This window comes from Ursidibacter sp. B-7004-1 (assembly GCF_053654055.1).
In genome coordinates this window covers 1-53,846 of the sequence record NZ_JBSIUP010000017.1, presented here as the reverse complement: position 1 = coordinate 53,846, position 53,846 = coordinate 1, and the positions used below count along the sequence as shown (strand labels likewise).

The 53,846-nt window shown below is 38.0% G+C and carries 52 protein-coding genes, 4 tRNA genes, 1 other RNA gene and 2 riboswitches; of the genes, 33 read left to right on the top strand and 24 right to left on the bottom strand.

Features of this window, described 5'->3' with window-relative positions; genetic code table 11:
- Positions 1-49: 49 nt before the first annotated feature.
- Positions 50-598 carry a UPF0149 family protein gene (locus ACWIW0_RS07330; protein WP_454452796.1) on the bottom strand — a complete coding sequence of 183 codons (549 nt, stop codon included), beginning with the start codon at positions 596-598 and terminating at the stop codon, positions 50-52.
- Between the two features lie 75 nt (positions 599-673).
- On the opposite strand from ACWIW0_RS07330, the gene ACWIW0_RS07325 reads away from it, so the two are divergent.
- The 3 genes from ACWIW0_RS07325 to ACWIW0_RS07315 all read left to right on the top strand — a co-directional run bounded on the left by ACWIW0_RS07325 (position 674) and on the right by ACWIW0_RS07315 (position 1,841).
- Entirely contained in the window at positions 674-1,003 is a 330-nt protein-coding gene (locus tag ACWIW0_RS07325) for a cell division protein ZapA (RefSeq protein ID WP_454446425.1), read from the top strand.
- 64 nt (positions 1,004-1,067) lie between these two features.
- A non-coding RNA gene (gene ssrS, locus ACWIW0_RS07320) (6S RNA) lies at positions 1,068-1,247 on the top strand.
- Positions 1,248-1,250: 3 nt separating this feature from the next.
- Positions 1,251-1,841, top strand: a complete 591-nt coding sequence (locus ACWIW0_RS07315; RefSeq protein ID WP_454452795.1) for a 5-formyltetrahydrofolate cyclo-ligase — start codon at positions 1,251-1,253, stop codon at positions 1,839-1,841.
- Here the strand turns inward: ACWIW0_RS07315 and ACWIW0_RS07310 are convergent.
- Both ACWIW0_RS07310 and ACWIW0_RS07305 read right to left on the bottom strand, forming a co-directional pair.
- The gene (locus tag ACWIW0_RS07310) at positions 1,838-3,250 is read right to left on the bottom strand and encodes a surface lipoprotein assembly modifier (RefSeq protein WP_454452794.1); all 1,413 of its coding nucleotides are present in this window, start codon (positions 3,248-3,250) and stop codon (positions 1,838-1,840) included. The genes ACWIW0_RS07315 and ACWIW0_RS07310 overlap by 4 nt on opposite strands.
- Positions 3,251-3,310: 60 nt before the next feature.
- A complete protein-coding gene (locus ACWIW0_RS07305; protein WP_454452793.1) occupies positions 3,311-4,303 on the bottom strand; it encodes a factor H binding protein domain-containing protein in 993 nt (330 codons plus the stop codon).
- A 103-nt stretch (positions 4,304-4,406) separates the two neighbouring features.
- On the opposite strand from ACWIW0_RS07305, the gene ACWIW0_RS07300 reads away from it, so the two are divergent.
- From ACWIW0_RS07300 to tyrS, 6 genes are all read left to right on the top strand, one after another.
- Positions 4,407-4,796: a transcriptional regulator gene (locus ACWIW0_RS07300; protein WP_454452792.1), complete on the top strand. Its 390-nt coding sequence runs from the start codon at positions 4,407-4,409 to the stop codon at positions 4,794-4,796.
- Between the two features lie 66 nt (positions 4,797-4,862).
- Positions 4,863-5,306 carry a methyltransferase family protein gene (locus tag ACWIW0_RS07295; RefSeq protein ID WP_454452791.1) on the top strand — a complete coding sequence of 148 codons (444 nt, stop codon included), beginning with the start codon at positions 4,863-4,865 and terminating at the stop codon, positions 5,304-5,306.
- Positions 5,307-5,401: 95 nt separating this feature from the next.
- Entirely contained in the window at positions 5,402-5,761 is a 360-nt protein-coding gene (gene hinT, locus ACWIW0_RS07290; protein WP_454446419.1) for a purine nucleoside phosphoramidase, read from the top strand.
- Between the two features lies 1 nt (position 5,762).
- Positions 5,763-6,137 carry a YcfL family protein gene (locus ACWIW0_RS07285; protein ID WP_454452790.1) on the top strand — a complete coding sequence of 125 codons (375 nt, stop codon included), beginning with the start codon at positions 5,763-5,765 and terminating at the stop codon, positions 6,135-6,137.
- Positions 6,100-6,918, top strand: a complete 819-nt coding sequence (locus ACWIW0_RS07280; RefSeq protein ID WP_454452789.1) for a phosphotransferase — start codon at positions 6,100-6,102, stop codon at positions 6,916-6,918. The genes ACWIW0_RS07285 and ACWIW0_RS07280 overlap by 38 nt, the downstream gene beginning before the upstream one ends.
- A 195-nt stretch (positions 6,919-7,113) precedes the next feature.
- The gene (gene tyrS, locus ACWIW0_RS07275) at positions 7,114-8,304 is read left to right on the top strand and encodes a tyrosine--tRNA ligase (protein WP_454446416.1); all 1,191 of its coding nucleotides are present in this window, start codon (positions 7,114-7,116) and stop codon (positions 8,302-8,304) included.
- Between the two features lie 61 nt (positions 8,305-8,365).
- Here the strand turns inward: tyrS and ACWIW0_RS07270 are convergent, their stop codons facing one another.
- The 3 genes from ACWIW0_RS07270 to gltX form a co-directional block, all read right to left on the bottom strand.
- Positions 8,366-9,724 (bottom strand): alanine/glycine:cation symporter family protein, encoded by a 1,359-nt coding sequence (locus ACWIW0_RS07270; RefSeq protein ID WP_454452788.1) that lies wholly within the window; start codon positions 9,722-9,724, stop codon positions 8,366-8,368.
- Positions 9,725-9,877: 153 nt separating this feature from the next.
- Positions 9,878-9,977, bottom strand: a riboswitch (glycine riboswitch).
- A gap of 2 nt (positions 9,978-9,979) precedes the next feature.
- Positions 9,980-10,063: riboswitch (glycine riboswitch) on the bottom strand.
- Between the two features lie 147 nt (positions 10,064-10,210).
- Positions 10,211-10,286: transfer RNA gene (locus ACWIW0_RS07265), tRNA-Ala, on the bottom strand.
- A gap of 80 nt (positions 10,287-10,366) precedes the next feature.
- Positions 10,367-11,806 (bottom strand): glutamate--tRNA ligase, encoded by a 1,440-nt coding sequence (gltX, locus tag ACWIW0_RS07260; protein WP_454452787.1) that lies wholly within the window; start codon positions 11,804-11,806, stop codon positions 10,367-10,369.
- A gap of 191 nt (positions 11,807-11,997) precedes the next feature.
- Here gltX and ACWIW0_RS07255 point away from each other — a divergent pair.
- The 3 genes from ACWIW0_RS07255 (at position 11,998) to ACWIW0_RS07245 (ending at position 12,308) form a co-directional block, all read left to right on the top strand.
- Positions 11,998-12,073: transfer RNA gene (locus ACWIW0_RS07255), tRNA-Val, on the top strand.
- Positions 12,074-12,122: 49 nt separating this feature from the next.
- Positions 12,123-12,198: transfer RNA gene (locus ACWIW0_RS07250), tRNA-Val, on the top strand.
- 34 nt (positions 12,199-12,232) lie between these two features.
- Positions 12,233-12,308, top strand: a tRNA-Val gene (locus ACWIW0_RS07245).
- 208 nt (positions 12,309-12,516) lie between these two features.
- Here ACWIW0_RS07245 and mfd read toward each other — a convergent pair.
- The 3 genes from mfd to gloA form a co-directional block, all read right to left on the bottom strand.
- Entirely contained in the window at positions 12,517-15,969 is a 3,453-nt protein-coding gene (mfd, locus tag ACWIW0_RS07240) for a transcription-repair coupling factor (protein WP_454452786.1), read from the bottom strand.
- Between the two features lie 188 nt (positions 15,970-16,157).
- Positions 16,158-16,799, bottom strand: coding sequence for a ribonuclease T (gene rnt / locus ACWIW0_RS07235; protein WP_454452785.1), 642 nt, complete (start codon positions 16,797-16,799; stop codon positions 16,158-16,160).
- A 55-nt stretch (positions 16,800-16,854) separates the two neighbouring features.
- Positions 16,855-17,259 carry a lactoylglutathione lyase gene (gloA, locus tag ACWIW0_RS07230; RefSeq protein ID WP_454452784.1) on the bottom strand — a complete coding sequence of 135 codons (405 nt, stop codon included), beginning with the start codon at positions 17,257-17,259 and terminating at the stop codon, positions 16,855-16,857.
- 92 nt (positions 17,260-17,351) lie between these two features.
- Between gloA and ACWIW0_RS07225 the strand changes: the two genes are divergently transcribed.
- The 3 genes from ACWIW0_RS07225 to ACWIW0_RS07215 are packed head-to-tail and all read left to right on the top strand — an operon-like array spanning position 17,352 to position 21,104.
- Positions 17,352-18,164: a hypothetical protein gene (locus ACWIW0_RS07225; protein WP_454452783.1), complete on the top strand. Its 813-nt coding sequence runs from the start codon at positions 17,352-17,354 to the stop codon at positions 18,162-18,164.
- A gap of 2 nt (positions 18,165-18,166) precedes the next feature.
- Positions 18,167-20,878: a YdbH family protein gene (locus ACWIW0_RS07220; protein ID WP_454452782.1), complete on the top strand. Its 2,712-nt coding sequence runs from the start codon at positions 18,167-18,169 to the stop codon at positions 20,876-20,878.
- A 10-nt stretch (positions 20,879-20,888) separates the two neighbouring features.
- The gene (locus ACWIW0_RS07215) at positions 20,889-21,104 is read left to right on the top strand and encodes a YnbE family lipoprotein (protein ID WP_454452781.1); all 216 of its coding nucleotides are present in this window, start codon (positions 20,889-20,891) and stop codon (positions 21,102-21,104) included.
- Between the two features lie 37 nt (positions 21,105-21,141).
- On the opposite strand, the gene grcA is transcribed toward ACWIW0_RS07215, so the two are convergent.
- Entirely contained in the window at positions 21,142-21,525 is a 384-nt protein-coding gene (gene grcA / locus ACWIW0_RS07210) for an autonomous glycyl radical cofactor GrcA (protein ID WP_157395329.1), read from the bottom strand.
- A 203-nt stretch (positions 21,526-21,728) separates the two neighbouring features.
- Between grcA and ung the strand changes: the two genes are divergently transcribed.
- Complete coding sequence (ung, locus tag ACWIW0_RS07205) at positions 21,729-22,403, top strand: uracil-DNA glycosylase (RefSeq protein ID WP_454452780.1); 675 nt, start codon at positions 21,729-21,731, stop codon at positions 22,401-22,403.
- Between the two features lie 91 nt (positions 22,404-22,494).
- Here ung and proS read toward each other — a convergent pair whose 3' ends face one another.
- Complete coding sequence (proS, locus tag ACWIW0_RS07200; protein ID WP_454452779.1) at positions 22,495-24,210, bottom strand: proline--tRNA ligase; 1,716 nt, start codon at positions 24,208-24,210, stop codon at positions 22,495-22,497.
- Between the two features lie 355 nt (positions 24,211-24,565).
- Between proS and acpP the strand changes: the two genes are divergently transcribed.
- Both acpP and rnr read left to right on the top strand, forming a co-directional pair.
- Entirely contained in the window at positions 24,566-24,796 is a 231-nt protein-coding gene (gene acpP / locus ACWIW0_RS07195) for an acyl carrier protein (protein WP_006249478.1), read from the top strand.
- Between the two features lie 223 nt (positions 24,797-25,019).
- Positions 25,020-27,344 (top strand): ribonuclease R, encoded by a 2,325-nt coding sequence (gene rnr, locus ACWIW0_RS07190; RefSeq protein WP_454452778.1) that lies wholly within the window; start codon positions 25,020-25,022, stop codon positions 27,342-27,344.
- A gap of 200 nt (positions 27,345-27,544) precedes the next feature.
- Here the strand turns inward: rnr and ACWIW0_RS07185 are convergent, their stop codons facing one another.
- Together ACWIW0_RS07185 and plsY are read right to left on the bottom strand one after the other, a co-directional pair.
- Complete coding sequence (locus ACWIW0_RS07185; protein ID WP_454446639.1) at positions 27,545-28,030, bottom strand: Dps family protein; 486 nt, start codon at positions 28,028-28,030, stop codon at positions 27,545-27,547.
- 184 nt (positions 28,031-28,214) lie between these two features.
- A complete protein-coding gene (gene plsY / locus ACWIW0_RS07180; protein WP_454452777.1) occupies positions 28,215-28,811 on the bottom strand; it encodes a glycerol-3-phosphate 1-O-acyltransferase PlsY in 597 nt (198 codons plus the stop codon).
- A 77-nt stretch (positions 28,812-28,888) separates the two neighbouring features.
- Between plsY and folB the strand changes: the two genes are divergently transcribed.
- The 3 genes from folB (at position 28,889) to arcA (ending at position 31,055) form a co-directional block, all read left to right on the top strand.
- On the top strand, positions 28,889-29,239 hold the full coding sequence (gene folB / locus ACWIW0_RS07175; protein WP_454452776.1) for a dihydroneopterin aldolase: 351 nt from the start codon (positions 28,889-28,891) through the stop codon (positions 29,237-29,239).
- A 28-nt stretch (positions 29,240-29,267) separates the two neighbouring features.
- Positions 29,268-30,161 (top strand): cytidine deaminase, encoded by an 894-nt coding sequence (gene cdd, locus ACWIW0_RS07170; protein WP_454452775.1) that lies wholly within the window; start codon positions 29,268-29,270, stop codon positions 30,159-30,161.
- Positions 30,162-30,338: 177 nt separating this feature from the next.
- Positions 30,339-31,055, top strand: coding sequence for a two-component system response regulator ArcA (gene arcA, locus ACWIW0_RS07165; RefSeq protein ID WP_454445924.1), 717 nt, complete (start codon positions 30,339-30,341; stop codon positions 31,053-31,055).
- Between the two features lie 80 nt (positions 31,056-31,135).
- On the opposite strand, the gene ACWIW0_RS07160 is transcribed toward arcA, so the two are convergent.
- Positions 31,136-31,519, bottom strand: a complete 384-nt coding sequence (locus ACWIW0_RS07160) for a YgiW/YdeI family stress tolerance OB fold protein (RefSeq protein WP_454452774.1) — start codon at positions 31,517-31,519, stop codon at positions 31,136-31,138.
- Positions 31,520-31,727: 208 nt separating this feature from the next.
- Between ACWIW0_RS07160 and rpoZ the strand changes: the two genes are divergently transcribed.
- From rpoZ to recG, 5 genes are all read left to right on the top strand, one after another.
- Positions 31,728-32,009 (top strand): DNA-directed RNA polymerase subunit omega, encoded by a 282-nt coding sequence (gene rpoZ, locus ACWIW0_RS07155; RefSeq protein ID WP_157395339.1) that lies wholly within the window; start codon positions 31,728-31,730, stop codon positions 32,007-32,009.
- 101 nt (positions 32,010-32,110) lie between these two features.
- Positions 32,111-34,219 carry a bifunctional GTP diphosphokinase/guanosine-3',5'-bis pyrophosphate 3'-pyrophosphohydrolase gene (gene spoT / locus ACWIW0_RS07150; protein ID WP_454452773.1) on the top strand — a complete coding sequence of 703 codons (2,109 nt, stop codon included), beginning with the start codon at positions 32,111-32,113 and terminating at the stop codon, positions 34,217-34,219.
- Positions 34,220-34,321: 102 nt separating this feature from the next.
- Positions 34,322-34,501: a hypothetical protein gene (locus ACWIW0_RS07145; protein WP_454443552.1), complete on the top strand. Its 180-nt coding sequence runs from the start codon at positions 34,322-34,324 to the stop codon at positions 34,499-34,501.
- Positions 34,502-34,573: 72 nt separating this feature from the next.
- Positions 34,574-34,789, top strand: coding sequence for a type II toxin-antitoxin system RelE/ParE family toxin (locus ACWIW0_RS07140; RefSeq protein WP_454452798.1), 216 nt, complete (start codon positions 34,574-34,576; stop codon positions 34,787-34,789).
- A gap of 71 nt (positions 34,790-34,860) precedes the next feature.
- On the top strand, positions 34,861-36,942 hold the full coding sequence (gene recG / locus ACWIW0_RS07135; protein WP_454452772.1) for an ATP-dependent DNA helicase RecG: 2,082 nt from the start codon (positions 34,861-34,863) through the stop codon (positions 36,940-36,942).
- Positions 36,943-37,033: 91 nt separating this feature from the next.
- Here the strand turns inward: recG and ACWIW0_RS07130 are convergent, their stop codons facing one another.
- Genes ACWIW0_RS07130 through ACWIW0_RS07120 form a run of 3 tightly spaced genes read right to left on the bottom strand, consistent with a single transcriptional unit; the run spans position 37,034 to position 41,913 of the window.
- Positions 37,034-38,455 (bottom strand): YdgA family protein, encoded by a 1,422-nt coding sequence (locus ACWIW0_RS07130; RefSeq protein ID WP_454452771.1) that lies wholly within the window; start codon positions 38,453-38,455, stop codon positions 37,034-37,036.
- Positions 38,456-38,474: 19 nt separating this feature from the next.
- Positions 38,475-40,598, bottom strand: coding sequence for a 3-hydroxyacyl-CoA dehydrogenase NAD-binding domain-containing protein (locus ACWIW0_RS07125; protein ID WP_454452770.1), 2,124 nt, complete (start codon positions 40,596-40,598; stop codon positions 38,475-38,477).
- 10 nt (positions 40,599-40,608) lie between these two features.
- Positions 40,609-41,913 carry an acetyl-CoA C-acyltransferase gene (locus tag ACWIW0_RS07120; RefSeq protein WP_454452769.1) on the bottom strand — a complete coding sequence of 435 codons (1,305 nt, stop codon included), beginning with the start codon at positions 41,911-41,913 and terminating at the stop codon, positions 40,609-40,611.
- Between the two features lie 368 nt (positions 41,914-42,281).
- On the opposite strand from ACWIW0_RS07120, the gene coaE reads away from it, so the two are divergent.
- Positions 42,282-42,896 (top strand): dephospho-CoA kinase, encoded by a 615-nt coding sequence (gene coaE, locus ACWIW0_RS07115; RefSeq protein ID WP_454452768.1) that lies wholly within the window; start codon positions 42,282-42,284, stop codon positions 42,894-42,896.
- 32 nt (positions 42,897-42,928) lie between these two features.
- Complete coding sequence (gene yacG / locus ACWIW0_RS07110) at positions 42,929-43,105, top strand: DNA gyrase inhibitor YacG (RefSeq protein ID WP_454445632.1); 177 nt, start codon at positions 42,929-42,931, stop codon at positions 43,103-43,105.
- On the opposite strand, the gene greB is transcribed toward yacG, so the two are convergent.
- The 7 genes from greB to ACWIW0_RS07075 all read right to left on the bottom strand — a co-directional run bounded on the left by greB (position 43,102) and on the right by ACWIW0_RS07075 (position 48,940).
- Complete coding sequence (gene greB, locus ACWIW0_RS07105) at positions 43,102-43,587, bottom strand: transcription elongation factor GreB (RefSeq protein WP_454452767.1); 486 nt, start codon at positions 43,585-43,587, stop codon at positions 43,102-43,104. The two genes, yacG and greB, sit on opposite strands and share 4 nt — an antisense overlap.
- Complete coding sequence (locus tag ACWIW0_RS07100) at positions 43,587-44,522, bottom strand: KpsF/GutQ family sugar-phosphate isomerase (RefSeq protein ID WP_454452766.1); 936 nt, start codon at positions 44,520-44,522, stop codon at positions 43,587-43,589. The genes greB and ACWIW0_RS07100 overlap by 1 nt, the downstream gene beginning before the upstream one ends.
- A gap of 106 nt (positions 44,523-44,628) precedes the next feature.
- A complete protein-coding gene (locus tag ACWIW0_RS07095) occupies positions 44,629-45,378 on the bottom strand; it encodes a transferrin-binding protein-like solute binding protein (protein ID WP_454452765.1) in 750 nt (249 codons plus the stop codon).
- 148 nt (positions 45,379-45,526) lie between these two features.
- Positions 45,527-46,384, bottom strand: a complete 858-nt coding sequence (locus tag ACWIW0_RS07090; RefSeq protein ID WP_454452764.1) for a PhnE/PtxC family ABC transporter permease — start codon at positions 46,382-46,384, stop codon at positions 45,527-45,529.
- A complete protein-coding gene (locus ACWIW0_RS07085) occupies positions 46,381-47,172 on the bottom strand; it encodes a PhnE/PtxC family ABC transporter permease (RefSeq protein WP_454452763.1) in 792 nt (263 codons plus the stop codon). The genes ACWIW0_RS07090 and ACWIW0_RS07085 overlap by 4 nt, the downstream gene beginning before the upstream one ends.
- Positions 47,162-47,911 carry a phosphonate ABC transporter ATP-binding protein gene (phnC, locus tag ACWIW0_RS07080; protein ID WP_454452762.1) on the bottom strand — a complete coding sequence of 250 codons (750 nt, stop codon included), beginning with the start codon at positions 47,909-47,911 and terminating at the stop codon, positions 47,162-47,164. Before phnC ends, ACWIW0_RS07085 begins: the two co-directional genes overlap by 11 nt.
- A gap of 159 nt (positions 47,912-48,070) precedes the next feature.
- Positions 48,071-48,940, bottom strand: coding sequence for a putative selenate ABC transporter substrate-binding protein (locus ACWIW0_RS07075; protein ID WP_454452761.1), 870 nt, complete (start codon positions 48,938-48,940; stop codon positions 48,071-48,073).
- 166 nt (positions 48,941-49,106) lie between these two features.
- On the opposite strand from ACWIW0_RS07075, the gene rluA reads away from it, so the two are divergent.
- From rluA to ACWIW0_RS07050, 5 genes are all read left to right on the top strand, one after another.
- A complete protein-coding gene (gene rluA, locus ACWIW0_RS07070; protein WP_454452760.1) occupies positions 49,107-49,775 on the top strand; it encodes a bifunctional tRNA pseudouridine(32) synthase/23S rRNA pseudouridine(746) synthase RluA in 669 nt (222 codons plus the stop codon).
- 49 nt (positions 49,776-49,824) lie between these two features.
- Entirely contained in the window at positions 49,825-51,216 is a 1,392-nt protein-coding gene (locus tag ACWIW0_RS07065) for an MATE family efflux transporter (RefSeq protein ID WP_454452759.1), read from the top strand.
- Positions 51,217-51,432: 216 nt separating this feature from the next.
- Positions 51,433-52,215 carry an amino acid ABC transporter substrate-binding protein gene (locus ACWIW0_RS07060; protein ID WP_454446796.1) on the top strand — a complete coding sequence of 261 codons (783 nt, stop codon included), beginning with the start codon at positions 51,433-51,435 and terminating at the stop codon, positions 52,213-52,215.
- 22 nt (positions 52,216-52,237) lie between these two features.
- Positions 52,238-52,921, top strand: coding sequence for an amino acid ABC transporter permease (locus tag ACWIW0_RS07055; RefSeq protein WP_454452797.1), 684 nt, complete (start codon positions 52,238-52,240; stop codon positions 52,919-52,921).
- Between the two features lie 22 nt (positions 52,922-52,943).
- Positions 52,944-53,693: an amino acid ABC transporter ATP-binding protein gene (locus ACWIW0_RS07050; protein ID WP_454452758.1), complete on the top strand. Its 750-nt coding sequence runs from the start codon at positions 52,944-52,946 to the stop codon at positions 53,691-53,693.
- Positions 53,694-53,846: the final 153 nt, after the last annotated feature.

The following is a 53,846-nucleotide window of genomic DNA, read 5'->3' as shown; positions in this document are numbered from 1 at the left end:
ATAGTGTAAGGATTTAACGCACTCTTTTTGAAAATGAATAAAACGACTATCAATGTACTTGTGGCTTATTTACCGTTTTGGTCTGAGTAAAATGGCTATGCAAAAAGAGTGAAACCACACGCAGGTATTCAACAATTTCTTCCCCCGCCTCGAGTAATTCTTCACTTTTATCTTCTTCATCGTAGCCAAGTTTAGCGATTTCATCTAAATCATCAATCGCTTCGCCGACTTCATCGGTTTCCTGTTGTAGCTTAGGTTGAGCTAAACCTAATCCCAGTAAGAAGTGATTTGTCCATTGTGCAATGCCATCAGCTAACGCAAAACCATCTTCTTCGCTTGGTAACCAAAGTGAAAAAAGTGTATTTGCATCATCAAAACTTTCACTAAGTTGTTGATAAAAATCGGTTAATTTTTGGAGAGGGGCTTGTGAGAAAGCGTGTCCATCATTGGTAACTTGGTAGGTTAGCGTCTTCCACGACTCATCTTGAATTCCGCCTGAAATTAATCCACTGATAAAACCGTGAAACTCTGCTGGTGTGTATTCAATCTGTAAGTCTGTAATAAGTTGTTGAAATTCGTTCGATTGTAAAATAGCCATAGCCTGTTATTTTGTGATTTGAATAAAGAGTGGCATAATAGCAAAAATTTTTGTTTTGGTAAGGATTTCCCAATAATGTCGAAAAATAATATTGAATTATCTCTTTTCGGACAAGTTCTACGTCTATATTGCCCACCTGAGCAACAGGATTTTTTATTAGCATCAGCGAAGCGTTTAGAAGAGCGTGTTGCAGCATTAAAAGAGCAATCTGGAATTATTCAACTTGAGAAAGTGCTATCTATTGTGGCACTCAATTTGAACTATGAACTAGAACAAGAACAACGCAAAAATGTAGAAAATAAAAATGTGCTAATGGCTTGTGTACAGCAATTAGATAGCTCATTAGCAAAATTCCAATCGACAGATGCTCAAGCAGTTCCAATCGGTCAAGAAAATAACGAATAATAGCATTTTAGTTATTTTATTGATCTGAACACTAGGAAAATTTGCTAAATTCCGTTAGTATTCACTTTGCCTGAGGTGTGCGTTGTTAGTTACGTCCCTGAGCCGATATTTAAAACTCCTTGAGTTGGACTCTTAGTTGTTGGTGAGCAGGCTCGCTTGCGAGAAGCCTAAAAATGATTACGTTCGACTCCCTTGAACCGTCTGGTTCAAGGACCACAACTGATAACGGCACTTCGGGTCTCTTTTTATGATGAATGATATTTCCCAACTTTCACTTTACGAACAACGTAGCCAACTTCGCAAAGAAATGCGAGCCAAACGCCAAGCATTAACTCTTAATGAGCAACGCTTTGCAGCACAAAATATTATCCCCAAATCGCTAGAATTGATTGAACATCATTCTGCTCAACATCTTGCATTTTATTTACCATTTAACGGCGAAATCTCACCGCTTCCCTTGATTGAAAAATTACGCTTGATAGGCAAAAAGATTTATCTTCCCGTATTACACCCTTTTTCACCACATCAGCTACTATTTTTACGTTTTGATGATAAAGCAGATTTATCTTCTAATCGTTTTGGAATTTTAGAACCCAAATTAGACGTTAGAAAAGTATTACCAATTAGCGAATTAGAAATGATCTTCGTCCCCCTTGTTGCTTGTGATACACAAGGTAATCGGCTTGGAATGGGGGGCGGATTTTATGACCGAACCCTTTCCCAAGCCAAGCATTTAATCAGTGTTGGATTGGCTCATCAATGTCAACAGTTAAAGTATTTACCATTAGAGAGTTGGGACGAACCACTAGATTATATCGTGGTAGGAAATTCTGCTTAAAATCGTTTTTCCACAGTTAAAAACCATTCTCCATTTTTTCTTGAATAGAAATCAGGCATATTGCTATGGATTTTGATATAACTGAAATTCAATTTCGGCATTAAGTCTTTCCAAGCCCATTTTTCATTCCATAGAGACCAATTTGCCCGATATTCTTTATCAGCACGTTTATAGCCATAAAGATAATGCTCTCCTTCAAAATGGCGTTTGGCGTAGCTACTTCTAAATTCCGTTCCCCAACTTTTCCAACGATAAATGACGCCAAGTTCTCCACCAAATTTATGGGAAGATGATGCTTTTTCTTTGGTTTGATCTCGATTTACATCAATACTTGCAAAAAATTGCCAAGATCTCACCGCTTGCCAACGTAATGTCAATGAAGCACTATTCTGGAAACCATCATAACGGCTTGCGGTTAAATAGTCGTTATAACGCTTTTGGAGATGAGTTAAGCGAGCTGACACTCTCCATTTTGAAGTTAGATACCGATAGCTATGCAGTGTTGCACCGAATTGCTTACTATAACGTGGATTACCTAACCAATTTTGCTCAACAAATGGCGTAATACCCAAGCTCATTTGGGCATTGCGATATTGGTATCCCAAGCTAAAGCGAAGTGATTGCTCGCTGTAATCTTGATTATTCCAATAATAAACACCGTTGTAATGCAGTGAAGTGTTAAGGTAGTGATTACTTTTCAGATTATGGGATTTTGATATGCCAATACCATAGCGAAAGCCTTCTGCTGATTGTGGTAATGAATCTTTATCTTTGACTAATTGTCGCCCATTGATATTAACTATTGAGGAACTAGAGGCATTATTGACATTATCTGTACGCACATATTGCACGATGAAATCAGGTTGCCAGCCCTGTTCTTTCTCCATTTTTGCTAAATAGCGTTCGGCTAGATCTTGCATTGCTGGTGCTAAGTCTGCTTTCGCCATAGTAAGTTGCTCGATGGCTTGTTTGTACTGCTGATTTTCGTAAAGCATTACTCCTAAATCAAAACGGGGATAAGCTAATGTTGGATCTTGATTTAATACTGCTTGATAGTGTTGAATCGCTTCAGGATAACGTTGTTGGCTGTAATAAAATGCCCCTAAAGCATAATGCACAAGAGTCGTATCGTAATGGGATTGCTGTTGATAATGTTGTAACAAAATGGGCAAATTTTGCCATTGTTGTTCAATAATGGCTTGGTTTATTTGAGCTTCAAGGTTATGTGGATTAACTAACGGTAAAGCGACCTTTGGGGAAGCGGTTAAATCTGCTGATTTTTTTGCAAATGGTTGCTCAAAACCGACCGCTTGTGATAAACGCTCAAAGTTTACAGGATCGGCAAGGGGATTTGCTGAGAGAATTGGGCTTGTCAGCAAAAAAATAAAAGAGAATTTAGATGATTTCATACGGATATAATGAAATGGGGATACATTGTGTGATCTGCACCCCAAAAGTGAACTATTTAATTATTTTTGGATTTCGCCACGAGTTCCAGCTAAGCCAAAAGTATAATCTCCAGTTACTGCTTTTCCGCCAATTTCTTCAGCCTTAGGACCGAAAAATTTTATTTCATAGCGGTATAAATGGTCGTATTGTGAATCCCTTTTATTCTCAGTACCAATTCTTGTTGATGAAACAATTGAATTTTCTTTAATAGAACCAGTTTCTAAAATAATGTTATCTTTAAAATGCTCTATTCCAGTAATAATGCCTGAACCTGTTCTTGCTTTAAAATCAACAGAATAGCTTAATTCTCCATTTGTATTAAAAGCACCATAAGCCTTACCAGTATAAATTGCTTTACCCTCATTTGGGATTTTATCTATTTTGGTTTCTAGCCCTTCTGTAATAAGTTTCTTATTATCATAATCAATGAAACTAGTATGATTTGGGATTGTTGTAACAGAATATCTCTGCTTATAGATAAGCTCATTCCCTGATTTTGTTAAACCTAGAGTATATCGTTCAGTTAGCCCACTTCCAGCATAGTCTCTAATGTCTGCTTCAAGTTGTTCATCGGTTACAAATTCAGCATATTTTTCAGCGTAGCCTTTAGCTAAACCTTGATTAAGCCCTGCGGCAATAAATTTTTCATAGATTTCAGCAACTCGATCTGGTTTGTTTAAGTCATCTATATTAGCAATATTTTGTGATTCCGTAGATGGAGTTTGATTTTGTGAATTATTCCCTGCTGTTCCGTTAGGTGTGGTTTGTGTTGTATTAGCTGGAATTTGTTGTTTTTGTGAACTAGCCTCTACTGTTTCACTAGGTGTGGTTTGCGTTGTATTAGTTGGAACTTGTTGTTTTTGCGAATTAGCCTCTGTTGTTTCGCTAGGTGTTGCTTGTGCTGCATTAGATATGCTTCGACCTGTATTATCAGTTTTTTTTTCATCATTACTAATACAAGCGGTTAAACCTAAAAGAATCAAACTAGCTAAGGTTACTTTTTTTAATGACATAAGTTTCTCCTGAATATGATTGATATGTGCCTGAATGGCAACTTGCATTATATTCCATCAATTAAACAATTTAAATTATAAATTGAATAATTTAAAAAATTGATTGCTTACTCGTCATAATGCAGAAATGCACTCAGAATCAGATAAAACAGGTTTTAGTAAAAGATTAAAAGTCGCCTTAGAATTGGCAGGGTTTCAATCTTTATCTTTAGCCGAAATTTCAAATAAATTTAATCTTCGTCACCCGAATAAGCCTGTTACACCGCAAGCGGTACATAATTGGCTTATCGGGCAATCTATTCCTACACCTGATAAAATTGAAACACTCTCAAAATGGCTTAATATTAGCCCTGAATGGTTACGCTATGGCAAAGAGAATTTTGAGGGTGAAAGCCTTTCTCAGAATGAAGTGTTGATGTTGAAATATTTTCGACATTTGCCTGCAAACCGCCAACAAGCAATTTTGGCATTAATGCACGAATTTCATAAATAGATAAATCACTAGCATTAAATCAACGAAAACAGCATAATTCCAAGATTGATTTAGTGAGATTAACCTATGGAACTCAAACTCCCTCCGCCATTAGTTGCATTTATTTGTGCAGTGATTATCTATTTTCTACCAAATTATGCAGAAACAAATTGGGTATATCGCTGTTTTGCGGTGATCTGTTTTATCTTTGGTGTTGTGGTTGATCTCTGTGCTTTGTGGGCTTTTTGGAAAAATAAGACAACAATCAACCCGCTTGATCCAAATAAAACATCAGCTTTAACAAGAGAAGGCATTTATCGCTTTACTCGAAATCCGATGTATTTAGGATTAGTCTGTTTATTATTGGCTTGGGCGTTTTGGTTGGGTAATGCGTTTGCATTGCTTGTCGTGTGGGGATTTATCGTCTATATCACTCGTTTTCAGATTAAGCCTGAAGAGCGAATTTTGGCTCAGAAATTTGGGGAAATTTATCAAGACTATTGCCAAAAAGTCCCACGTTGGCTGTGGTAGTCAATACAAGCGGTTAGATATGCAGAAAATTTTGCAAATTTTGTAAAAAAGTTGGAAAATCCTACCGCTTACAACATTCATATTAAGGAAACATTATGCTAACCAACTACGAAGAAACTATTTTTAGTAAAATTATCCGTAAAGAAATTCCAGCTGCTATCGTTTATCAAGATGAATTAGTTACTGCATTTCGTGATATTGCTCCGCAAGCACCAACACATATTTTAATTGTGCCAAATAAATTTATCCCAACAGTCAATCATTTAACCAGTGATGATGAAGTTGCAATGGGGCGTTTATTTACTATTGCGGCTAAAATCGCAAAAGAAGAAGGGATTGCAGAAAATGGCTATCGTTTGATTATGAATTGTAACCAACATGGTGGGCAAGAAGTATTCCATATCCATTTACACCTTGTTGGCGGTGAACCGTTAGGCAAAATGTTGGCAAAATAAGATGAAAGAATTGAGATCGTTTTGGCTACCTTGTTTATTGGCTATGCTTTTAACGGCTTGTGCAAATAATCCACCAAGCTATCTTCCAACAGGCACAACCCCGATTGTGAATGTAGAGGCTCAAATTGCACAACATATTCGTGTCGATGCTAAACCACAGTTGCTCACTGTAACCAATCAAACACAACATAGCATAAACGTATGGTACAAATTATTTTGGTATGACAAAGATGGTGTAACTCAAACCTTTGATACGAGTGATAAAACTCAGTGGCTTAATTTTTGGCTAGCTCCGCAAACTAAAACTGAGTGGCATTTAACGCCACCAACAGTTGAAAGTGTTAATTATCGGGTTTACTTGCGTGGAAATCGCTAATTCATTAGCTTGGCTCACAAGAAATCGACAACAAGCGGTGAGATCCTTACAACCTTTAGCAGGGCTTACCGCTTGTAGCCAAATGATAACCCTTGAAAATAATGAACGCTATGTACTTCGTACCCAAAGCCAGCGTGCAACAAATTATGGTGTTAATTATCAGCAAGAAGCTAACTTGCTAAAATGGATTGCTCCGCTAAATCTCTCACCTAAGCCCCTTTATTGTGATAAAGACGCATTGATTTTAGAATGGATTGATGGTTCGTCCCCAACGCAATTTTCACCTGAAATGCTCACAAAATTAGCTCAATTGTTGGCAAAACTACATCAATTCGAGCTACAAGCGGTGAGATTTTCGCCAAAATCTGCAAGATTATCGCTATCTGAACGTTGCCAATTTTTGTGGGCACAACTCTCACCTGTTGAACAAAAGCAACTCTCTTTTACTCCTCCTTTTCCAAATATCGAACCGCTAGCATTGGCAATTTGCCATCACGATATTCACTTGGCAAACCTTATTGAGCAAGAGGATAAGCTCTGGTTAATTGATTGGGAGTACAGTGCCATATCTGATCCTGCATTGGAATTAGCGTTATTTCTAAATGCTAATCCACTTTCAAAACAGCAACAAGCGGTCTTTTTTAACGCTTATTTTGCAAACTCTGAGCTTGAACCCACCGCTTGTATGGCGAAAATTGAGGAATATTTACCCGAAGTCGAGAAATTAAATCAACTTTGGTTTATAATTCATCTCAAAAATAAGAATAGTTCTCATTTGTAAGGTTTTGTAAAGATGGTTGCTTGTTTTGTTGAGAATTATTATCATCTAACCACTTCAAAAATAATAGGTAATCACTCCAACTCTTACGCCGTATTCCCCCACAAAGTACGGCGTTTTTTTTCGCCTTTTCTCTATGATTTTCTTTGCTTGTCGCTATAATACAACGATTCAATACTAGATTTATAAGGAAAGATAATGAGCCAATCTATCGAAAACATTGTTGCGGAACTAAAACGTGGTGTAGAAGATATTTATTCAGAAGCAGATTTAATTGAGAAGCTAAAAGAAAACCGCCCGTTACGTATTAAATTAGGGGCAGACCCAACCGCTCCTGATATTCACTTAGGGCATACCGTTGTTTTAAATAAATTACGCCAATTTCAATTACTTGGACACGAAGTTATATTTTTGATCGGTGATTTTACAGGAATGGTCGGCGATCCATCAGGCAAAAATAGCACGCGCCCACCATTAACTCGTGAAGATGTATTGCGTAATGCAGAAACCTACAAACAGCAAATTTTTAAAATTTTAGATCCACAAAAAACCCGTATTGTATTTAACTCTGAGTGGTTAGGGCAATTAGGTACAGAAGGAATGATCCGCCTTGCATCAAATTATACGGTAGCACGTATGTTGGAGCGTGATGATTTTAAAAAACGCTTTGGTAATAATCAGCCAATTGCTATTCACGAATTTATCTATCCACTATTGCAAGGGCACGATTCAGTTGCATTACAGGCAGATGTTGAATTAGGGGGAACAGACCAAACCTTTAACCTACTTATCGGACGTGAGTTACAAAAATCAGCAGGACAAAAACCGCAAGTCGCAATGACATTACCGCTATTAGTTGGGTTAGACGGCGAGAAAAAAATGTCAAAATCGCTTGGTAACTATATTGGTGTGACGGAAGCTGCAAATGAGATGTTTGGTAAAGTGATGTCTATTTCTGATGAATTGATGTGGGATTGGTATAATTTACTCTCTTTCCGTCCGTTAGATGAAATCGCACAGCTTAAAGCAGATGTCGCACAGGGTAAAAACCCAAGAGATGTGAAAATTCTACTTGCTAAAGAGATCATCGCACGTTTCCATTCAGAAGCCGATGCTGATGCTGCTGAACAAGAGTTTATTAACCGTTTCCAAAAAGGTGCTATACCAGATGAAATGCCAGAATTTACCTTTGAAGGTGAAATTGGTTTAGCTACGCTATTAAAAGAAGCGGGTTTAGTTTCTTCTACCTCAGAAGCCATTCGTTCAGCTCAACAAGGTGGCGTAAAAATTGATGGCGAGAAAGTTGAAGATGTCCGCCAAAATGCTCAACAAGGCACTTTTGTGTACCAAGTCGGTAAACGTAAGTTTGCTCGAGTGACAGTGAAGTAAATATTTTAGAGTGATGGGTAAGATGGTTGCTAATAATTAGTTATTGGCAACCATTTTATCTTTACATTACTTTTATTCGCTCAAAATAGCTCCGAGTTTCTGCAATAACAATATGGCGTAAACCAATTAAAGCGACTAAGTTAGGAAATGCCATTAAACCATTTACAATATCAGCGATTGCCCAAATCGTATTCAGATGAATAAAAGGTGCAACGGCTATCAATGTGATAAAGGCAATCCGATAGAATTTAATCCCTTTGGTTCGCCCCCCAACAAGATAGACAAAACAACGCTCGCCATAATAGCACCACCCCAAAATGGTTGTGAAAGCAAAGAAAATCAAACCAATAGTTACGATAACCGCTCCAACAGAACTAAATAGCCCTTGTGAAAAGGCAAGATTAGTTAGTTCTGCACCTTGTGCTGTTCCTTTCCAAGCTCCTGTTAGCACGATAACTAGACCTGTCATTGTACATACTATGATAGTATCTAAGAATGTACCAGTCATAGAGATAAGCCCTTGTCGTACAGGCTCTTTGGTTTGTGCCGCAGCAGCGGCAATTGGCGCACTACCAAGTCCAGCTTCATTGGAGAAGATGCCTCGGGCAACACCTGCTTGAATGGCTTGCATTACGCTAAAACCGACTACACCACCGATAGCTGATTCAGGGTTGAACGCAGAATGGACAATAAAAATCAGTGTGTCAGGAATTTTATCTGCATTGATAGAGAGTACAAGTATTGATGCCGCCACATAAGCAATCGCCATAAAAGGTACAATAACACTTGCGATTTTAGAGATTCGCTGTACCCCCCCTAACGTAATTGCAGCCACAATAAGCGTTAAAACAACAGCTGTGAGCAAAATCGGCAAGTCAAAAGTATCGTGTAAGGCTGTTGTAATACCGTTTACTTGTGGGAATGTTCCAATTCCAAAGAGTGCCACCATTACCCCAAAAAATGCGAAGGTTTTTGCTAACCATTTCCACTGTTTGCCCATTCCTAGTTCAATGTAATACATTGGGCCGCCAGCGATAAATCCATCTTTATCTTTGGTTCGGAATTTTACCGCTAACAAGCATTCGGCATATTTTGTCGCCATTCCAAATAAGGCGATTAGCCACATCCAGAAAATTGCCCCTGGTCCACCAGTTTGAATGGCTGTTGCAACGCCTACAATGTTACCTGTACCAATCGTTGCAGCAAGGGCAGTTGATAGTGCTGCAAAAGCAGAAATATCACCCGATTGATTATTGCCTTTTTCTCGGGTAAACATATAAACAAAAGCTCTAGGCAGATGAATAAATTGTAGAAATTTTAGTTTCAGTGTGAAGTAAATTCCCACCCCAGAAATCAGTAAAAGTAAGGGAATACCCCAAACAAAGCTATTGATTGTATTAAGAATTTGGTCGATTGACATTGAAAGTTCCTCGTAAAACAATTTACAAGGAAAGAAAAGCAAAGAAGGCAACAAGCGGTAACATTTCGCAAAAAATTTGCAAAATCGCACCGCTTATTGATATATCACTATACTCGATATGACCACATTAGGTATCTGATAGGTTACTTTTCTCCCCTGTCCTTTTGCCTGAGCGTTTCACGGCTTGTACCACTTGCGCCTTCGGCGTCCATTTTCCGTTTCTATTTCTTTACGGACTGGATCTCTCCAAGGGTTCGTCCAATAGCTGTCCTCGCTTTCGCACCTGAAAGAGTTTACCTCGTCGGTGTGGGGTTATCCCCACTCTCCAGCTATCTTCATCCGAACATCTCTTTATTAAAAGAGCGACAAATTTTAGCAATTCTTTTGGATTCGTCAATGGAAAAAGTGAGAGAAGATATAAGAAAAAAACCTTGCATTGCAAGGTTAGTAGGTAAATTTATGAATATTTAATATGTATTAGTAATTTGGTGGAGATAATCGGGATCGAACCGACGACCTCTTGAATGCCATTCAAGCGCTCTCCCAACTGAGCTATATCCCCAAACAGGAGGAATAATATGCTCTCACCTTTTTACTGTCAATCATAAAAATATAATCAAGGGTTGATTGTTTAAAAACTGACTAGTTATGAGCTTGGATAAATTCAATCGCTTTTTGAACACGAGCAAGCGTACGCTCTTTGCCCACTAATTTAGCAGTAATATCCATTGATGGTGATTGCCCAGAACCCGTTACTGCTAGGCGGAATGGCATTCCAACTTTTCCCATACCAATTTCAAGTTCTTGTGCGGTTTGATTCATTGCCTCGTGAATATTTTCAACCGTCCAGTCGTTACAAGCGGTGAGTTTTTCACTCAATTTTGCAAGTGGTGCAATCGCTTCAGCTTTAAAGTTTTTGGCAACCGCCTTTTCATCATAAGCAGTAAATTCTTCAAAGAAATAACGGCTTGCACTTGCCATCTCTTTTAAAGTCTTGCAACGCTCGCCCAGTACACTAACAATTTCAGCAAGAGCAGGGCCATTACTGTAATCAATGCCTTGCTGTTGCATATGCCATTCTAAGTATTTAGCAACATAGCTTGGCTCAAGAGTACGAATGTAGTGCTGATTTAACCATTGTAATTTTTCGGTATTAAAGGCACTGGCTGATTTGCTTACCGCTTCGAGATTGAATAGTTCAATCATTTCTTCACGAGAGAAAATTTCTTGATCGCCGTGTCCCCAGCCTAAGCGAACAAGGTAGTTATTGAGTGCTTCAGGTAAATAGCCATCATCACGATATTGCATCACTCCAACAGCCCCGTGACGTTTAGACAGTTTTTGTCCGTCATCACCCAAGATCATTGAAACGTGTGCATATACAGGAATTGGTGCGCCTAATGCTTTTAAAATATTAATTTGGCGAGGAGTATTGTTGATGTGATCTTCTCCACGCACAACGTGCGTGATTCCCATATCCCAGTCATCAACAACAACACAGAAGTTGTAAGTTGGCGAACCGTCAGTGCGACGAATGATCAAATCGTCTAGCTCACTGTTACTGATCTCAATACGCCCACGCACTGCATCATCAAAGATAACAGAACCTTCCGTTGGGTTTTTAAAACGAACAACGTGTGGAGCATTTATATCCGCTGGTGTATTGTGTACACAGTAACGGTCATAGCGTGGTTTTTCTTTATTACTTTCTTGTTCTGCACGTAATGTTTCTAAACGTTCTTTTGTGCAGTAGCAACGGTATGCTAAGCCTTGCTCAATCATTTGATCAATAACTTGATTATAACGATCGAAACGTTTGGTTTGATAATAAGGACCATGCTCCCATTCTAAATTTAGCCATTCCATACCTTCTAAAATGGCTTGGGTCGCTTCAGGGGTAGAACGTTCTAAATCAGTATCTTCAATACGTAATACAAATTCGCCTTGATTATGTTTGGCATATAACCAAGAGTAAAGGGCTGTTCTCGCTCCCCCAACGTGTAAATAACCTGTTGGACTTGGTGCAAAGCGGGTACGAACTTTCACATTTGGATCTAATGGGAAAAGGGTTTCAATTTTCATTCTCTATCCTAATTCAATTTTTTAGCAAAAAACTTAGCTATTTTACTCTTATGATCGGGGAATAGTAGTGAAAATTTAGTATTTTGGGCGAAAAAATCATCGAACAAGTAATATTTTGCAAAAATTGTTTGACGATAATTTTAAGATCCCTATAATGCCACTCCGCAACGCACTGTTGCACAGTTTGAAAAGGGCGATTAGCTCAGTTGGGAGAGCACCTCCCTTACAAGGAGGGGGTCACTGGTTCGAGACCGGTATCGCCCACCACTTTTTAAGTGCCAACCTTTTAAACATTCCCTTGATTTAAGTCTCAAGTGGGCGATTAGCTCAGTTGGGAGAGCACCTCCCTTACAAGGAGGGGGTCACTGGTTCGAGACCGGTATCGCCCACCACTTAGACTTAAAATCTAAACTTCATATCTATGAAGGGCGATTAGCTCAGTTGGGAGAGCACCTCCCTTACAAGGAGGGGGTCACTGGTTCGAGACCGGTATCGCCCACCATTACTCAGAATTTATTATAATTGCTATAATCTATCACACCTCACATTCACTAGGTGAGATAAACTTATCAGGTAGATAAATAACTATTTTCTCCCACCATTATGCCTCTTTCGCATAGTAGACAAAAGTGTTAACAAGAAAATAAAAAAGTTAGTAAGAATCGGTAAAATAATTATTACCAACTTTTTGCCATATATGTCTGTATTTATTACCTTGCAATATCTTCCAATAATGCTCCAACAAATTCCAATCTTTCCGAACTCATTTCAAGTGCTTTACTAAAACGGAACTTATGTGGTCCATCAAATTTATAGGTTTGTTTATCTGATTGAATAAGTGTTAAGAACTTCATCGGATCAGGTTGAGCCGTTGGTTTAAATTCCAAATAGCCACCATTGATACCTGCATCAACTTTTTTCAGCCCTAACGTTTTTGCTAGATGACGTAATTGTGTAATTTGAAATAAATTTTTCGTGGCTTCAGGCAGTAAACCAAAGCGATCGATCAATTCAATTTTAAGATCTTTTAGCCCTTCCACATTTTCACAACTTGCGATACGTTTATAGAAAGACAAACGCATATTAACATCAGGCACATAGTCATCAGGGAGTAACGCTGGCACTCGTAGCTCGATCTCAACTTGTTGTTGAGTAATTTCATCTAAAGTCGGTTCACGCCCTTCTTGCAGGGCTTTTACGGCACTCTCAAGCAAGTCCATATAGAGCGAAAAGCCAATAGATTCAATCTGCCCGCTCTGCTCACTTCCGAGTAATTCACCTGCACCACGAATTTCTAAATCGTGGGTCGCCAACACAAAACCTGCCCCCAGATTATCAATGCTACTCATTGCTTCCAAGCGTTGCTGTGCATCTTTGGTTAATGTTTTCGGGTGTGGCGTTAGCATATAAGCATAGGCTTGATGATGAGAACGCCCAACACGTCCACGCAATTGGTGTAACTGTGCAAGTCCGAACTTATCTGCTCGTTCAATAATAATGGTATTCGCTGTTGGAACATCAATCCCTGTTTCAATAATGGTTGAGCAAACCAACAGATTAAAACGCTGATGATAGAAATCAGACATTACTCGCTCTAAATCACGCTCTCTCATTTGCCCGTGTCCAATCACAATTCGTGCTTCAGGCACAAGCTCTGATAGTTTTTGAGCTGTATTTTCGATAGTCGCAACGTCATTATGTAGATAATAAACTTGTCCGCCACGCAGAATTTCACGCAAAATCGCTTCTCGAATAAGCAGATCATCACTTTGTCTGACAAAGGTTTTAATCGACAAACGACGGGCAGGCGGGCTGGCAATAATGGAGAGATCTCGCATTCCATTTAATGCCATATTTAAGGTTCTAGGGATAGGTGTCGCAGTGAGCGTTAAAATATCCACATTCGCTCTTAGCTGTTTAATTCGCTCTTTTTGACGAACCCCAAAGCGATGCTCTTCATCAATAACTAACAAGCCTAAATCTCGGAACTGCACATCATCTTGTAATAACTTATGCGTACCAACCAAAATATCGACTTTACCTTCGGCTGTTCGCTCTAAAATCTCTTTTTGTTCTTTTGCTGTTTTAAAACGAGATAATACTTCAACATTAACAGGCTGATTTGCAAAGCGATCTTTAAAATTTTCATAATGTTGCTGTGCTAACAACGTAGTAGGGGCAAGAATAGCAACTTGTTTTTGGTTCATTACCGCTAAAAAAGTCGCTCGCATTGCTACTTCTGTTTTACCAAAACCAACATCACCACACACCAAACGATCCATTGCTTTCGGTAAACACATATCACTAATTACCGCATTGATCGCTATTTTCTGATCTTCAGTTTCTTCAAACGGGAAAGTTGCACTAAATTGCTGAAAAGCCTCTCGATCATATTGAAATGCAAAGCCTTTTTGAGATTCACGTTTGGCATACACATCAAGCAATTCGGCAGCGACATCACGAATTTTCTCAGCAGCTTTCTGACGTGTTTTCGCCCACGCTTCACTGCCTAATTTATGTAAAGGAGCGGTTTCATCAGCACCGCCAATATAACGGCTAATCAGGTGCAATGAGGCAACAGGCACATATAATTTGGCATCATTAGCATAATTTAACACTAGATATTCTGCTTTAATACCACCTGCATCTAAAGTGGTTAGCCCCGCATAACGCCCAACTCCATTTTCTAAATGTACAACGGCTTGCCCTATTTTCAGCTCTGCCAGATTACGAATTAAGGTATCGGGATTAACGGTTTTTCGTTGTTTCTCTCGGCTACGGTTCTGTTGAACTTTTTCGCCAAGCAGATCCGTTTCGCAAATGATTGCAAGAATCTCACCGCTTGCTTGTTCGATCATAAATCCTTGATCTAAATTCCCGATCATCAAATTAAACGGATCTGACACTTGCTCTAGCTTTTTAATTTGCTTAGGTTTAATACCCAGTGGCGAAAGTAGCTCTAATAAGGTTTCCCTTCTACCTTCCGTTTCGACTGAAAAGAGTATCTGCCCCGTTAGCTTTTGGCAAAATTGCTGAAATTGAGCAAAAGGCTCTTTACTGCTCGATTGAATCGCAATATCAGGCAAAGGTTGTAAATTGGCATTCTGTTTTGCCGTAGATTTTCTGACTTTCTCGCTGGTTAAACTCAAGCGTGGATAACGTTTAAGCTGTTGATTTATTTCATCAATCGCAAACCATAACTTATTTGGTGTAAGCAATGGACGCATTGGATCAACTCTACGGCTTTCATAACGCTGTTCAGTATCCCGATAAAACTGCTCTGCCTTAGCTTGAATATCATTGAAAGTAATGAACAACGTATTTTCAGGCAAGTAATCAAATAAACTTGCCATTTGCTCAAAAAAGAGCGGTTGCCAATACTCAATACCAGCATTCAAAATACCTTTACTGACTTGCTGATAAATATGCTCTGGCTCTCGGCGAATTTCACCAAACAGCTCTCTAAACTGACCGCGAAAAAACTCAATGCCTTTGCTGTCAGTCGGAAATTCGTGAGCAGGCAATAAATTGATTTCTGCAATCTCGGCAATAGTGCGTTGATTATCCACATCAAAAGTACGAATTGAATCAATTTCATCATCAAAAAAATCTAAGCGATAAGGTTGCTCTGCCCCCATAGGATAGAGATCAAGCAATGCCCCACGCACAGCATATTCACCATATTCTAAAACTTGCTCGACAGCTCGATACCCCGCATTTTCAAGTTGTAAGCGTAATTTCTCAATCGAAAATGTATCGCCTTTTTTGATCAATAGCACGTTGTTCGCCAAATAACTTGGCGGACACACCTTTTGCAATAACGTATTTATCGGCAACAATAAAATCTGTTTTCTGCCTTGTTGTAATTGGAAAAGAGCAGAAAGACGAGCTGAAATAATATCTTGATGGGGCGAAAAATTATCATAAGGCAAAGTTTCCCAATCAGGGAAAAGCTGCACTGGTAATGACGTAAATTGCGATAAACTTTTTTCTAAACGGAGTGCTGTGCGAGTATCGGGCGTAACCACCACACTCACACCTTGAAACTGCTCACTCGCCTCAGAGATAGCAAGTGTGTCTGAATGCCCCACAAGATTACCTAAAGTTTGGTGATCTTGATGGGTGCTGTCTATTTTGGGTAAGGTAAATTGAAGTAATGACATAAGCGGTTTGATTGATGTGAAAAGGTGTAATTTTAGTATTAAATGAGCAATTTATAGTAAATAAATCACCTAGTACTTTCAGTAAAACCTGCTACGAATAAATGATTCATAACAATTTTTATTTTCATAGAGATATTAATGATAATTTTTAGCAAAATTATAGTTAACGGAAAGCACTGAATATTCATCTACTTAAACCCACCCAAATCTTTTAGTTTATTAACCATTGTACAGAAAAGCTCAGCGGTACGCTCTGTGTCGTATAAAGCGGAATGAGCCTGTTTACCATCGAAAGGAATTTGTGCCATTTGGCAAGCTTTTACCAAAACAGTTTGCCCATACATAAAACCTGCAAGGGTTGCAGTATCAAACATTGCAAAAGGGTGAAAAGGATCGCGTTTTGCATTGATTCGTTTTACTGCTGCTTGTAAAAATGCTTGGTCAAAGGCTGCATTATGTGCCACGATAACTGCTCGTTGGCAACCATTGTCCTTTACTGCCTTTCTAATCATTTTAAACATTTCAGGAATAGCAATTATCTCAGGTATCGCACCACGTTCAGGGTTATCAATATCAATACCATTAACTTTCAACGACTCTGGGTTAATATTTGCCCCTTCAAAAGGTTGAATATGACAATGGAATTTTTCATCAAGTTGTAGATAGCCTTGTTCGTCCATTTTTAAGGTAATAGCGGCAATTTCAAGTAAGGCATCTGTTTGTGCATTTAGCCCTGCGGTTTCAACATCAATTACGACGGGCAAATAACCACGAAAGCGGTTTTTTAATAATCGATAATCTTGTGCTTGGTTATCAGTTTGTGTTGTCATTGTGGTAAAAATAGAAAGGTGGGGAAATCCCACCTAAAATTAAATGGAAATATAATTAACCTAGTGCCTTTTGAGCATCTTTATTTTCAATAAATTCGATTTTATAGCCATCAGGATCTTCAACAAAGGCGATAATCGTCTTTCCGCCTAACACTGGACCTGCTTCACGAGTCACTTTTCCACCTGCTTGGCGAACAGCCTCAACCGTTGCATAAATATCATCAACACCTAACGCAATATGCCCGTAAGCTGTGCCTAATTCGTAGCTTTCTACGCCCCAGTTATACGTTAATTCAATCACTGCACTTTCACTCTCATCAGCGTAGCCTAAAAAAGCTAAGGTATATTTATATTGTTTATTCTCGCTAGTGCGAAGTAAACGCATTCCAAGTACTTCCGTATAGAACTTAATTGAACGTTCTAAATTCCCCACGCGTAACATTGTATGTAAAATTCGCATATAACACCTCGTAAAAATAGAAAAAAGGTCGGCTATTATGGCATAATCTCAGACTAAAATCATTTTTCATCAATCTATTTCTTAAAGATATTATGTCGCACGATCACAACTCCGCTAAATTTGAAACGGCAACTTATGCCTTATTACCTGTAATGCTAATGGTATTTATAGAAATGTGTCTTAATCATTTCTTTGCACCGCAAAATGCCATTTTTATTTCGCCTTACTTATTAGCCTTTTTTGTTTGCGTCATCATCAGTTTTATTGTGCTATGGAAAGGGCAAATCTGCCCAGGGCAGAAAGGGCGTTTAACCTTTGTATTGCCTTTTTTATTGGTGTTTGCTTTAGGGAATTTTTTATATACATTAGGTTTTACCCCTAAACATTCACCAATGTTAATTCCAATGTCTGCATCATTATTCCTGCCTTTTATTTACTGGAAATTGCCTGATGATGAAAAGCTCCACAACACAATGATTTTTTGTGGACTTGCCATTGCAGGCATTGGAATCATTCAATATTTAGCTATCTATTGGTATGAACTACCTTCACTATTTAACGGTATCCGAGCAAATAACTTTGCCCAGCTTTTATTAGGTATTTTATTGGCAGGTTGGTATTTGGTATTAGCAAAAAGCCGATTAGAAGGATTTTTAAAATTATTAGTTCTTCTTGCATTGGTTGCTTTAGTCTTTAATTATCTTTGGACTGCATTTGTGCTATACCAACAGCTACAAATTATGCCTGAGATGGTTACTTACCCTTATTTTATTTTCTTTGGGGTGCAATTTGTCATTTTTGCAATGTTAGCTTGGCTACTACTTGCAAAAAATATTAAAAATCCAACCGCTTGGACGGTTGCGACCTTTTTAGCAATGTTATATCCATTTACGAATATTCTTTAACGATGATCCGCCGAACGTTATTGATTTTAGCGACACTGTTTGCAATTCTACTTGCAAGCGGTGTCGCTTTGATAAGTGGCGGTCGCTTGGCACATACAATAAACTGGGTATTGCCAACAGATTGGAAAGTTGAAATCCCCCAAGGATTTCATACTGATTGGCGTGGTACGTCTCTTGATCACTTTTCACTTTCCTATCAACAATGTCCTATTCTGACGACTAATGGATTTAAACTGCAATGGACGGAGCAACAGCATATTCAGTTTGAAAAAGCGATTATTGACTATCATTGCTTATCTTTGTTACCTAAAGAAGAAAATAGCACATCAAGTGAATTTTCACTGAGTGAGTTGTTCCCTTTACTACCGAATGGAACTGTAAACATTCAACAATTGATTTGGGAAAATTTACCTGCCGATCTACCGCATCGAGCCAATGCGTTATTACTTCAACCTACATCAGTAAAAGTTGCAAAAGTTGAGCAACAACTCACTGCGTCTATCCATAACCAAGCGGTAAGATTATCGGCACAATTTGCAAAAGGCGAATTAACAGGTGATCTTCATTATTCACCAAGTGATAAAGAACAGCACCAACTTAATTTTTCCACTCAGCTCCAAGATTTAACACCGCTTCCTTCGGTTTTGTCTATTCACTACCGTTGGAAACTACCTGATGATGTAATTACAGACAAAGCCTTGCAACAGGGTTTTAGCCAGTTGGAATGGCAGAAAGAAAGCAATCATTTACTTGGTTCATTCAAACTGCAATCAACAAATTTTCCTGAAAATAAACTCGCTTTTCCATTTCGCATAGAAAATGGCAGCCTTGCGATTGAGCAAGGGCGTTTTGATTGGGTAATGAGTGAAGATTTTCCCCTGCGTGGTTTTCTTACCACCCGAATTAGCCCAAATGAGCTGAACATAGAAAACCTTTTTCCAATCAAAACCGCCATAAGAATTAGTTTATTGTCAGAAAATGCTAAAGGAAAAGGCAATGTGGTGATCAGTAGCCCTGAAGGCGAATTGCAAAAAACTAGCCTTAAACTACCGCTTCAAATTACAGGAAATGTTAAGCAAGGCAATTTTATTTTATATAGTGCAGTGCCAATGGAATTAAACGGTGAATATTCAGATTTAACCCTACGCTTTCTACCATCTGCATTATTACGTCTAACAGGTACAGAACGTTTTTTAACGATTCACGATTTACGTTTTCCATTGGCAGGATTGCAACTAAATAAATATGGTTTAACAGGGCGATTACACGCTATTTTTCGTGGAGAAAGCCCTGATTTTAAGAATATAGAACTCCATTTAGATGGCTTTGCACGCAATTTTAAAATGGGAGCATTGCAGGTTTTCCAAGACCCAAACGAGATTGATGCTGTCGTTGATCGCTGGCAATGGAAATTATGGGGAACATCACAGCTCAATGCATTTAAAACACCGTTAAACATTGTAGGGCGTGGAAACTGGCATCGCAATTTAGTGGAATTATCCGAATTTAATAGCATTCTCGGCAAAATTCAGCAAAATGGCGTACTCATTCCCCATTTAACACTCAATTTAACCGAACCAATCCAGTTTGCCTATGAACAATTTCATCTAAATGGTGGGGTAAAATTGATTGCTCCCAAAGCACAATTTAGCTACGGTGGAGAATTAGAAAAACTAAGTGCTACATTAAATGTAGAAGGTGAAGTAGAAAATTTACGGCTAAAAGGCGAAGTCAGTGCAGGTAAACTTGGGCCTATTCGTCTTTTTGCTCGCAGGCAATTAACTGAAAAATCCAGTGAATTGATTGGTCGATTATATTGGTCGGAACAACCCGCTAATGTATTCCAACCGCTTTTGCCATTTCGTTCCAACTGGGTAATTACTAACGGCACAATTCGTGGTGAAACCGCTTTTAGTGCAACTGCGGATAAAGGGCTGATTGCTGGAGGGCATTTTGCGATTCGCAATGGTGCTGTGTCATTGCCTGACGGCGAATTAAAAGGCATTGAATTTTCTCTCCCTTACCAATATCAACATAATCAAGTAAATATTGGTGCAAAGCGAGCATTAGATGTCAGCATTGCAGAAATCAATGTCGGCATTCCGCTTACTAATGCCAAAATGAAAGTACAGGGGCATTATCCCTACACAAAAAAATATCCGCTTTTCTTACGAGAACTCTCATTTAATCTCTTAGGGGGAAATTTACATATTGAACGTTTTGCTCTGCCTCAAACCCAAATTGCCTATGTAAAATTAACTGGGATTGATTTTGCGGAAATATTATCTCTAGCCCAATATCATCAGCTGAATTTACAGGGCAGGGCGAATGCTATATTACCTTTTTGGCTAAGTGGAAAACCTTGCTATATTTGTGATGGTAGTTTTACACAAGCTTCCCCATCTCACTTAAAATTTAGCCCAGAGCTTTTAGAGGCAATGAAACAAAGTGGCTATACCGAACAAATTCTCACTTACTTGGTCAATGATAGTCATATTGACGAACTGGAAGCCAAGATCACTCTCTCCACAGAAGGTAATATGCACTTAAAAACTGCATTAAAAATGCACTTGGCAGAATATCAAAAAGCGAAAATAAACCTGAATTATCAACATCAAGAAAATCTGTTTGATCTCTGGAAACTAATCAATTATGGTTCACAAGTCGAACAAAATATTGAGCATTCAATTTACCAACAATTAGATAAACGCTAATGGGAAGAAAATGATACGAACCTTATTTTTTGCAATATGTTGCTACTATCTCACCGCTTGCACCCCAAAAATCCAGCTAGAAACACCAGAGGAAGGGATCACGATCAATATGAATGTGGTTGTTGATCATAAAATTGAAGTTTCAATGGACGAAAAATCCCGAGCAGTTATAAAAACGGTAGATAAGGCTGAAAATACAGAAAAAGGATCAAGGGGTAAAAAATAAAAGCACCCTTGTGAGTGCTTTTATCGTCAAATATAAATTATAAACTTTCTGTGAAAGTACGAGTGATTACATCACGTTGTTGTTCTGGAGTTAATGAATTGAAACGAACTGCATAACCTGAAACACGAATAGTTAATTGTGGGTATTTTTCAGGGTTTTTAACCGCATCTTCTAATGTTTCACGACGTAATACATTTACGTTTAAGTGCTGACCGCCTTCTACTTTGATAGTTGGCGCTACGTTTACTGGCACTTCACGATATGCGATTTGACCTAATTCGCTGATTGCAACGATTTGATCTTCTTTGAAATCACCTTTAGCAACTAAGCAACGAGCTTCATTTTTTTCTTCGTCTAATAACCAGAAAGAATTTAATAAGTTGCTGTTTGCTGATTCAGTAATTTGTACACCTTTGATCATTTGAGACTCCTAATAAGAAAATTAAGCAATAAATTACAAAAAAATTTGAATATTTCAAAAATTTTTGAGTATTCTAACTGCTATTCAGCAAAAAGCGAGAAATATTTGCTTATTTTTTGATAAAATTAAACTTATAGCTTAAATAACAAGCATATTTTAACAACTAAAATTGATTATTAACTATTCATTAACAAGGAATAATGATGAAAACGTGGAAAGAAGCCATTGGCGAAGAAAAAGAACAAGATTACTTTCAGCATATTTTGCAGTACGTCTATCAAGAACGCTCGGCAGGGAAGATCATTTACCCTCCCCAAAATGAAGTGTTTAATGCTTTTGCTTTAACTGAATTTTCGGATGTTAAAGTTGTTATTCTAGGACAAGACCCTTATCACAATGTAAATCAAGCACACGGGCTATCTTTTTCCGTTAAACCTGGTGTTGCTCCCCCACCATCACTCGTCAATATATATAAAGAGTTAGCTCAAGATGTTGCTTTCCAAATTCCTAAACACGGTTATTTAGTCGATTGGGCAAAACAAGGGGTGCTATTGTTAAACACCGTATTAACCGTAGAACACGGAAAAGCACATTCACACGCCAATATCGGTTGGGAACGCTTTACAGATAAAGTTATTGCACAATTAAATCAACATAGAGAGCATCTTGTATTCTTACTTTGGGGAAGCCACGCACAGAAGAAAGGACAATTTATTGATCGAACTCGTCATTGTGTTCTAACTGCACCACACCCATCGCCATTATCTGCTCATCGTGGTTTTTTAGGCTGTAAACATTTCTCTCAAACTAATCATTATTTACACCAACAAGGATTAACAGCAATAGATTGGCAATTGCCATTGGTGATAAGCGGTTAGGTCAGTATTTTGGTGTAGTGGACAAAATCAGTATCTATCTTGTTCATTACACCAATTTTTAAGAAATCCTACCTGTCTAGCACACATCAAATTAGATTTTAATTTGCGAGTGTAGAAAAGCGAGCAGTTGATCTTTGTTAATCATCTGTTTTTCACCCGTACGGCGGTTTTTATATTCAATTTCACCGTTCTCTAGGTTTTTCTCGCCAATCACCACCATATGTGGCACACCAATCAACTCCATATCAGCAAACATTACACCAGGGCGTTCTTTACGATCATCAAAAATAACATCAACACCTTGGATGCGTAAGGTTTTGTACAACTCTTCCGCAAAGGCTTGAACTTTCTCTGATTTATGCATATTCATCGGAACAACCGCTACGGTGAACGGTGCAATTGCATCTGTTGGCCAAATAATACCGCGTTCATCGTGATGTTGTTCAATAGCAGCAGCGACAACACGAGTTACTCCGATACCATAACACCCCATAATCATCGTTTGTGGACGTCCATCTTCGCCTTGTACAGTCGCTTTCATTGCCTCTGAATATTTTGTACCAAGTTGGAAGATATGTCCCACTTCAATACCACGCTTGATGAGTAATGTCCCTTTACCATCTGGGCTTGGATCACCCTCTACAACATTACGCAAATCAGCTACTTTTGGTAAGGCGACATCACGTTCCCAGTTGATGTTGAAATAGTGTTTTCCATCAATATTCGCCCCTGCACTAAAATCATTCATAATGGCAACACTTCTATCAATAATCACTGGAATATTAAGATTGACAGGGCCTAACGAGCCAACACCAGCACCGATTTTGGCTTTGATTTCTGCTTCATCAGCAAACTCAAAGGGTTCTGCAACTTCTGCTAATTTTTCTGCTTTAATTTCATTCAAATCGTGATCGCCACGAATGACTAATGCAACTAATGGATTTTCTTCACTTGCCCCTTTTACAATCAGCGTTTTCACCGTTTTTTCGACAGGTAAGTTAAACTGTTCAACTAATTCATTGATCGTTTTTGCATTTGGTGTATCCACTAATTGCAACTCAGCAGTTGGTGCTTGGCGTTCGCCAACAGCAATCGCTTCTGCCAGTTCAATGTTGGCGGCGTAATCAGATTCTGTTGAGAATACCACATCATCTTCTCCGCTTGCCGCTAATACTTGGAATTCGTGAGATGCAGATCCACCAATTGAACCTGTATCGGCAGCAACAGGGCGGAAATCTAAGCCTAAACGCGTAAAAATGTTGCTATATGTTTGGTGCATTACATCATAAGTTTCTTGTAATGATTCTTTGGTCGTGTGGAAAGAATAAGCATCTTTCATCAAAAATTCACGTCCACGCATTACTCCAAAACGCGGGCGAACTTCATCGCGGAATTTGGTTTGGATTTGATATAAATTGAGTGGTAACTGTTTATAAGAACTCACTTCACGACGAACTAAATCGGTAATAACTTCTTCGTGTGTTGGGCCTAATACAAACGGGCGATCACCACGATCTTTAAAACGCAGTAGTTCAGGGCCATAATCTTCCCAACGTTCTGATTCGATCCACAAGTCCGCAGGTTGTACCACAGGCATTTCAACTTCTAATGCCCCACTTTTATTCATCTCTTCACGAATAATATTTTCAACTTTCTTTAATACACGCAAACCCGTTGGAAGCCAGTTATATAAGCCTGAAGCAAGCGGGCGGATCATTCCTGCTCGGAGCATTAGTTGATGGCTCACGACTTGAGCATCATTTGGTGTTTCTTTGAGTGTAGAAAATAAATATTGGCTGGTACGCATTGTTTTATCCTATCTTTATAATTTTTAAATATGAAAATCTTGCTATTGTAGAGATCAACAGCCATTCAGGAAAGCATAAGCGGTAAGATTTTTGCAAAAATTTGCAAAATTTCTTAAAAATTTCACCGCTTGTTTGATGAAATTCAATCTCAGGCTAAAATCGGCTATGGATAAACCCTATTCATAGTGTTAAAATCCATCTTGCTTTTTGCTTTATGAAAGCAAAACAATGGTTCAAGTGTATAAGAAAACTCAAGGCTGGTTTGACTTCTCATAAAAAGGTTGAATTTATACGAATTTTCTTTACACTATACAACTCTCGCACTTAAGCGAATTCACAAATAGGAAACACAAAATGAGCATTGAAGAACGCGTAAAAAAAATCATCGTTGATCAACTTGGCGCAAAAGCAGAAGATGTTAAACCTGAAGCTTCTTTCATCGAAGATTTAGGCGCAGACTCTCTTGATACCGTAGAGTTAGTGATGGCTTTAGAAGAAGAATTCGATATCGAAATTCCTGATGAAGAAGCAGAAAAAATCACAACTGTACAATCTGCGATTGATTACGTTCAAAACAATCAATAAGATTTGTTCTTGAGAGGCGACATTTAGTCGCCTTTTTATTTCGTTAGCTGACTATCACGTCCTTCTCTCCGTTATATCCTATCTAGCTTTAATTTAACCTTTGTAATTTTGCATACATCATTGAACCTGAATAAGTTTTGTCTTATTCACAAATTTAATCATAAACAAACAGAATAAAAATAAGGCAAATGCCTTCCTTAAACATATAAGAGAAAAATAAAAAATGAAACAAGATCCAAATTATCAACAAGAATTAGAAAAATATGAAAACCCTGTACCAAGCAGGGAGTTTATTTTACAAACAATCCGAAATTACGATGCACCAATGAGTAAAGAAGAGCTACTTGCCACCTTTAACATTGATGATGAAGATCGCCAAGAAGCCATTCGCCGTCGATTACGAGCAATGGAAAATGATGGACAATTAGTTTTTACTAAACGCCGCCGTTACGCCTTACCTGAAAAGATGGATTTATTAAAAGGAATGGTTATCGGGCATCGTGATGGTTATGGCTTTTTACAAGTAGAAGGTGATGACGATTGGTTTATTCCAAATAACCAAATGGTGCGTGTATTACACGGAGATTTCGTCCTTGCACAACCTAACGGAACAGATCGCCGTGGTCGTAAAGAAGTTCGTATTGTACGAGTATTAGAAGCTCGCAAAAAACAGATTGTCGGAAGATTTTTCACTGAGTCAGGGATCAATTATGTTGTTCCTGATGATAGTCGTATTCAGCACGATATTCTCATTCCTGAAGATCAGCGTCTTGGGGCAAGAATGGGACAAGTAGTAGTTGTGGAATTACAACCACGCAAAGCTGATTTTAAACGCCCTGTGGGCTTTATTACTGAAATTTTAGGCGATAACCTTGCACCTGGTATGGAAATTGAGATTGCCTTACGCAATCACGAAATTCCACATATTTGGAGTGAAGGTGTTGAAAAACAGATCCGCCAATTTAGTGAAGAAGTCCCCGAAGAAGCCAAACAAGGTAGAGTGGACTTACGCCATCTTCCCCTTGTAACGATTGATGGTGAAAGTGCTAGAGATTTTGACGATGCTGTTTTCTGCCAACGAGAAGAAAATGGTTGGCGTTTGTGGGTGGCGATTGCTGATGTCAGTTACTATGTTCGCCCGAAAACGGCACTTGATTTAGAAGCTCAACAACGTGGGAACTCTGTTTATTTTCCAAATAGAGTGATCCCAATGTTACCTGAAGTATTATCGAATGGGTTGTGTTCACTTAATCCACAAGTGGATCGTTTATGCTTGGTGGCAGAAATGCAAGTATCCGATGCAGGACAATTAGGTGATTTCCAATTTTATGAAGCGGTGATGAATTCTCACGCTCGCCTAACTTATACGAAAGTATGGCATATTTTGGAAGGAAATGAAGCATTAAGAGAGCGTTACTCTGCTCTTGTCCCCCATTTAGAAGAGTTACATAAAATGTACCAAGTGCTTGTTGATGCTCGCCAAAAACGTGGTGCGATTGAATTTGAAACCATTGAAAATCAGTTTATTTTCAATCCACAAGGGCGTATTGAACGCATTGAGCCAGTTATTCGTAATGATGCTCATAAAATTATTGAAGAATGTATGATCCTTGCCAACATTGCTGCTGCTCGTTTTGTCGAGAAAGCTGATGAGCCTTCGCTCTATCGTATTCACGCTCAACCAAGTGAAGAAAAATTGACAAGCTTCCGTACATTCTTAAAAGAATGTGGACTCTTTTTAGATGGTGGGTTAAGTCCAACACCAAAAGACTACGCTAAATTACTGGATACAGTTAAAGAGCGTCCAGATAAAGAACTCATTCAAACGATGTTATTGCGTTCATTAAAACAGGCAATTTATTCCCCTGATAACGAAGGGCATTTTGGCTTAGCTTTAACGGAATATGCTCACTTTACTTCACCAATTCGCCGTTATCCTGATTTATTGCTACATCGTGCGATTAAGTATTTAATCGAAAAACAGCAGGGCAATACTCGCCATTACACCAATGGCGGTGGATATCACTATAAGCTGGACGATATGGATCAATTCGGGGAAAAATGCTCTGCCACTGAGCGTAGAGCAGACGACGCAACCCGAGAAGTTGCAGATTGGCTGAAATGTGAATATATGCAAGATCATATTGGCGAAGAATTTATGGGCGTTATTTCAAGCGTAACGGGCTTTGGACTATTTGTTAAACTCAATGAATTACTGATTGATGGCTTGGTTCATATTTCAAGCCTAGATAATGGGTACTACCACTTTGATAGCGACCGCCAACGCCTTGTAGGTGCTAATGGTGTAATGTATCGTTTAGGCGATCCCGTAAAAGTGCGTGTTATCGGAGTGAACTTAGATGATAAAAAAATTGATTTTGCTTTGACAACTAGCTTACGCAAACCCAAAGCAGCAGGTAAAACCGCAAAACAAAGAGCGAAAAAAGGAGAGCCAGTCTTTAAAGAGATCGCAACGATAAAAAAGGTATCTAAAAAGAAAACGGCTAAAAAGAAGAAAGCAACAACTAGTAAAGCGAAAAGAAGATAAGTAAGCGGGGGCTTTTCACAAAAATTTACAAAAATAGATTCTTGGCTAGGTTGCTGACAAACCTTATGAATACCCCATTTTATTTCGGTATCATTTTTGGTAGAGCTGCAACCATTTCACTGTCTTTCTAATATAAAAAAGTGCGTTAAGACCTTATAGTACAAGGATTTAACGCACTTTTTTGAAAAATGAATAAAAAACTATTGTTGGCAAACACCACAAGTTGCAGCAGCAGAGAACATCCAAACAAGTTTCTCTTGTTCTTTGATGTAGTCGCTCATTTGTGATGCTGTACCTTCGTCATCTAATTCATTTGCGAAAGTTAAGATTTCACGTTGTTGTTTTAATAACGTTTTTAAACCTTCAACTGTACCAGTTAAGCATTGTTGTGCAGAGCTAATACCAATATGCTCTTCAATTTGTGATTCTTTTAAGTATTGGCTGAATGCATTAGCTGGAACGTGACCTAAAGTTAAGATACGCTCTGCGATTTCATCTACTTTTACTACTAAATCATCATAGATTTCTTCAAATTTAGCGTGTAATTCAAAGAAACTAACACCTTTGATGTTCCAGTGGTAACCACGCACGTTTGTATAAAATACTTGGTAGCTTGCTAATAATTTATTAAGTTCTGCAGCTAATTTTTCAGATGATGCAACATTTAAACCGATTGAATTTGTCATTACTTTTCTCCTATATGTGTAACTGAATTATTTCAACGAGACAAAGTATAAATAAAAAAATCTGCTCTGTGAAATGAATATAATTTATTCATCAAATAGAAAATACCTATCAAATAAATAAGATTGATTTGCATTGACTATTTTGATTAAGAATTTTTCTCATTTACTTTTGTGGAATTAAGGGCTATGACTTCTTTTTCTTCCAAACTTTATCCTCTTGTCCTCTCCATAAACGTTGAATGTTATCGTGATGGCGGTAAACCAATAAACAACAAACCAAAGCCACAGGAAAAGTAAATTCTGGCTTAAACCACCATACATAGAAAGGAATACTAAGAGCGGTTATAACGGCACTGAGTGATGAATAGCCCGAAATTAAAAATACGAGTAGCCAACTGGCTAGAGCAAATCCTGAAATTGCATAACCCATCGGGATAAGTATGCCAAATGCGGTTGCCACACCTTTACCACCACGAAAGCCGAAGAAAATAGGGAAAACGTGTCCTAAACAAGCTGCAAGAGCAATAAAGCCGATTTCTGATGGGGAGAGTTCTAAATAAAAGCCAACTGAAACAGGTAATAGCCCTTTTAAAATATCAAATAATAATACACCAATTGCAGATAATTTCCCGCCTATGCGTAAAACATTTGTTGCACCAGGGTTATGTGAGCCGTACTCTCTTGGGTCTGGTAAACCAGCAAGGCGACAAAAAAGGATTGCACTAGAAATAGATCCAAATAAATAGGCTGCTAGAATGATACCATAAGCGATTACGCTCATATTTTCCCCTTATTTCTTCGATAAATAATGTGATATTCTACGCTGAAGTTTGAAAAAGAAAAATAAGGAAAGATCCGATGACTGATAAAGTTTTTATTAGTGAATTAACGGCATTTGCTTCAATAGGAGCTTATGATTGGGAGCATACGATTAAACAACGCTTAATTTTTAATATTGAAATGGAGTGGGATTTTGCTCAAGCTGTTGCTGAAGATAATGTAGAACATTGCTTAAATTATGCAGATGTTTCTCAGAAGATCCTTGAGTTTGTTGAGAAAACTCCATTCAAATTAGTTGAAACAGTAGCGTATAAGGTTGCTGATTTATTACAAAATGAATTTGGTATTAAAGCATTGAGAATTGAATTACATAAGCCGAAAGCAGTAGCTCAAGCGAATAGTGTTGGAGTCATTGTGACTCGGGGGTAAGGTTTTAAATATTTAAAAGGAGAAAATAATGAGCTTACAACAACGTTTAACACAGCTAATAGAACAAGATTCTGATATTGAGCATAAAAATATAATCAAGCGGGTAGTTGAACAACTTTTTTTGCAAAAGTGCAATGCAAAAATATCTGCTGAAACCGTTGAGCAATTTTGTGTAGAGTTTAACTTATCTCCAGTACAGCTCGCTTTACATTGCTTACCTGTTGCTGCTTGCTACGCTGTTGTTCCTGTCTCTAATTTTTATGTTGGTGCAATAGCCATCGGTAAATCAGGGACATTCTATTTTGGAGCAAACTATGAATTTACATCTGATGCCATTGCTCAATCTGTTCACGCAGAACAAAGTGCAATTTCTCACGCTTGGTTATCTGGTGAAAAAGCATTAACAGATATGGTGGTAAATTATACGCCTTGTGGACATTGTCGCCAGTTTATGAATGAGCTGAATACCGCCTCTACGCTACATATTCATTTACCCCATAGCCAACATAATTTACTACACAGCTATTTGCCTGATGCTTTTGGACCTACAAACTTAAACATTGATAAAGCTCTGTTTGACCCACAAAATCACGCTTTTACAAAGCATAATGATATTGTCGTTCAAGCTGCAATTAGTGCAGCTGAAAGTGCTTATGCACCTTATAGCCAAGCAGTAAGTGGCGTTGCATTACAGGTTGGTGAACAGGTTATTACAGGGCGATATGCTGAAAACGCTGCATTTAACCCGAGTTTCCTGCCTTTACAGAGTGCCTTAAATCAACGCAGAATGCTGGGGCTAATTGATGTTCCTGTTAATCGCATAGTGTTAGCAGAAAAACAAGCGATACTAAGTCACCGAAATATAACAACTTCTTTGGCAAAAAATTTATTTGATATATCTATTGAATATATCAGTTTATAGCTAAAAGCATGTCTTATAGGTAACATTTTAAGACTTTTTTGCTAAAATTTGATTAAAGCCAATTAAATGTAAAAATAAATGTTTTCTAACCATAACAATGCCAAGTAAAATAGCACAAGTTTGCAACATTTATATGCATTGCGATACATAACATAACGATTTAATAAGAGTAACAAAATGGAAAACCCACAAATTTTAATTGTTGAAGATGAAGCAGTAACTCGCAACACCCTAAAAAATGTGTTTGAAGCAGAAGGTTATGATGTCTTTGAAGCTGCCGATGGGGTAGAAATGCATTCGATACTTGCACAAAATCCTATTCATTTAGTCATTATGGATATCAACTTACCAGGTAAAAATGGCTTAATGTTGGCTCGAGAGTTACGTGAGAATACTGATATCGCTTTAATGTTTTTAACTGGGCGTGATAATGAAGTGGATAAAATTCTTGGGCTTGAAATTGGAGCTGATGATTACATCACTAAGCCATTTAACCCTAGAGAGCTGACTATTCGGGCGAGAAATTTATTACAACGTACGATGTCAGAAAAAGAAAAATCAACGAAAGAAAATGAACAAGTTGATTGCTATCGTTTTAATAACTGGGTGCTTGATGTAAATAGCCGTAGTTTAATTAACCCTGAAGGCGATATTATTAAATTACCTCGTAGTGAGTTTAGAGCATTACTTCATTTCTGTGAAAATCCTGGCAAAATTCAGACTCGTGATGATTTACTTAAACGAATGACTGGGCGTGAGCTAAAACCTCACGATAGAACTGTTGATGTTACTATCCGCCGTATTCGTAAGCATTTTGAAGATCATCCTAATACCCCAGAAATTATTGTGACTATTCACGGCGAAGGTTATCGTTTTTGTGGCGAGTTGGAGTAGGTAGAGAACCATTACAAAAAAACCGATTTGTAACTTATTCAGTTATTAATCGGTTTTTCTAGTGTATTAAAATAGGGTAGTTATTTCTTAATAACCAGCTTTACATCAATTTCAGCTTGAGACCATTCTTTATCCACTTTCCCACGAATTTCAATCGTATCTTGTGGAGTGATTGTTTGTCCATTCCACGCTCGTTTGCTTACATCAATTTGGATTTCTCCCGTACTATCTCTGAAGATAAACTCGTTTTTATCAACTTGCTTTACAATAGAGCCGACTAACACAACAGGGGTGTCATCTACAGCCTTGATTGCATCAGCAACATTTTTCACCGCAGCATTTTCATCAAAGAAACCTTGTTGCATTGGTGCTTTTTCTTTGTGATGACCATCGTGAAAACCACCTTTCGCCATAGTGATGGTTGATACAGCTAATAAAGTAGTAAAGATAATTACTTTTTTCATAGAATACTCCTTGTTAAATTTATCGTAATAAACGAACACTGTGTTTCGTTGAACTTATTAAAACAAGGAAATATTAAAAAAATCTTAAGTAAAAGAAACGCTATAAAAATTTTTTAACTATTTTCCAATCTATTGTCAGCATTATCTAACTTCTGTATAATCCTTATCCTTTTATAAATTGAAAATTTTGCAAAATTTGGAGTAAACAATGGCTCGTGTAACCGTTCAAGATGCAGTAGATAAAATTGGTAACCGCTTTGATTTAATTTTAACCGCTGCTCGCCGAGCAAGACAATTACAGCTACATACACGTGAAGCGTTGGTAGCAGAAGAAGGCGATAAACCAACAGTAATTGCATTGCGTGAGATCGAAGAAGGTTTAATCAATAACCAAATTATGGATCAGCAAGAAAAGATTGACGCACTTCATCAAGAAGTGGTTGAAAGAGAAGCTATTTCTTTCCTTGCAGATGTCCAAGCAAATTCATAATTTTTAATGGACAATTCAATGTAAGCGGTGAGATTTCTCGCTCAGTTTGCAATTGAATTGTCCATTTTTTTATCTAAATTTTATTTAAGGAAAGGTGTAACGTGGATCTTTTTGAACCTCTCAACTCCATTATTCAAGGTTATCTACCCGCAGAGCAGATCGAGCGAGTAAAGCGTGCCTTTGTAGTGGCACGAGATGCTCACGAAGGTCAATTTCGCTCAAGTGGTGAGCCTTACATTACTCACCCTGTTGCGGTGGCGTGTATTATTGCTGAAATGAAACTCGATCACGAAGCAGTTATTGCTGCATTGTTGCACGATGTGATCGAAGATACACCTTATACAGAAGAGCAACTTGCCGAAGAATTTGGGGCAAGTGTGGCAGAAATTGTACAGGGTGTTTCTAAACTTGATAAGTTAAAATTTCGTACACGCCAAGAAGCACAGGTAGAAAATTTCCGTAAAATGATTTTGGCAATGACTAAAGATGTACGGGTGGTACTAATTAAGTTAGCTGACCGCACGCACAATATGCAGACATTAGGGGCATTGCGTCCAGATAAACGCCAAAGAATTGCGAAAGAAACTCTTGAAATTTATACGCCATTGGCTCATCGCTTAGGAATGGAATCACTGAAAAATGAGTTAGAAGATCTCTGCTTTAAGGCGATGTATCCTTACCGTTATGAAGTGATTAAACGTTCTATCGAAACGGCAAGGGGGAATTTGCAAGAGATGATTTTACGCATTTCTGCTGAAATTAAAGCTCGCTTAGATGAAGTGGGGATTAAATGCCGAGTGTATGGCAAAGAACGTCCACTTTATTATCTTTATCAAAAAATTCGTGAGAAAACCCAACATTTTAATTCTATTTTAGATATTTATTCGTTTCGTGTTGTGGTTGAGAGTGTAGATAATTGCTATCGAGTACTTGGGCAGATGCACTCACTGTATAAACCCCGCCCTTTCCAAGTTAAAGATTATATTGCGGTACCGAAAACTAACGGCTATCAATCTCTCCATACTTCTATGATTGGACCGAAAGGTGTGCCTGTTGATGTGTTAATTCGTACTGAAGAGATGGATCAAATGGCTCGACTTGGGGTGGCTGCACATTGGGGCTATCAAGATCACGTAAGCACTAGCGTTCAAGTTCGTACACAACAGTGGTTGAAAAGCATTGTTGAGATGCAACAAAGTGCGGGAAATTCAGCCGAGTTTATTGAGAATGTCAAATCAGATCTGTTCTCTAGCGATATTTATGTATTTACTCCTAAGGGGCGTATTGTTCAACTTCCTGCAAATGCAACAGCGGTAGATTTTGCATATGCGTTACATACAGATATTGGTGATCGCTGTATTGGTGCGGTAGTTGATCGCAACCCTTACCCACTTTCTCAGCCATTACAATCAGGGCAAACGATCGAAATCCAAACGGCAGAAACAGTACGATTAAATGCACTATGGCTGAACTTTGTGGTAACAGCAAAAGCCCGCTCTTGTATTCGTAGTACTTTAAAACGCCAAGAGCGTGATTCAGCCGTTTCTTTAGGTAAGCGACAATTATTACTCTCACTAAATTCGCAAAACTTTGAGAAAATCGATCCGCTTGTAAAACAAAATTTACTTGATGAATTAAAATTAACCAGCTTTGATGATCTCCTTGCAGAAATCGGCTTAGGTAATCAAATTAGTGGTGTAGTAGCACAACGTTTATCAGGGCAAAAATTAGAAATTGATACAGATGGAAATCCTGAAAATAATCAGCCATTGGCAATTCAAGGGGTTGATAGTAGCCTAATTAGCTTTGCAAAATGCTGTTTACCTGTGCCTGGCGATGAAATTATTGCCCATATTAGCTCAGGAAAAGGGTTAAGTATTCATCATATTGGTTGTCGAAATGTCAAAGATTATGCACAAGATCAACGCCACTATATGCCAGTTAGTTGGGAAATTGCTAAAGAAAAGGCGATTGAGTTTGAAGCAGAAATTTGGATTGATATTTTAAATCAACAAGGTGTATTGGCAGACATTACAACCGCCGTTGCGAAAATGCAAAGCAATATTTTGAGTATCCAAAGTGAAGCAAGAGCAGGTGGTGTTTACCAAGTAAAAATGTTGGTTAGTGTAAAAGATAAAGCACATTTAGATGCTATTTTGCATAAACTTTCTTATCTTGTCGGTGTAGTGAAAGCGGTAAGATCCGTTTAATTTTTTGCAAATATTATTTAAAATTTGCTCATTTACGGGAAACACCCGAACGAGAGTTCGGGGGTAGGATCTATATAATTTAAAAGCGAGCGGAGAAGATGTATGTTAATGAAACAAAAAGGTTATGATGAATTTTTAGCAGATAAAATTGCAAAAGGCTTACAAGACTATAAGCAAGGACGATTTCATACTGCTGAGCAAGCTAAGCAGCGTATTGAGCAAACGTTAATAAGAAAAGAACGAGAACTTCAAGAGCAGATGAATAATGCAAGTTATGCGTAAGCCTTATATTATTTCTGATCAGGCTTTAAAAGATATTGATGAAATTATTGAAAATGTAATTGAGTTTACTTCATACACAGCAATGGAATTAAGCTCTATAATGAAATTTTTGAAACCTTAGAGTTAATTAGCTTACTTCCAAAAGCTGGGCGAATGCGACAAGAAAATAATGCATTAAGGGAAATGTTTGCTCGTTCTTATCGTATTGTTTATCAAGAATTTGATGACGTTATTTTGATTATTACTGTGATCCATTCCCGAAGATTGTACCCACAGCCCATAAACTAAAAGATAATTTTGAATTTCCTCTTATTTTTGTTAGCACTTTTTATAAGTTTATTTCTTCAGGAATTTTACCAATGAGCCAGCAATTATTAGATGGTGTTCCTTTAACAGCTCTTTCAGGTGTAGGATCTGCAATAGCTGAAAAGCTAAGCCGAATTGGGATCAACAATGTGCAAGATCTTCTTTTTCATTTGCCTATGCGTTATGAAGATCGTACAAGGATCACGCCGATTATCGATCTCCGTCCAGAATCTTATGCCACTATCGAAGGTATTGTTCAGCTAACTGAAGTACAGTTTGGTAAACGCCCTATTCTTTCTACAACACTATCTGACGGCACAAGTAAAATCACCCTGAAATTTTTTAACTTTAATGCGGGAATGAAAAATAGCCTTGTGGCTGGAACAAGAGTGAAAGCCTTTGGTGAAATTAGACGGGGGCGTTATATGGCGGAGATACACCACCCTGAGTATCAAATTATTCGGGGAAACCAACCGCTTGTATTGGCAGAAACGCTCACACCAATTTACTCCACAACAGAAGGATTAAAACAGGCATCACTCAGAAAATTAACCGATCAGGCTTTGGCGTTGCTGGATAAAGTACAGGTTCAAGAATTATTGCCTGATCAATTTAATCCGTATCCGTATAGTTTAAAAGATGCTTTAAAATTCTTACATCGACCAACGCCTGATGTTCCTGTCGAATTATTGGAAAAAGGCGAACATTCAGCACAAAAAAGGCTTATCTTTGAAGAGTTACTAGCACACAATTTAGCAATGCAGCAAATCAGAATTGGTATGCAACAACATTATACGGAATCATTACGTTATCAAAGTGATTTAAAACAACGTTTTTTAGCAAGCCTACCTTTTCAACCAACCAAAGCACAACAACGAGTTACAAGCGAAATTGAGCAAGATTTAGCGAAACCATTCCCGATGATGCGGTTAGTGCAGGGAGATGTTGGCTCAGGAAAAACGCTTGTGGCTGCATTGGCGGCATTATTAGCGATTGATAATGGTAAACAAGTTGCACTAATGGCACCAACTGAAATTTTAGCAGAGCAGCACGCTACTAATTTTGCAAATTGGTTACAGCCTTTCGGTATTGAAGTGGGTTGGTTAGCAGGAAAAGTAAAGGGAAAAGCACGCACTGCACAACTTGAAGCAATAAAAAATGGTAATGTGCAAATGATCATTGGAACTCACGCACTTTTCCAAGAGCAAGTTGAATTTCATAATTTAGCATTAGTAATTATTGATGAACAGCACCGATTTGGCGTGCATCAACGACTAACATTACGAGAAAAGGGAGCTAAAGGCGATGTTTACCCACATCAACTGATTATGACGGCAACACCTATCCCTCGCACATTAGCAATGACGGTTTATGCCGATTTAGATACATCTATTATTGATGAATTACCACCGGGTAGAACACCGATTACGACAGTTGCTATCTCAGAAGAACGTCGTGATGAAATTGTTCGCCGAGTGTATCAAGCCTGTAAAAATGAGCATCGTCAGGCTTATTGGGTTTGTACTTTGATTGATGAATCGGAAGTCTTAGAAGCTCAAGCAGCAGAAGCAATGGCAGAAGATTTGCAAAGAGCTTTGCCCGATTTACGTATTGGTTTGGTTCACGGCAGAATGAAACCCCAAGAAAAACAAGCGATTATGGCGGAATTTAAACAAGCAAATATTGATTTATTAGTTGCCACAACAGTGATTGAAGTGGGAGTTGATGTACCAAATGCCAGTTTGATGATTATTGAAAATTCTGAACGATTAGGTTTAGCCCAGTTACACCAACTGCGTGGACGTGTTGGACGTGGTGCAACAGCATCTCATTGCGTACTAATGTATAAAGCCCCATTAGGCAAGATTTCCAGTAAACGTTTACAAGTAATGCGAGATAGCCAAGATGGGTTTGTGATTGCAGAAAAAGATCTTGAAATTCGTGGTACAGGAGAAATTCTGGGTACAAAACAGACAGGAATGGCGGAATTTAAAGTTGCTAATCTGATGCGAGATCGAAAAATGATCCCACTAGTACAGAATTATGCAAAACAGATTATTACTCAAGATCCAAAACTCACCCAACAACTTATCCATCGTTGGTTGAATAGTAAAACGATGTATAGTAATGCTTAATAAGTAGGGAGATTTTGCTTACTACACTATTAGTGGATAAAAAGGCAATATGTTTATCTCACATTGCCTCAATTTGAATGGTAGTAACTCACTACATTCCCATTCCTGCTAATCCTAACATAATAAAGAACATAGCATTCTCAACTTGATTTTCTGGCACATCATTACCGTTCAGTTTCACTTTACCTTCATCAATTTCTAGTTTCAGTTTAATATTTTCTGCATCAACAACTGCTAAACCGCTACTTCTTGCTTGAAGTACTAATTCCTCAACTTGTGCTTTTGCAGCTTGCTCTGCTGTTGCTTTTTGTTCAGGTTCGATAGAGGCTATTTGTTTAGCAAGTTCTTCTAACGCATTGATATTTAGTGTTACATCAAACAAAGATTGTTTAAAGATATTCAATCCATCAGACATATTATTCATATTACTAAAATCAGTTGCTTTTAAGTTTAGTAATAGTGCGAGCTGATTTTTACCTTTGCTATTAGTTAAAGAGAAATCTTTGATATGTAACTGTGGTCCTTTGCTCAATAACGTTTTACCAATTTCTTCCACTTTTGCGTTTTGTTCATCAGTCAATTCTGAACCAGCTTGCATTTGTGAACTATAAACCATCAACTCATCAAAGGATTTGGCATCTAATTTCATTGATAAATCGGCTTTTAACTGACCTAAATCAAGCTCTTCGCTTTGATTTTTTACGACAACTTGAGATGAAAAATCTCCTGAGATATCGTAGTCTTCATTTACTAGTTTAGCATCACCTTTTGAAGTAATTTTATTCAACGTTAAACTAGGCTTGTTAGCGTCTGCTGACGAAATGCTAAAACTATCTGCACTCATCGTATAATCGCCAATGGTTAAATAGCGATAAGTATCAGCTGTTTTTTTGCCTTTTACCTCATAGCGAAGCCCGTTATATTCCATCTTTGTAATAGGATCTAGAAGCGAAAGCATTGGAATATCCATTGCTAATTGATAATCGCCTGATTTTGCCAGTGTAAACTCCCCTGATGTATCAGAGATATTCCACATTGTATCGTCAAGTTTAAACCCTGATGTTGAAAACTGACCGTTTGCATCGCCTGCATAGCTCATCGTTGTTTGATGCGTAAAGACTTCAGGTTTCGTGAAATAGCTTTTTAACTGTTCTGGCAAGCTGATTTTCCCTTCACTGCTGACCATTGCTGGCAAAAGGTTTCCTTTCATCAAACGGTTAATTGGTAAAGGACCGTGGTAAAGTTTATCACTTCCTTTCAGCACATAGGTTTCATTGGCAGTTTGAGCTTCTAGGTTATAGCTAATATCTGAGCTGAAAAAATGGCGTTCCACTTTAACATCTTTGATTTCTGCTTTTATGCCATAAAGTTCAAGCTGTTTTAGGCTATTGTTGCCTAATGCTACTAACTCTCCGTATCTTTCTTCAACTTGTTTTCCTGTGTACCAACTTCCACCCGTTGCCACAGCACCGATAATGACTGCTACTGAAATAGCAATTGTAGATAATTTCATAATGTTTCCTTTTTATTGATTAAATAGTTTGTTCAGCACGTTGTAATAGCCATTCACAAGGGACAAAACGTTCTCCATACAATTGTGCGTGTTTGCGTAATTGATGAACAATTTCTTTTGCTCCGATTTTATCTATGTAGGCATAAATTCCACCACGAAAATCAGGGAAGTCAAAACCTAAAACCGATGCAACATTGCCTTCATCAGTCGATTGAATGATATTATCTTGTAAACACCAACAAGCCTCGTTAATCATTCGTAAAATACAACGGCGAGCAATATCTTGAGATTCCAAATCATTACGCATAATAGTTTCCATTACGTGATAAATGCTCTTATCTTCTTGGGTTCTTTCGCCTTTTGAGTTGTAAAGATAAAAACCACGTTTATTTTTTCGCCCTTTACGTTCATTCATTGCTAAAAGTTTCACACTTTCAGGTAGTTTAAAACGGCTCCCTAGCTGTTCGACCATTGCTTTATTTGATTTAACGATCATATCTAAGCCCATATCATCAATCATTGCTAATGGACCAGTCTTAAAGCCAAACTCTTGTAAAGAACGATCAATAAACTCAATTCCTTCACCTTCAACTAAGCATTGAATCGCCTCAAGTAAAAATGGCGTTAAAATACGGTTGATAAAAAAGCCTTCTTTGTCTGCAACCAACAAAGGTACTTTACCTTGCTGAATGGCAAAATGAATCGCTGTTGCTATGGTATGCTCACTAGTACTTTCGTGTGGTACGATCTCTACCATCTTACGTTTAGTTACAGGGCTAAAATAGTGAAAACCAATCACATTTTCAGGGCGTGTTGCCACCGATGCAATTTCACGAATAGAAAATGTTGAAGTATTCGTTGCAAAAATAGCATTTTGGCTATAATACTGCTCACTTTCTCGTACCATTTTTTGCTTTAGCTCAAGGTTTTCATAAACGGCTTCAATAATAAAATCAGTCTGTTTACCTGCAACTAAACGATCCCCACCAGTAATTAAATTCATTCGTTGAATCATTTCACCGTGTGAAAGCAACTTTTTATCTACCGCTTTGTGCATCAATTCATAACAGGTTTTTAATGCTTTTTGAATTTCCGATGGATGAATATCTTTAATTCGAACAGGCACTTTGGCATTATTCGCTGTTAAGTAAGCAATACCCGCCCCCATATAACCACTGCCTAATACACTTACTTGAGCAACATCACGCACATTAGCACGATCTTTATAATGCTCTTTCATTGCTCGCTCGGTCTGTTTGAGATCAATCAGCACTTGTGATTGCTCAGTACGGAATAGTTCAACAAAAGCCTCTTGTTCAAGTAATAAGCCAGCTTTAAAACGAGGCTCTTTTAGTACATTCAAGATTTTTGCTACCGCAGGATAATTACCAAACGCCTTATTCCATACTCGGTTTTCAATGTAATCTAAATAACGTTCGCGGAAGAATGGATTGCCCTCAAGTTGTTTTCGCCACTGCTTAAAGCGACTAAGCGGTCGTTTATGATCAATTTTTTGCACTTCCTTATTCAACAAGAGTTGATAAGCCGTTTCAAACACATTACTTGCAGGGATTAAGCGATCAACCAATCCCCACTTCAACGCTTTTTCGGCACTAATTTTTTGACCTGAAAGCAACATTGTAATCGCATTGGATAGTCCAATTAAACGGGGTAATCGTTGTGTACCACCAGCAAAAGGTAAAATCCCTGAACGAACTTGTGGAATAGCGAATTTAGTATGAATTTCTTCACTTGCCACTCGATAATCACAAGCTAACGCTAACTCTAGCCCCATACCAAAGCAATCCCCATCAATAACGGCAACAACAGGCATTTTCAGTACATTGATTTCTCGCATAACTGCTTGGGCATCTTGTGAAAGTGCTTTAAGCTGTGCATCGGTTTTTGTGCGTAATGAGCTTAATTTATAGCCTTTAATAAAACATTTAGGCTTACTTGAAGTAAAAATAACCCCTTGAGCTTGCTGATAAATAATAGTGCCAATAACATCACGCAAATCAGAAACAAAATTTTCAGGCAGCCAGTTACTTGTTTGATTTGCTACATTTATCCGAACAATCGCAATACGGTTATCATCAATTTCAACAGAAAAAGGGGAAATTGTTTGAAGTTGTTCTGTCATATTCTGTTCCTTATTCACTCTCAAGTACCATTGCTGCACCTAAACCACCTAATCCACTTGATGCGACTAAAGATAAGCCACCTCCCCTACGTTTTAAAGCATTTAATGATTGAATTAAAATACGCAAACTCGTTGCTGCTCGTGGATTACCAAAAGCAATAGAACCACCAAGATGGTTTAGCTTATCTACATCAATTTTGCCCAAACAAGCGGTGCGATTGAGATAATTTTTTGCAAATTCTGTTGATTCAAATAAACGTAAATTCACTAACATTTGACTAGCAGAGGTTTCGTGAATATCAATTAAATCCATATCTTGTAAATTCACGTTCGCACGTTCTAACGCTAAACTACTGGCAACCGTTGCCCCCATAAACATATTCTGCCAAATATCATTACCTGTAATCGCATAGCTACGAATATAACCTAACGGTGTTAAGCCTAGATCTTTGGCTCTCTGTTCACGCATAAGCAAGACTACCGCCGCACCATCGACTGCTTTTGGCATATTCGCTTCGGTAACAGTAGCGTAACTTTTATCCATTATGGGTGAAAAACGTTGATAATAACGATCTTTTCTCGCCGCAGAAACTAAGGTATCTGACACCACAAAATCGTGATAAGGACGTGGGAAAGATGGCATTACTTCATTTTTCAATAACCCTAATCGCCACGCATTTGCAGCTTTTTCATTAGAATAACGTGCAAATTCATCTTGCTCCTGACGGCTGATATGGTATTGCTGTGCCATCTGCTCTGATATTTCCGCCACAGAGAGTTGGGTCATATAATCTTTTAAATTGACGCTGTGTGGCTTTAGATCTCGCCACGAAAATTGACGGAATAGTTCAAATTTTTTATCTAAAGTTGGTGCTTTAAAAATTGCTTGTAATTTGCGAATTACTCGTGGGCTAATACTAAAAGGAGCATTTGAAATAGAATCTGTACCGCCTGCGATACCTGCTGAAATTGAACCACTCACAATACTTCCTGCCACATTCACTAACGCTTGTAAACCAGATAAGCAAGAGCTACTTAATGTGTAGGCTTGTAAATATGGCATATTTAATGCTAAAGCAATTTCACGAGATGGGTTAGGAATATCAGGTTGTTGAATTACTTGCCCAAAAACTAACTGCTCAATTTGTCGGCGATCTAATTCGATTCGGCTTAATAACTCATTGGTTACCATCGTGCCTAAATCCGTTGCATAGGACGATTTAAACCCCGTATCACGTTGTACAAAAGGCGTTCTTAACCCAGATACAATAGCAACTCGCTCACCTTGAGCGTTAAGAAGGTTCTGTCTAGCCATAGAAGTTCCTTTTAATCTGTATTCAAAAATTTTACAATTCTAGCACAGTGAGAAGAAATCACTTATAAGAACTGCAAACAAGCGGTGAGATTTTTTTTATTTTTTACAACATTAATCTGCATTGTGTGGACGTTTTTATCCACAGCCCCCTCGCCCGCTTGCGGGAGAGGGAAAGGTTTGTCGTTCGTTTAGAACGACAAATCAGGGAGAGGGCAAAAAGTGGAATGTCTGTTAAAAATTGATGAAAAGTTACCGCTTGTTTGCCCTCTCTCTGCTCAAAATAGCCTTACGCAATTTTGAGCTGTCTCTCTCCCGTAAACGGGCGAGAGTGTTTTTAATTTTTTGCAAAATTAACTAAAGGAAAACAAATGACCTATATTGTTGGACTAACAGGTGGAATTGGCAGTGGAAAAAGCACGATTGCTGAATTATTTGCCCAACACAACGTCCCTATTATTGATGCTGATGTTGTCGCTCGCCAAGTGGTTAAAAAAGGCTCACCATTATTGAGCCAAATTGCAGATCATTTTGGACAACAAATCCTGACTGAAAACGGTGAACTAAATCGCTCTGCACTACGCAAGCGGATATTTCAATCGGAATCCGAGAAAAATTGGTTAAATAACCTGCTCCACCCTGCTATTAGGGTTGAAATGCAACACCAATTAACCGAACATCAAGCTCCTTATGTGCTTTGGGTTGTTCCGTTACTCATTGAAAATAAACTAACTAAAGAGTGTGATCGAGTTTTAGTCGTTGATGTTTTACCCGACATTCAACTTGAACGGGCAACAAAACGAGATAACAACCAACAAGAGCTCATCAAGAATATTATGGCGTCCCAAGTAGATCGAGCGACCCGTTTAAGTTATGCTGATGATATTATTGAAAATAATCTGCCTTTAGCCGAAAACTTAGCGAGCTTAACCAAGCAAGTCAATGAACTGCATCAACGCTATTTAACCTTAGCGCAAACTAAGTAGTATTTAACATCAATATAAAATAAGGAAGTATAATGACAATCGTAAATTGCCCAACCTGTGAGAAAGAAGTGATTTGGTCTGCCGAAAGCCCATACCGCCCATTTTGTAGCAAACGTTGCCAGCTAATAGACTTAGGTGAATGGGCTGATGAGAAGAAAGTTATCGCAGGTTCAGATGATGATTTAATGTCTGAATATGCAGAAAATTAAAGGCTATATTTATCGTACCAAATATTATTGATATAGAGCGTTACTCTACCTGATGGCGTTTCAACTTGGATTTCATCATCAATTTGTTTACCGATTAACGCTCTAGCCACTGGAGAATCAACCGAAATCCATTGTTTTGCTGGGTCAAACTCATCACAACCTACAATTCGATATTGCTTGAGATCCCCACTTTCATTTTCTAATTCTACCCAAGCCCCAAAAAAGACTTTCCCTTCTTGGCTTGGGTGGTAATCCACAATTTTTAGGACTTCTAATCGTTTACTCAGAAAACGTACTCGGCGATCAATTTCTCGTAAGCGTCTTTTACCATAAATATATTCGGCATTTTCACTTCTATCGCCTAAAGCAGCCGCTTCTGATACGGCTTGTGTTACTTTAGGGCGTTCTTCTTTCCACAAAAATTTAAGTTCTTGATCGAGTGATTGCCAGCCAGAGCGAGTGATGTAATCTGATTTTGCCATTAGCTTGCAAACTCCACGATCCCCGAAACATTACCTTGCTCATCTACCGCAATAAGTGAGTGAATATGTTTTTCTTTCATTAACTCTTCGGCGTGAGCTAGGAAAGTGGTATCTAAAATGGTTTTTGGTTGTCGGGTCATAATCTCATCGGCTCTTTTATTTAGGCTATCTGCACCAAATTTTGCTAATGTACGGCGAATATCGCCATCGGTAATAATGCCAAGTAATTGATTATCTTCCATCACAATGGCTACCCCCATTCTGCCATCGTTCATTACGGTTAAGTAATCACTAAAATAGCTATTTGGAGAGGTAATAGGCAACTTACGTTGCATTACATCTTTAACTCGACAGAGTAATTTACGACCTAAACTACCACCGGGGTGGAAACGGGCAAAATCTTCTGCTTTAAAATCGCGTGCTTTAATTAAAGCAATAGCTAATGTATCGCCCAAAGCCATTGTGACTAAACTTGATGTTGTAGGTGCAAGATTATTAGGGCAAGCCTCTCTTTCAATACTAATATCTAACACAACATCTGCGTGGCGACCTAAGGTTGAATATGGATTACCTGTCATCGCAATAATAGTATTACCAAAGTTTTTCAAACTCGGAATTAGTTTATTCACATCATCAGTTTCGCCGCTATAAGAGATTAGAATGACAACATCAATCGGTTTTAACATTCCCAAATCACCGTGAAAGGCTTCTGTCGGGTGAAGAAAAAAACTCGGTGTACCCGTTGAAGCAAATGTCGCCACCATTTTTTTACCTACCAGCCCCGATTTACCAATACCTGCAACGACAATACGTCCTTCACAAGCTAAAATCATATCCACAGCTTGATTAAAGCTCTCTGATAAATTTTGATTTAAACGATTAATTGCAAGGGAATAAAGTGATAAGGTTTCGTTGGCGTAGGCTAGATAGTTCATAAATTTGTCCTGAAAAGGTAGACGAAAACTTGCTATATTATACGATAATTTTAAGGAATAAAAAATGGAAGCAAATTTGCTTCCATTTTTGTAGAGTAATTAAAACTTATTGTTTTTTAGCTCCGAAAGCACCTTGTAGAATACTAGATGCATCTGAATAAGAGCCAGCTAATTCTGCAGCACTTTTACCGTAGAATTTACCATGTAATTGAGCTTCATTTCCAGCTTGAACAACTGTACCTAAGAAAGTATTTTTATCTAATTTGGCATCTTTAATAGTAACTGCCGCAATACCATCTTGTTGAGCAAAAACAGTTCCTGTTAAATTTTTATTGGCGAAATCAGCAGTTAAATCTACTTTACCAACCTGAGTTGTAACTTTACCTTTATTAACATAGATTGAATCACCTACATATTTCGCTGTTCCACTTTGTGGAATTTCAGATTCTGCTGTTAAGTTATTCCCCTGATAGAATATGGCTGAACGTGGACCTGCAGCGAAATACCCAAAGTAGGTAGAGAATTTCTGAGGATCATTAATGTAGCTGCCGTTTTCAGTTTTAGTAAAACCTACCTCTCCATCTTTCCAAAGTGGAAGAGAGAAACCCATTCCCGTTAATGTCATTGTAGGATATGCTTTGCCTGTATAGAAAAATCCACCAACAGCATTCTTATGTTCAGGGGATTCTACTCTTGGAGGACGCTGCCCCCCCTGTTGCGAATTACCTGTTTGTGAACTCCCAGTTACTGTTCCTCCATTACCAGCAGTATTATTTGATGAGCTACCGCCACTAGAACAAGCAGCTAATGTTACAGCAGCTAAAGCAGTTAAACTAAATTTCACTAATTTTTTCATATAAGTCTCCTTTTATAAATAAAAATGATTTCTATTTAATTCAAATATATAAGGTAGCCAAAGAAAAATCAAGTGATAAAAAAATAATATTATAGATACAAACAGAATAAGAAAACTCGGTATTATGTAAATTTATGGTAAGACTTTCTTATTCTTTCTCCGCAATATACTTTTTCGCTAATGCAGTGAAAATATCAGTGAGATAAACGAGTAATAAATAACAGAGTAGATATAAGGTAATTTCGGAATAATGAAAAAAACTCATTGCAAGTTTGAATTGCATTCCTAAACCACTTGCACCAACAAACCCCACAATTAAAGTCGCTCGGATAATATTTTCCATTCTGTATAGAATATAGTTTAGAAATGGGCGAATTACGGCGGGATAAATACCATAAATCAGCAGCTGTGCTTGGTTAGCACCATTTTGTATGAGATGTCGTAATGGCTTTTCGTCAATATCTTCAATAACTTCGCTACAAAGTTTGCCTAATACGCCAAAGTTGTGAATAGCAAGTGCTAATGCACCAGGTAGAATACCTGGTTTAAAAATAAAGACTAAAATCATTGCCCACATTAGTTCAGGCACTGCACGACTAAATAGGAATAAAAAGCGGCTAATACGATAAGCAATTCGATGATACCAGCGACTATGGCTTAATCGCCCTTCTGCAATATTACGGGCTGCGGGTAAAACAAACAGCAACATTCCAATTGCAGCCATTCCAGTGGCAAGAATGCTCATTAGTAAGGTTTCCGCACTGAGCCAAAGGGCTTTCTGCCACATTTCAGGATCTAAATAAGCGGGCGTTTCTTCACTAATGCCTAACATTTCACTGAGAAATTCAACGATATAACCCATATTTTCAACACGAAATAGCGTAGAAAGGCTATCGGGTTGATCTGCTAAAATATATCCCCAAGAGAAGATAAACAAACTGATGACTGCCCAAAAAGAGTATTTAATAAAGTGGCGGTCTAAATAGCGAAGAAATTGATATATCATACTCGTTGCCTTACTGCGTAACTCCAACGATCAATCAGCATAATCATTGCGACTAAAAAGAATAAGAACGTCCAAATTTGTTCATATTTCAGATCTTGTAATGAGAGCTGAATTTGCATACCGATTCCTCCTAGTCCTACAAAAGAGAGTACGGAAGATGAGCGAATAGCACATTCCAAGCGGTACATTGTATAACTCAACATCATTGGCAAGGCTTGAGGTAAATAACCATAGCAAAGCCGTTGTAAGCGATTTGCTCCGCTTTGTTGTAAAGCTATTATTGGCTTTTGTGGCACACCTTGTAGTGTATCTGCAAAGATTTTACCTAAATAGCCTGAATAGGGAATAGCGAGAGCGAATACTGCTCCCACTGGATTTAAGCCTACTGCTGCAACGAAGAACCACGCCCAAATTAGCTCGTGTATGGCACGCAATGCCCCTAAAATTCCACGAGCGAATATTTGTAACCAAAGAGATGAAAACAGTACACCCGATGCCAAAAGAGCCAATAGAAACCCGACTATAACCGCTAAAGAAAGTGAAATTAAGGCGTAACAGAAAGTGAGTAAACTTGACTCTAAGGCTAGTTTAATCAATGCAGGCGAAATATCAGGATTAAGCAAGCTATTGGCTAAACGAGAGAGTGTTGTCCAACCGCCAGAGTGCATTATTCCACTGCTACCAGTGGTCAAATCAAGGGAAAATAGCGTAACCAAAAAAGCACCTAATAATGTAATCGTTAGGATATTACGCCGTTCGTTTAAGCTAAGCGGTTGGTTACGTCCCATTTTTTGCAAATCCGTAAAGGTGATCTAATTGTGATTGTGTTACTGCTTGAGCGGGTTGGTCAAATACAATATGCCCCGCTTTAATGCCGATCATTCGGTCGAAATAAGTTTTGGCATACTCCACCGAATGTACGCTAGCAATTAAGGTTTTACCTTGTTCTCGTACTAAACCTGTTAATAGGGCTAATACTTTTTGTGCATTCACAGGATCAAGTGCAGAAATGGGCTCATCGGCTAAAATCAGCCTTGGGTTTTGTACTAATAAACGAGCAATCGCAACACGTTGCTGTTCTCCCCCAGATAATGCGGTTGTTGCTTGGTAAGCTTTATCTTCAAGTCCAACTGCTTTGAGTGCATTCAATGCAAGTTCTTTCTCTTGGGGTTTAAATAGCGAAAGTAGAGAGCGAGCAAAGCCCCACTGATTGAGTCGCCCAGCAAGTACATTATGTATTACTTCGAGCTGTGTAACTAAATGATATTGCTGATGTAACATTCCTACTTGTTGAGCATATTGTTTATTATTTTGGTAATGCCGAATACTTTTACCGTTTAATAAAATTTGCCCCGATGAGCATTCGACAGATCGCATAATCAAATTCATTAGGGTTGATTTTCCTGAACCGCTTGCTCCAACAATAGCGACAATTTCCCCCGAATAAATATCTAAGGAAATATGATCAAGTACGCTTTGTTGATCAAATTGTTTGGAAACTTGTTGAAAGGAAAGTAATGGTTGCATTGTTTTTCTAAATAAAGAATTGCAGATTTTCTCGTATTAGGACACACGAAGTGATCTGCAAAATAAATTGTAACCAATTGAAAATACGATATTTATCTTGTTGTATTGTAGGGACACTCTGCGAGTGTCCATTTGTTAATTAGTCAATTTGCAATGAAACTACTTAATCAATTTAAGCTCTTTCGCAACTTTCTCAATACCTTGATAATTATCGTTTTTGCTTTCAATGAATTTTTCTGCAGAAAGTAGATTCATTACTTGAGAGCTAGACACATCAGCTTTTAATAAGGCTTGTTTAACCTTTTCTTTAGTGCCTGCACCAAATTTTTTATCAACAACATTGATTGTCCAGTTGTAGTCGTAATATTCAGGTGTGGTATAGAATAGTTCAACTTTTGCGTTATTGACTTTCCCTTCTTTTACCATTTTATCCCAGTACTGCTTATTGACTGCACCAACTTGTACAGAACCCGCTTCAACTAATCCGTAGGTTTTATCGTGCGAACCACTATAAACAGGTGAACCATCTAAATCTTTGTCAGGGTTAATACCTGCTTCATTTAAGAAGAAACGAGGCATTAAATGACCCGATGTTGAGCTTTCGCTACCAAATGCAAGGGAATGTTTTTTGACATCTTGGACATTCTTAATGTCAGCAAGATCTTTTTGTTTGATGAAAACAGATTGGAATTTTTCATCTTGAGGGCGTTGTGCAATAGCTTCCGAACCTGCTACTTTCGCACGAGCTTGAACGCCAGTTAAACCACCGAACCAAACTAAATCAATTTCACCGCGTCTGAATGCCGTAACTACTGCAGCATAGTCGGTAACAGGGACATATTTAACATTAAGACCTGTTTCTTTCGTAAGATATTCGGCAAAGCTATCAAATGAGCGAGTCATTTCGGCTGCATCGTAGTCAGGAATAGCACTAATTTTAAAGGTTTGAGTAGAAGCGGTAGCAACTGAGCTGAATAGTACACTGAAGGCAGTGAAACCAGTTGCAAAACTTGCAAAAAGAGTTTTCATTGTTTTCTCCGAAGTGAAAATAGATAAATTGTGATGTTCATTTGAACAGCGAGAAGATACTTGAATAGAAATTAAAACACAAGGAAATTTTCCATTCTTTTAGGGGTTAGCCTTAATCTCTGTTAGAATAGTCAGATTTTGTATGACGTAATTTATTACAGGCATTATGGCACTTATTGAATATCACCCCCCAACAGAGCCTTGGCTAGATGAAGTTTATCGAGATAATCATATTTTAGTGATTAACAAACCAAGCGGATTACTTTCAGTTCCAGGAAATCGCCCTGAATATCAAGATAGTGCAATGGTTCGAGTTCAGCAAAAATATGGCTTTACTGAACCTGCACATCGTTTAGATATGGCGACAAGCGGGATCTTATTGTTCGCATTAAGCAAACAAGCAGAAAAAGAGCTAAAACGTCAATTTCGTGAACGTGAGCCGAAAAAGCATTATCAAGCATTATTATGGGGAAAACTAGGTGAGAAAGTTGGCGATACAGGCACAATCAATTTTCCGTTAATTTGTGATTGGGAAAATCGCCCCCGTCAGAAAATCTGCTTTGAGCGGGGCAAACAAGCGGTAACATTCTATGAAATTCTTGCTCATTATCCGAATAACATTACAAGAGTAAAATTAACCCCATATACAGGGCGTTCTCATCAACTACGAGTACATAGTTTAGCGTTAGGACACCCAATTTTAGGGGATAAGTTTTACGCAAATCCGCTGGCAAGAAGTTTAGCTCCAAGACTTTGCTTACACGCTCAATCGCTATCCATTACTCATCCGATTACGGGCGAACCAATGACTTTTAATGTTGATCCTGACTTTTAAAAACATAATAGATAAACAGACGAAGAAGAAATTAAAAAAGGGAAATAAGATGAACTTTCAATGGCAACAATATCCTGAAAATATGAAACGGCTGTTAAAACTAACAACGCCTATTTTTATTTCTCAGTTAGCGGTTTCAGGAATGGGATTGGCAGACATTATTATGGCAGGTTTAGTGAGCGATGCTGATGTTTCTGCTATTGCGGTTAGTAACTCCATTTATTTTCCGCTATTTCTATTTGTTTTAGGGATTTTAAATGCCATTACTCCAACGGTTTCTTACTTAAATGGTTCAAATCAGCGCCATTTAATTGCTCACCAAATTCGTCAAGGTTTTTGGATTGTGATTGGACTAAGTATTCCACTTATTACTATTTACCTAAATAGCGATCTTATACTTGAATTTATGCAAACGCCTGCAGAATTTTCTGGTAAAACCACACAATATTTAATGGCATTAAGTGTCGGGCTTATTCCCGCATTGTTATCGGTAAATTTACGCTGTATGAATGATGGTTTATCGAATCCTAAACCAGCAATGCTGATTACCTTTATTGGCTTGCTACTTAACATTCCACTGAATTATATTTTTATCTTTGGAAAATTCGGCTTGCCAGAAATGGGAGCGGTTGGGTGTGGTGTAGCAACGGCTATTGTGAACTGGATAATGTTTGGGTTGATATTGCATTACTGCTATACCAATCAATCCCAAAAAGATATTAAATTATTTGAAAAGTGGATTGAAATACCAAGCCGAGAAACGTTGCTCAAGCTATTTAAATTGGGTACGCCTATTGGTTTTGCTCTTTTTACGGAAGTAATGTTATTTGCTACATCATCTCTAATTATTTCACCTTTAGGTGCACAAGTGGTTGCAAGCCATCAAATTGCGTTACAGACAAGTTCTCTCTTTTTTATGATCCCTCTCTCTTTTGGGATTGCAACGACAATCCTTGTTGGGCAGACGCTTGGGCAACAAAATATTGAAGGAGCTAAACATCTCAGCTATCACGCACTCTTTACAGGGGTAATGTTAGCGATTTTCTTTGCTTGTGTGATTTTTCTTTGCCGAAATTTACTTCCTCACGCATTTACGAGTGATCCAACTTCCATTGCAATTGCATCGAGCTTATTGATTTTTGCAGCGATTTATCAAATTCCTGATGCTTTACAAGTAGTTTGTAATGGTATTTTACGCGGTTATAAATATACTAAGCCCACTCTAACCATTACTATTTTTTGCTATTGGCTAGTGGGAATGCCGTTTGGATATATTTTGTCGATGACTGACTGGCTAAGAAAGCCAATGGCGGCAAGTGGCTTCTGGATTATGTTCTGCGTTAGTTTGAGTATTGCAGCAACATTATTATTCTATCAAATGCGAAAAATTCAAGCAGTGCCAGAAGAGCAGCTAATTCAACGATTGGAAAGAATTAAATAGAGTAGTTAGATCTATTTTGATAATTTGGATTATGCAGTATTCATAATTCCAAACAACTGCTTGGTATTAAAAATAGACCAAAAATATAAATACTATATGCTATTTAGATATAATCTAACTTTTGGTTTCTCTATATTCCTTTTGGTTATTTGCAAGCGGTGGGATTACACCTTAAATTTGTAAATATTGAGTTTTACCTATCAAAAGGAATATTTTATGTTTAAAAAACTATCAATTGTTACATTATCTCTTGTTGCTCTAGCAACTTCATCTCACACTTTTGCAAAAGAAACTCTTTTAGAGCGAATCAATAATAAAGGCACTATTACTGTTGGAACAGAAGGTACTTACGCACCTTTCACTTACCACGATGCAAGTGGCAAACTAACAGGCTATGATGTTGAAGTAACTCGTGCAGTAGCAGAGAAACTTGGGGTGAAAATTGATTTTAAAGAAACACAATGGGATGCAATGTTAGCAGGGTTAAAAGGCGAGCGTTTTGATTTAGTCGCTAACCAAGTGGCATTAACCACCCCAGAACGTCAAGCAACCTTTGATAAATCAGAACCTTATAGTTGGTCTGGTGCAATGTTATTAGCTCGTGCAGATGAAACTCGCATTACCAAGCCAGAAGATGTTAAAGGGTTAAAAGCAGGTCAAACATTAAGTTCAAACTATGGCGAAACAGCTCGTAAGTATCAAGCAGAAATCGTGCCTGTTGATGGAATGGCTCAAGCGTTGTTACTGATTCAACAAAAACGTACCGATGTTACCTTTAATGATTCTCTCGCATTATTAGATTACTTAAAGAAAAATCCAAATTCAGGCTTAAAACCTGTTTGGGAATCTGATGAAAAAGTTGGCGCAGGTTTTATTGTAAACAAAGGAAACGATGAAGCCCTTGCAAAAATTAGTGCAGCCGTTGTTGAATTACAAAAAGATGGTACACTGAAGAAATTAGGTGAACAGTTCTTCGGAAAAGATATCAGTGTTAAATAATTTTCTTGCATCTTTACCATTTATGACCGATGCCCGAGCGGAGTTGGTCATAAATGGTTTTTGGCCGATGGTAAAAGCGGCCATTTTAGTTTCAATTCCTCTCGCTATTGCATCTTTTATTATTGGAATGCTAATTGCAGTTGCTGTTGCATTAGTTCGAGTTAGCCCCAACCGCAGTATTTTACACCACTTATTACTAATAATTGTTAAAACTTATATTTCGATTATTCGTGGTACGCCGATGTTAGTGCAAATCTGCATAGTCTTTTATGGATTACCTGCTATTGGCGTATTTATCGACCCAATCCCTGCGGCGATTATTGGTTTTTCTCTTAACATTGGTGCTTACGGTTCTGAAACCATTCGTGCTGCCATTTTGTCCGTCCCCAAAGGGCAATGGGAAGCTGGTTATACCATTGGTATGACCTATATGCAAACATTCCGCCGAATCATTGCCCCACAAGCTATTCGTGTTGCAGTACCGCCACTAAGCAATACTTTTATTGGTTTATTCAAAGATACGTCACTTGCATCTGTTGTGACAGTTACCGAAATGTTTCGTGTCGCACAACAAGTTGCCAATATGTCTTATGATTTTTTACCTGTTTATATTGAAGCAGGATTGATTTATTGGTGCTATTGTTGGGTGCTTTTCTTAATCCAAGCACGACTTGAAAAACGTTTTGATCGCTATGTCGCAAAATAAATAGTCGCAAATAGGTCGCATAATGATAAAAATTCGCAATATTCATAAAACCTTTGGTGAAAATACCATTTTGCGTGGTATTGATTTAGATATTCAAAAAGGACAAGTTGTTGTTATTCTCGGGCCATCAGGTTCAGGTAAAACAACTTTTCTCCGTTGTTTAAATGCGTTGGAAATGCCAGAACAAGGCACAATAACATTCGAAAACTCAACGCCATTATTCATTGATTTCTCAAATAAAAATATCAAGAAAGATATTTTGGCACTCAGACGCAAATCAGGAATGGTCTTCCAAAACTATAACCTTTTCCCACACAAAACCGCATTAGAAAATGTGATGGAGGGACCTGTTTTTGTACAAGGAAAACCGTTAGAGCAAGCTCGCAAAGAGGCAGAATTACTCCTTAGTAAAGTAGGACTTGCTGATAAGATAAATCTTTATCCATTCCAGCTTTCAGGTGGGCAGCAACAACGAGTGGGTATTGCTCGAGCGTTAGCTATTCAGCCTGAGCTAATGCTCTTTGATGAACCTACATCAGCACTTGATCCTGAATTGGTACAAGACGTGCTAAATACAATGAAAGCTCTTGCAAATGAAGGTTGGACAATGGTTGTTGTTACACACGAAATCAAATTTGCATTAGATGTAGCAGATATCGTGGTTGTAATGGATAGAGGTGAGATTGTTGAACAAGGTTCACCAGAAGCGTTATTTAATAACCCTCAGCACGAAAGAACTAAACGTTTTTTACATCAGATTAGAGCAGAATAAACAAGTGGTTATATTTTAGGAAAATTTTGCAAAAATTCATCAAAAAGCGTGAATTTTAGTCTAATGAAAAAGATTTTTAAAATTCCGTTTGACACAACCCAAGAAATCGCTAAAATGCACCACATCGAAACGCTACTGAAACGTAGCGTTTTT

What these genes read in the sequence shown, in the direction of transcription:
- gltX (WP_454452787.1), bottom strand. Translation starts at nt 11,806, where the DNA reads ATGAAAATTGAAACCCTTTTCCCATTAGATCCAAATGTGAAAGTTCGT.
- ACWIW0_RS07100 (WP_454452766.1), bottom strand. Translation starts at nt 44,522, where the DNA reads ATGAACTATCTAGCCTACGCCAACGAAACCTTATCACTTTATTCCCTT.
- rpoZ (WP_157395339.1), top strand. Translation starts at nt 31,728, where the DNA reads ATGGCTCGTGTAACCGTTCAAGATGCAGTAGATAAAATTGGTAACCGC.
- ACWIW0_RS07160 (WP_454452774.1), bottom strand. Translation starts at nt 31,519, where the DNA reads ATGAAAAAAGTAATTATCTTTACTACTTTATTAGCTGTATCAACCATC.
- folB (WP_454452776.1), top strand. Translation starts at nt 28,889, where the DNA reads ATGACTGATAAAGTTTTTATTAGTGAATTAACGGCATTTGCTTCAATA.
- recG (WP_454452772.1), top strand. Translation starts at nt 34,861, where the DNA reads ATGAGCCAGCAATTATTAGATGGTGTTCCTTTAACAGCTCTTTCAGGT.
- ACWIW0_RS07220 (WP_454452782.1), top strand. Translation starts at nt 18,167, where the DNA reads ATGATCCGCCGAACGTTATTGATTTTAGCGACACTGTTTGCAATTCTA.
- ACWIW0_RS07050 (WP_454452758.1), top strand. Translation starts at nt 52,944, where the DNA reads ATGATAAAAATTCGCAATATTCATAAAACCTTTGGTGAAAATACCATT.
- gloA (WP_454452784.1), bottom strand. Translation starts at nt 17,259, where the DNA reads ATGCGAATTTTACATACAATGTTACGCGTGGGGAATTTAGAACGTTCA.
- ACWIW0_RS07310 (WP_454452794.1), bottom strand. Translation starts at nt 3,250, where the DNA reads ATGAAATCATCTAAATTCTCTTTTATTTTTTTGCTGACAAGCCCAATT.
- ACWIW0_RS07090 (WP_454452764.1), bottom strand. Translation starts at nt 46,384, where the DNA reads ATGATATATCAATTTCTTCGCTATTTAGACCGCCACTTTATTAAATAC.
- rnt (WP_454452785.1), bottom strand. Translation starts at nt 16,799, where the DNA reads ATGACAACACAAACTGATAACCAAGCACAAGATTATCGATTATTAAAA.
- ACWIW0_RS07075 (WP_454452761.1), bottom strand. Translation starts at nt 48,940, where the DNA reads ATGAAAACTCTTTTTGCAAGTTTTGCAACTGGTTTCACTGCCTTCAGT.
- ACWIW0_RS07330 (WP_454452796.1), bottom strand. Translation starts at nt 598, where the DNA reads ATGGCTATTTTACAATCGAACGAATTTCAACAACTTATTACAGACTTA.
- ACWIW0_RS07325 (WP_454446425.1), top strand. Translation starts at nt 674, where the DNA reads ATGTCGAAAAATAATATTGAATTATCTCTTTTCGGACAAGTTCTACGT.
- ACWIW0_RS07270 (WP_454452788.1), bottom strand. Translation starts at nt 9,724, where the DNA reads ATGTCAATCGACCAAATTCTTAATACAATCAATAGCTTTGTTTGGGGT.
- ACWIW0_RS07095 (WP_454452765.1), bottom strand. Translation starts at nt 45,378, where the DNA reads ATGAAAAAATTAGTGAAATTTAGTTTAACTGCTTTAGCTGCTGTAACA.
- ACWIW0_RS07185 (WP_454446639.1), bottom strand. Translation starts at nt 28,030, where the DNA reads ATGACAAATTCAATCGGTTTAAATGTTGCATCATCTGAAAAATTAGCT.
- ACWIW0_RS07055 (WP_454452797.1), top strand. Translation starts at nt 52,238, where the DNA reads ATGACCGATGCCCGAGCGGAGTTGGTCATAAATGGTTTTTGGCCGATG.
- rluA (WP_454452760.1), top strand. Translation starts at nt 49,107, where the DNA reads ATGGCACTTATTGAATATCACCCCCCAACAGAGCCTTGGCTAGATGAA.
- ACWIW0_RS07295 (WP_454452791.1), top strand. Translation starts at nt 4,863, where the DNA reads ATGGAACTCAAACTCCCTCCGCCATTAGTTGCATTTATTTGTGCAGTG.
- ACWIW0_RS07120 (WP_454452769.1), bottom strand. Translation starts at nt 41,913, where the DNA reads ATGGCTAGACAGAACCTTCTTAACGCTCAAGGTGAGCGAGTTGCTATT.
- plsY (WP_454452777.1), bottom strand. Translation starts at nt 28,811, where the DNA reads ATGAGCGTAATCGCTTATGGTATCATTCTAGCAGCCTATTTATTTGGA.
- phnC (WP_454452762.1), bottom strand. Translation starts at nt 47,911, where the DNA reads ATGCAACCATTACTTTCCTTTCAACAAGTTTCCAAACAATTTGATCAA.
- yacG (WP_454445632.1), top strand. Translation starts at nt 42,929, where the DNA reads ATGACAATCGTAAATTGCCCAACCTGTGAGAAAGAAGTGATTTGGTCT.
- cdd (WP_454452775.1), top strand. Translation starts at nt 29,268, where the DNA reads ATGAGCTTACAACAACGTTTAACACAGCTAATAGAACAAGATTCTGAT.
- ACWIW0_RS07085 (WP_454452763.1), bottom strand. Translation starts at nt 47,172, where the DNA reads ATGGGACGTAACCAACCGCTTAGCTTAAACGAACGGCGTAATATCCTA.
- rnr (WP_454452778.1), top strand. Translation starts at nt 25,020, where the DNA reads ATGAAACAAGATCCAAATTATCAACAAGAATTAGAAAAATATGAAAAC.
- hinT (WP_454446419.1), top strand. Translation starts at nt 5,402, where the DNA reads ATGCTAACCAACTACGAAGAAACTATTTTTAGTAAAATTATCCGTAAA.
- ACWIW0_RS07125 (WP_454452770.1), bottom strand. Translation starts at nt 40,598, where the DNA reads ATGACAGAACAACTTCAAACAATTTCCCCTTTTTCTGTTGAAATTGAT.
- ACWIW0_RS07285 (WP_454452790.1), top strand. Translation starts at nt 5,763, where the DNA reads ATGAAAGAATTGAGATCGTTTTGGCTACCTTGTTTATTGGCTATGCTT.
- tyrS (WP_454446416.1), top strand. Translation starts at nt 7,114, where the DNA reads ATGAGCCAATCTATCGAAAACATTGTTGCGGAACTAAAACGTGGTGTA.
- greB (WP_454452767.1), bottom strand. Translation starts at nt 43,587, where the DNA reads ATGGCAAAATCAGATTACATCACTCGCTCTGGCTGGCAATCACTCGAT.
- ACWIW0_RS07215 (WP_454452781.1), top strand. Translation starts at nt 20,889, where the DNA reads ATGATACGAACCTTATTTTTTGCAATATGTTGCTACTATCTCACCGCT.
- ACWIW0_RS07315 (WP_454452795.1), top strand. Translation starts at nt 1,251, where the DNA reads ATGATGAATGATATTTCCCAACTTTCACTTTACGAACAACGTAGCCAA.
- acpP (WP_006249478.1), top strand. Translation starts at nt 24,566, where the DNA reads ATGAGCATTGAAGAACGCGTAAAAAAAATCATCGTTGATCAACTTGGC.
- ACWIW0_RS07130 (WP_454452771.1), bottom strand. Translation starts at nt 38,455, where the DNA reads ATGAAATTATCTACAATTGCTATTTCAGTAGCAGTCATTATCGGTGCT.
- proS (WP_454452779.1), bottom strand. Translation starts at nt 24,210, where the DNA reads ATGCGTACCAGCCAATATTTATTTTCTACACTCAAAGAAACACCAAAT.
- grcA (WP_157395329.1), bottom strand. Translation starts at nt 21,525, where the DNA reads ATGATCAAAGGTGTACAAATTACTGAATCAGCAAACAGCAACTTATTA.
- coaE (WP_454452768.1), top strand. Translation starts at nt 42,282, where the DNA reads ATGACCTATATTGTTGGACTAACAGGTGGAATTGGCAGTGGAAAAAGC.
- ACWIW0_RS07225 (WP_454452783.1), top strand. Translation starts at nt 17,352, where the DNA reads ATGTCGCACGATCACAACTCCGCTAAATTTGAAACGGCAACTTATGCC.
- ACWIW0_RS07060 (WP_454446796.1), top strand. Translation starts at nt 51,433, where the DNA reads ATGTTTAAAAAACTATCAATTGTTACATTATCTCTTGTTGCTCTAGCA.
- arcA (WP_454445924.1), top strand. Translation starts at nt 30,339, where the DNA reads ATGGAAAACCCACAAATTTTAATTGTTGAAGATGAAGCAGTAACTCGC.
- ACWIW0_RS07145 (WP_454443552.1), top strand. Translation starts at nt 34,322, where the DNA reads ATGTTAATGAAACAAAAAGGTTATGATGAATTTTTAGCAGATAAAATT.
- mfd (WP_454452786.1), bottom strand. Translation starts at nt 15,969, where the DNA reads ATGTCATTACTTCAATTTACCTTACCCAAAATAGACAGCACCCATCAA.
- ACWIW0_RS07065 (WP_454452759.1), top strand. Translation starts at nt 49,825, where the DNA reads ATGAACTTTCAATGGCAACAATATCCTGAAAATATGAAACGGCTGTTA.
- ung (WP_454452780.1), top strand. Translation starts at nt 21,729, where the DNA reads ATGAAAACGTGGAAAGAAGCCATTGGCGAAGAAAAAGAACAAGATTAC.
- ACWIW0_RS07305 (WP_454452793.1), bottom strand. Translation starts at nt 4,303, where the DNA reads ATGTCATTAAAAAAAGTAACCTTAGCTAGTTTGATTCTTTTAGGTTTA.